The 55,832-nt window shown below is 69.4% G+C and carries 60 protein-coding genes (2 of these 60 only partly in view); 6 read left to right on the top strand and 54 right to left on the bottom strand.

Annotation, left to right across the window (positions count from 1 at the left end):
* Positions 1-1,536 carry the 5' portion of a glutamine--fructose-6-phosphate transaminase (isomerizing) gene (glmS, locus tag ACWCPI_RS06610; RefSeq protein ID WP_451037028.1) on the bottom strand. It extends 312 nt beyond the left edge of the window, so only the first 1,536 of its 1,848 coding nucleotides appear in the window; the start codon lies at positions 1,534-1,536; its stop codon lies beyond the left edge, outside the window.
* Positions 1,537-2,156: 620 nt separating this feature from the next.
* Between glmS and ACWCPI_RS06605 the strand changes: the two genes are divergently transcribed.
* Together ACWCPI_RS06605 and ACWCPI_RS06600 are read left to right on the top strand one after the other, a co-directional pair.
* Positions 2,157-6,716, top strand: coding sequence for a ricin-type beta-trefoil lectin domain protein (locus ACWCPI_RS06605; protein WP_451037027.1), 4,560 nt, complete (start codon positions 2,157-2,159; stop codon positions 6,714-6,716).
* 1 nt (position 6,717) lies between these two features.
* On the top strand, positions 6,718-7,143 hold the full coding sequence (locus ACWCPI_RS06600; RefSeq protein ID WP_451037026.1) for a hypothetical protein: 426 nt from the start codon (positions 6,718-6,720) through the stop codon (positions 7,141-7,143).
* A gap of 55 nt (positions 7,144-7,198) precedes the next feature.
* On the opposite strand, the gene ACWCPI_RS06595 is transcribed toward ACWCPI_RS06600, so the two are convergent.
* Positions 7,199-8,014: an ABC transporter permease gene (locus ACWCPI_RS06595; RefSeq protein WP_451037025.1), complete on the bottom strand. Its 816-nt coding sequence runs from the start codon at positions 8,012-8,014 to the stop codon at positions 7,199-7,201.
* Positions 8,011-9,021 carry an ATP-binding cassette domain-containing protein gene (locus ACWCPI_RS06590; protein WP_451037024.1) on the bottom strand — a complete coding sequence of 337 codons (1,011 nt, stop codon included), beginning with the start codon at positions 9,019-9,021 and terminating at the stop codon, positions 8,011-8,013. The genes ACWCPI_RS06595 and ACWCPI_RS06590 overlap by 4 nt, the downstream gene beginning before the upstream one ends.
* Before the next feature lie 183 nt (positions 9,022-9,204).
* Between ACWCPI_RS06590 and coaA the strand changes: the two genes are divergently transcribed.
* On the top strand, positions 9,205-10,173 hold the full coding sequence (gene coaA, locus ACWCPI_RS06585; RefSeq protein ID WP_388809584.1) for a type I pantothenate kinase: 969 nt from the start codon (positions 9,205-9,207) through the stop codon (positions 10,171-10,173).
* 28 nt (positions 10,174-10,201) lie between these two features.
* Here coaA and ACWCPI_RS06580 read toward each other — a convergent pair whose 3' ends face one another.
* The 5 genes from ACWCPI_RS06580 to ACWCPI_RS06560 all read right to left on the bottom strand — a co-directional run bounded on the left by ACWCPI_RS06580 (position 10,202) and on the right by ACWCPI_RS06560 (position 14,925).
* Complete coding sequence (locus ACWCPI_RS06580; protein WP_451037023.1) at positions 10,202-10,720, bottom strand: hypothetical protein; 519 nt, start codon at positions 10,718-10,720, stop codon at positions 10,202-10,204.
* A gap of 164 nt (positions 10,721-10,884) precedes the next feature.
* Positions 10,885-12,243, bottom strand: a complete 1,359-nt coding sequence (glmM, locus tag ACWCPI_RS06575) for a phosphoglucosamine mutase (protein ID WP_451037022.1) — start codon at positions 12,241-12,243, stop codon at positions 10,885-10,887.
* Between the two features lie 230 nt (positions 12,244-12,473).
* On the bottom strand, positions 12,474-12,986 hold the full coding sequence (rpsI, locus tag ACWCPI_RS06570; RefSeq protein ID WP_019754544.1) for a 30S ribosomal protein S9: 513 nt from the start codon (positions 12,984-12,986) through the stop codon (positions 12,474-12,476).
* Positions 12,987-13,028: 42 nt separating this feature from the next.
* The gene (rplM, locus tag ACWCPI_RS06565; protein ID WP_019754543.1) at positions 13,029-13,472 is read right to left on the bottom strand and encodes a 50S ribosomal protein L13; all 444 of its coding nucleotides are present in this window, start codon (positions 13,470-13,472) and stop codon (positions 13,029-13,031) included.
* A gap of 205 nt (positions 13,473-13,677) precedes the next feature.
* Positions 13,678-14,925: a glycosyltransferase 87 family protein gene (locus ACWCPI_RS06560; protein ID WP_451037021.1), complete on the bottom strand. Its 1,248-nt coding sequence runs from the start codon at positions 14,923-14,925 to the stop codon at positions 13,678-13,680.
* Positions 14,926-14,998: 73 nt separating this feature from the next.
* On the opposite strand from ACWCPI_RS06560, the gene ACWCPI_RS06555 reads away from it, so the two are divergent.
* Positions 14,999-15,886, top strand: coding sequence for a hypothetical protein (locus tag ACWCPI_RS06555; RefSeq protein WP_451037020.1), 888 nt, complete (start codon positions 14,999-15,001; stop codon positions 15,884-15,886).
* A 51-nt stretch (positions 15,887-15,937) separates the two neighbouring features.
* Here ACWCPI_RS06555 and ACWCPI_RS06550 read toward each other — a convergent pair whose 3' ends face one another.
* From ACWCPI_RS06550 to ACWCPI_RS06525, 6 genes are all read right to left on the bottom strand, one after another.
* Positions 15,938-16,711, bottom strand: coding sequence for a polyprenol monophosphomannose synthase (locus ACWCPI_RS06550; protein WP_451037019.1), 774 nt, complete (start codon positions 16,709-16,711; stop codon positions 15,938-15,940).
* A 227-nt stretch (positions 16,712-16,938) separates the two neighbouring features.
* Positions 16,939-18,015, bottom strand: coding sequence for an NlpC/P60 family protein (locus ACWCPI_RS06545; protein WP_451037018.1), 1,077 nt, complete (start codon positions 18,013-18,015; stop codon positions 16,939-16,941).
* Between the two features lie 17 nt (positions 18,016-18,032).
* Positions 18,033-18,515: a poly-gamma-glutamate biosynthesis protein PgsC/CapC gene (locus ACWCPI_RS06540; RefSeq protein ID WP_019753111.1), complete on the bottom strand. Its 483-nt coding sequence runs from the start codon at positions 18,513-18,515 to the stop codon at positions 18,033-18,035.
* A gap of 57 nt (positions 18,516-18,572) precedes the next feature.
* Positions 18,573-20,348 (bottom strand): poly-gamma-glutamate synthase PgsB, encoded by a 1,776-nt coding sequence (pgsB, locus tag ACWCPI_RS06535; protein ID WP_451037017.1) that lies wholly within the window; start codon positions 20,346-20,348, stop codon positions 18,573-18,575.
* Positions 20,349-20,354: 6 nt separating this feature from the next.
* Positions 20,355-22,637 carry a HAMP domain-containing protein gene (locus ACWCPI_RS06530; protein WP_451037199.1) on the bottom strand — a complete coding sequence of 761 codons (2,283 nt, stop codon included), beginning with the start codon at positions 22,635-22,637 and terminating at the stop codon, positions 20,355-20,357.
* Between the two features lie 210 nt (positions 22,638-22,847).
* A complete protein-coding gene (locus ACWCPI_RS06525; protein WP_451037016.1) occupies positions 22,848-24,026 on the bottom strand; it encodes a CapA family protein in 1,179 nt (392 codons plus the stop codon).
* Positions 24,027-24,139: 113 nt separating this feature from the next.
* Between ACWCPI_RS06525 and ACWCPI_RS06520 the strand changes: the two genes are divergently transcribed.
* Positions 24,140-25,030, top strand: a complete 891-nt coding sequence (locus tag ACWCPI_RS06520; protein WP_451037015.1) for a hypothetical protein — start codon at positions 24,140-24,142, stop codon at positions 25,028-25,030.
* Between the two features lie 11 nt (positions 25,031-25,041).
* Here the strand turns inward: ACWCPI_RS06520 and truA are convergent, their stop codons facing one another.
* The 36 genes from truA to ACWCPI_RS06340 form a co-directional block, all read right to left on the bottom strand.
* Complete coding sequence (gene truA / locus ACWCPI_RS06515) at positions 25,042-25,899, bottom strand: tRNA pseudouridine(38-40) synthase TruA (RefSeq protein WP_451037014.1); 858 nt, start codon at positions 25,897-25,899, stop codon at positions 25,042-25,044.
* A 141-nt stretch (positions 25,900-26,040) separates the two neighbouring features.
* Positions 26,041-26,541 carry a 50S ribosomal protein L17 gene (rplQ, locus tag ACWCPI_RS06510; protein WP_451037013.1) on the bottom strand — a complete coding sequence of 167 codons (501 nt, stop codon included), beginning with the start codon at positions 26,539-26,541 and terminating at the stop codon, positions 26,041-26,043.
* Positions 26,542-26,722: 181 nt separating this feature from the next.
* Positions 26,723-27,745, bottom strand: coding sequence for a DNA-directed RNA polymerase subunit alpha (locus ACWCPI_RS06505; RefSeq protein WP_003966937.1), 1,023 nt, complete (start codon positions 27,743-27,745; stop codon positions 26,723-26,725).
* Positions 27,746-27,889: 144 nt separating this feature from the next.
* A complete protein-coding gene (gene rpsK, locus ACWCPI_RS06500; protein ID WP_003956432.1) occupies positions 27,890-28,294 on the bottom strand; it encodes a 30S ribosomal protein S11 in 405 nt (134 codons plus the stop codon).
* Positions 28,295-28,359: 65 nt separating this feature from the next.
* Complete coding sequence (rpsM, locus tag ACWCPI_RS06495) at positions 28,360-28,740, bottom strand: 30S ribosomal protein S13 (protein WP_019753104.1); 381 nt, start codon at positions 28,738-28,740, stop codon at positions 28,360-28,362.
* A gap of 193 nt (positions 28,741-28,933) precedes the next feature.
* Positions 28,934-29,047 (bottom strand): 50S ribosomal protein L36, encoded by a 114-nt coding sequence (gene rpmJ / locus ACWCPI_RS06490; protein ID WP_003998809.1) that lies wholly within the window; start codon positions 29,045-29,047, stop codon positions 28,934-28,936.
* Between the two features lie 62 nt (positions 29,048-29,109).
* Positions 29,110-29,331, bottom strand: coding sequence for a translation initiation factor IF-1 (gene infA, locus ACWCPI_RS06485; protein ID WP_003948620.1), 222 nt, complete (start codon positions 29,329-29,331; stop codon positions 29,110-29,112).
* Positions 29,332-29,564: 233 nt separating this feature from the next.
* The gene (gene map / locus ACWCPI_RS06480; protein ID WP_451037012.1) at positions 29,565-30,401 is read right to left on the bottom strand and encodes a type I methionyl aminopeptidase; all 837 of its coding nucleotides are present in this window, start codon (positions 30,399-30,401) and stop codon (positions 29,565-29,567) included.
* A gap of 257 nt (positions 30,402-30,658) precedes the next feature.
* Positions 30,659-31,321: an adenylate kinase gene (locus ACWCPI_RS06475; RefSeq protein ID WP_388809618.1), complete on the bottom strand. Its 663-nt coding sequence runs from the start codon at positions 31,319-31,321 to the stop codon at positions 30,659-30,661.
* Positions 31,321-32,634, bottom strand: coding sequence for a preprotein translocase subunit SecY (gene secY / locus ACWCPI_RS06470; RefSeq protein ID WP_388809621.1), 1,314 nt, complete (start codon positions 32,632-32,634; stop codon positions 31,321-31,323). The genes ACWCPI_RS06475 and secY overlap by 1 nt, the downstream gene beginning before the upstream one ends.
* A gap of 245 nt (positions 32,635-32,879) precedes the next feature.
* Positions 32,880-33,335, bottom strand: coding sequence for a 50S ribosomal protein L15 (gene rplO, locus ACWCPI_RS06465; protein WP_019753100.1), 456 nt, complete (start codon positions 33,333-33,335; stop codon positions 32,880-32,882).
* A 2-nt stretch (positions 33,336-33,337) separates the two neighbouring features.
* Positions 33,338-33,520, bottom strand: coding sequence for a 50S ribosomal protein L30 (rpmD, locus tag ACWCPI_RS06460; RefSeq protein WP_003974250.1), 183 nt, complete (start codon positions 33,518-33,520; stop codon positions 33,338-33,340).
* A gap of 2 nt (positions 33,521-33,522) precedes the next feature.
* The gene (gene rpsE, locus ACWCPI_RS06455; RefSeq protein WP_019753099.1) at positions 33,523-34,128 is read right to left on the bottom strand and encodes a 30S ribosomal protein S5; all 606 of its coding nucleotides are present in this window, start codon (positions 34,126-34,128) and stop codon (positions 33,523-33,525) included.
* 36 nt (positions 34,129-34,164) lie between these two features.
* A complete protein-coding gene (rplR, locus tag ACWCPI_RS06450; protein WP_019753098.1) occupies positions 34,165-34,545 on the bottom strand; it encodes a 50S ribosomal protein L18 in 381 nt (126 codons plus the stop codon).
* Positions 34,546-34,548: 3 nt separating this feature from the next.
* Positions 34,549-35,088, bottom strand: coding sequence for a 50S ribosomal protein L6 (gene rplF / locus ACWCPI_RS06445; protein WP_019753097.1), 540 nt, complete (start codon positions 35,086-35,088; stop codon positions 34,549-34,551).
* A gap of 24 nt (positions 35,089-35,112) precedes the next feature.
* A complete protein-coding gene (gene rpsH / locus ACWCPI_RS06440; protein WP_015658459.1) occupies positions 35,113-35,511 on the bottom strand; it encodes a 30S ribosomal protein S8 in 399 nt (132 codons plus the stop codon).
* Positions 35,512-35,723: 212 nt separating this feature from the next.
* Positions 35,724-35,909, bottom strand: coding sequence for a type Z 30S ribosomal protein S14 (locus tag ACWCPI_RS06435; RefSeq protein ID WP_003948630.1), 186 nt, complete (start codon positions 35,907-35,909; stop codon positions 35,724-35,726).
* 5 nt (positions 35,910-35,914) lie between these two features.
* Positions 35,915-36,472: a 50S ribosomal protein L5 gene (rplE, locus tag ACWCPI_RS06430; RefSeq protein WP_019753095.1), complete on the bottom strand. Its 558-nt coding sequence runs from the start codon at positions 36,470-36,472 to the stop codon at positions 35,915-35,917.
* Positions 36,472-36,795: a 50S ribosomal protein L24 gene (gene rplX / locus ACWCPI_RS06425; protein WP_269661072.1), complete on the bottom strand. Its 324-nt coding sequence runs from the start codon at positions 36,793-36,795 to the stop codon at positions 36,472-36,474. The genes rplE and rplX overlap by 1 nt, the downstream gene beginning before the upstream one ends.
* A gap of 2 nt (positions 36,796-36,797) precedes the next feature.
* A complete protein-coding gene (gene rplN / locus ACWCPI_RS06420; RefSeq protein WP_003998823.1) occupies positions 36,798-37,166 on the bottom strand; it encodes a 50S ribosomal protein L14 in 369 nt (122 codons plus the stop codon).
* Between the two features lie 99 nt (positions 37,167-37,265).
* A complete protein-coding gene (rpsQ, locus tag ACWCPI_RS06415; protein WP_018543912.1) occupies positions 37,266-37,550 on the bottom strand; it encodes a 30S ribosomal protein S17 in 285 nt (94 codons plus the stop codon).
* A complete protein-coding gene (gene rpmC / locus ACWCPI_RS06410) occupies positions 37,550-37,774 on the bottom strand; it encodes a 50S ribosomal protein L29 (protein WP_007494763.1) in 225 nt (74 codons plus the stop codon). The genes rpsQ and rpmC overlap by 1 nt, the downstream gene beginning before the upstream one ends.
* Complete coding sequence (gene rplP, locus ACWCPI_RS06405; RefSeq protein ID WP_009190136.1) at positions 37,774-38,193, bottom strand: 50S ribosomal protein L16; 420 nt, start codon at positions 38,191-38,193, stop codon at positions 37,774-37,776. Before rplP ends, rpmC begins: the two co-directional genes overlap by 1 nt.
* Positions 38,194-38,198: 5 nt before the next feature.
* On the bottom strand, positions 38,199-39,020 hold the full coding sequence (gene rpsC / locus ACWCPI_RS06400) for a 30S ribosomal protein S3 (RefSeq protein ID WP_003998826.1): 822 nt from the start codon (positions 39,018-39,020) through the stop codon (positions 38,199-38,201).
* Positions 39,020-39,367 carry a 50S ribosomal protein L22 gene (rplV, locus tag ACWCPI_RS06395; protein ID WP_388809630.1) on the bottom strand — a complete coding sequence of 116 codons (348 nt, stop codon included), beginning with the start codon at positions 39,365-39,367 and terminating at the stop codon, positions 39,020-39,022. Before rplV ends, rpsC begins: the two co-directional genes overlap by 1 nt.
* Positions 39,368-39,410: 43 nt before the next feature.
* Complete coding sequence (gene rpsS, locus ACWCPI_RS06390; RefSeq protein WP_003998828.1) at positions 39,411-39,692, bottom strand: 30S ribosomal protein S19; 282 nt, start codon at positions 39,690-39,692, stop codon at positions 39,411-39,413.
* A 12-nt stretch (positions 39,693-39,704) separates the two neighbouring features.
* Entirely contained in the window at positions 39,705-40,541 is an 837-nt protein-coding gene (gene rplB / locus ACWCPI_RS06385; RefSeq protein ID WP_019753091.1) for a 50S ribosomal protein L2, read from the bottom strand.
* 40 nt (positions 40,542-40,581) lie between these two features.
* Positions 40,582-41,001 carry a 50S ribosomal protein L23 gene (gene rplW, locus ACWCPI_RS06380; RefSeq protein WP_451037011.1) on the bottom strand — a complete coding sequence of 140 codons (420 nt, stop codon included), beginning with the start codon at positions 40,999-41,001 and terminating at the stop codon, positions 40,582-40,584.
* A complete protein-coding gene (gene rplD / locus ACWCPI_RS06375; protein ID WP_451037010.1) occupies positions 41,001-41,657 on the bottom strand; it encodes a 50S ribosomal protein L4 in 657 nt (218 codons plus the stop codon). The genes rplW and rplD overlap by 1 nt, the downstream gene beginning before the upstream one ends.
* An 8-nt stretch (positions 41,658-41,665) precedes the next feature.
* Entirely contained in the window at positions 41,666-42,310 is a 645-nt protein-coding gene (gene rplC / locus ACWCPI_RS06370) for a 50S ribosomal protein L3 (RefSeq protein ID WP_019753089.1), read from the bottom strand.
* A gap of 17 nt (positions 42,311-42,327) precedes the next feature.
* The gene (rpsJ, locus tag ACWCPI_RS06365) at positions 42,328-42,636 is read right to left on the bottom strand and encodes a 30S ribosomal protein S10 (protein ID WP_003948644.1); all 309 of its coding nucleotides are present in this window, start codon (positions 42,634-42,636) and stop codon (positions 42,328-42,330) included.
* Positions 42,637-43,240: 604 nt separating this feature from the next.
* Positions 43,241-43,726 carry an adenylyltransferase/cytidyltransferase family protein gene (locus tag ACWCPI_RS06360; RefSeq protein WP_451037009.1) on the bottom strand — a complete coding sequence of 162 codons (486 nt, stop codon included), beginning with the start codon at positions 43,724-43,726 and terminating at the stop codon, positions 43,241-43,243.
* Positions 43,726-45,219: a fibronectin type III domain-containing protein gene (locus ACWCPI_RS06355; RefSeq protein ID WP_451037008.1), complete on the bottom strand. Its 1,494-nt coding sequence runs from the start codon at positions 45,217-45,219 to the stop codon at positions 43,726-43,728. Before ACWCPI_RS06355 ends, ACWCPI_RS06360 begins: the two co-directional genes overlap by 1 nt.
* Before the next feature lie 123 nt (positions 45,220-45,342).
* Complete coding sequence (locus tag ACWCPI_RS06350) at positions 45,343-46,887, bottom strand: oligosaccharide flippase family protein (protein WP_451037007.1); 1,545 nt, start codon at positions 46,885-46,887, stop codon at positions 45,343-45,345.
* Positions 46,884-48,497, bottom strand: coding sequence for a hypothetical protein (locus tag ACWCPI_RS06345; RefSeq protein ID WP_451037006.1), 1,614 nt, complete (start codon positions 48,495-48,497; stop codon positions 46,884-46,886). The genes ACWCPI_RS06350 and ACWCPI_RS06345 overlap by 4 nt, the downstream gene beginning before the upstream one ends.
* Complete coding sequence (locus ACWCPI_RS06340) at positions 48,494-49,939, bottom strand: hypothetical protein (protein WP_451037005.1); 1,446 nt, start codon at positions 49,937-49,939, stop codon at positions 48,494-48,496. Before ACWCPI_RS06340 ends, ACWCPI_RS06345 begins: the two co-directional genes overlap by 4 nt.
* A gap of 159 nt (positions 49,940-50,098) precedes the next feature.
* On the opposite strand from ACWCPI_RS06340, the gene ACWCPI_RS06335 reads away from it, so the two are divergent.
* Positions 50,099-51,337 carry a glycosyltransferase gene (locus ACWCPI_RS06335; RefSeq protein ID WP_451037004.1) on the top strand — a complete coding sequence of 413 codons (1,239 nt, stop codon included), beginning with the start codon at positions 50,099-50,101 and terminating at the stop codon, positions 51,335-51,337.
* A 9-nt stretch (positions 51,338-51,346) separates the two neighbouring features.
* Here the strand turns inward: ACWCPI_RS06335 and ACWCPI_RS06330 are convergent, their stop codons facing one another.
* The 4 genes from ACWCPI_RS06330 to ACWCPI_RS06315 form a co-directional block, all read right to left on the bottom strand.
* The gene (locus ACWCPI_RS06330) at positions 51,347-51,907 is read right to left on the bottom strand and encodes a CDP-alcohol phosphatidyltransferase family protein (protein WP_451037003.1); all 561 of its coding nucleotides are present in this window, start codon (positions 51,905-51,907) and stop codon (positions 51,347-51,349) included.
* A 454-nt stretch (positions 51,908-52,361) separates the two neighbouring features.
* Positions 52,362-53,384 (bottom strand): NAD-dependent epimerase/dehydratase family protein, encoded by a 1,023-nt coding sequence (locus ACWCPI_RS06325; RefSeq protein WP_451037002.1) that lies wholly within the window; start codon positions 53,382-53,384, stop codon positions 52,362-52,364.
* A 71-nt stretch (positions 53,385-53,455) separates the two neighbouring features.
* A complete protein-coding gene (locus ACWCPI_RS06320) occupies positions 53,456-54,682 on the bottom strand; it encodes a nucleotide sugar dehydrogenase (protein ID WP_451037001.1) in 1,227 nt (408 codons plus the stop codon).
* Positions 54,683-54,781: 99 nt separating this feature from the next.
* Positions 54,782-55,832: the 3' portion of a glycosyltransferase gene (locus ACWCPI_RS06315; RefSeq protein WP_451037000.1), read on the bottom strand. The gene runs 98 nt beyond the window's last position; only the last 1,051 of its 1,149 coding nucleotides appear in the window; the start codon falls outside the window, past its right edge; it ends in the stop codon at positions 54,782-54,784.

Here is a 55,832-nt window from a genome sequence, read left to right as displayed (position 1 = left end):
CAGGGCGATCGGGCCGTGCTTCAGCTCGCCCGCCGCGAACCCCTCGGCGTGCATGTAGGCGAGTTCCTTCAGCTTCAGCGCGCCCTCCAGGGCGACCGGGTAGCCGACGTGCCGCCCGAGGAACAGCACCGTGTTCTTGTCTGCGAGGCCGCGCGCCAGCGCCCGTACCGGCTCCATGGTCTCCAGGACGCGCTCGACCTCGCCCGAGATCCGGGACAGGTCGCGGATGACGGCCCGGATCTCGTCGCCCCACTTGGTGCCGCGCATCTGGCCGAGGTAGAGCGCGACCAGGTAGCAGGCCACCAGCTGGGTCAGGAACGCCTTCGTCGAGGCGACCGCGACCTCCGGACCGGCGTGCGTGTACAGCACGGCGTCGGACTCGCGCGGGATGGTGGAGCCGTTGGTGTTGCAGATGGCCAGCACCTTGGAGCCCTGCTCGCGGGCGTGCCGTAGCGCCATGAGCGTGTCCATGGTCTCGCCGGACTGGGAGATCGCGATGACGAGGGTCTGCTGGTCCAGGATCGGATCCCGGTAGCGGAACTCGCTCGCCAGCTCGACCTCGCAGGGGATGCGGGTCCAGTGCTCGATGGCGTACTTGGCGATCAGCCCGGAGTGGAAGGCCGTACCGCAGGCGACGATGACGACCTTGTCGACCTCGCGCAGCTCGGAGGCGCTGATGCGGACCTCGTCCAGCGTCAGCGAACCGGAGGCGTCGATACGTCCGAGCAGTGTGTCGGCGACTGCCTTGGGCTGCTCGGCGATCTCCTTGAGCATGAAGTAGTCGTAGCCGCCCTTCTCGGCGGCCGAGGCGTCCCAGTCGACGTGGTAGGAGCGGACCTCGGCCGGCCGCCCGTCGAACCCGGTGACACTCACGCCGTCCCGGCGCAGTTCGACGACCTGGTCCTGCCCCAGCTCGATCGCCGAGCGCGTGTGCGCGATGAACGCGGCCACGTCCGAGGCGAGGAAGGCCTCCCCCTCCCCGACACCCACCACGAGCGGCGAGTTCCGCCGTGCGCCGACGACCACGTCGGGCTCGTCGGCGTGCACCGCGACCAGTGTGAAGGCCCCCTCCAGCCGCCGGCACACCAGCCGCATGGCCTCGGCGAGGTCCGCCGTCGCCGAGAACTCCTCGGCGAGCAGATGGGCGACCACCTCGGTGTCGGTCTCGGAGGCCAGCTCGTGCCCGCGCTCGGCCAACTCGGCGCGCAGGGCGGCGAAGTTCTCGATGATCCCGTTGTGCACGACGGCGACGCGCCCGGCGTTGTCGAGGTGCGGGTGCGCGTTGGCGTCCGTCGGCCCGCCGTGTGTGGCCCAGCGGGTGTGCCCGATGCCCGTCGTGCCGGTCGGCAGCGGACGCTCCGTCAGCTCCTTCTCCAGGTTGACGAGCTTGCCCGCCTTCTTCGCGGCCGCCAGCCCGCCGTCCGCCAGCACGGCGACCCCGGCCGAGTCGTAGCCCCGGTACTCCAGCCGCTTCAGCCCGGCGGTCACGATTTCGAGCGCCGACTGCGACCCCACGTATCCCACGATTCCGCACATGAGGCGCAGCCTACGTTCCACGCACGGCCCGTTTCCGGCACTTCGTGCCCGAAATCGGAAATCCCCACCCGGGTGGGAACGCACGCCGACCCCGCGAAGCGACGGTCGAAATTCGGCCATCCTCATGCGTCGACAGAGACATGATCATCACCATTTACACACAAGGGGCACAGAAACCGCCTGGTACACAAAGAGAACGAACATAAGGGAAGGGCCGCGGGACCGGTGAGCGCTTTCACGCCAGCCTCCCCACCCGCACAAAACACCCTTGCCGCATGCCGCCACCTCATGACTATGGTTACGCCGCGCGTGACGGGATCATGACCAGTTCCGTGGACGCGCGCGTCCGTCAGCGACCGGGGGAACAGTGTCGCTTCAGGGGGATCCTCATGCCGCAGCACCTGCGCGCCGTACGTCTCGCTCCGGTGCGCTCCTGGTGTCCGTGACTCCTGCCAGGGCGACCTCGCCCGTCCCCTGCTCCGCCTGAGCCTCCCCGGCCGAGGCCGAGCTCCCGGTTGCCCTTGTTGCGATGAAGGGGTGCCCCCTTGCGTTCCAGACCACCAACCTTCCTGACGCCGACGTCAGGAAGACGCAGGCTGTTCGCCCGCCTCGTCCTGCTCGTGAGCGCGGTCGCCGTCCTGGCCACGCTCGCGGTACGACCCGACCTCGCCAACCTCGCCGGTCTCACGGGTGCGGCGACGAACCGGTCCAGTGACAGACCGGAGGACTGGTACGAGACCACGGCTGACGAGCAGCTGCGGTTCGACCAGTGCCTGATGGCGGACGCCGTGCGCCTGGGCGCTCCGCGCATGTACGGCTTCGCCCAGGACGCGCTGAACCAGACGCCGGAGAAGCTGCGCGAACTGGCCGCGCTGGACGGCTCGTTCGACGGGCCGCTGCGGCAGGCGCACGAGAAGGACAAGACCGACTGGAAGGCCACCTGGGAGCGTCTGCACGCCCGCAGGAACGCGTGGGAGAAGCCGCTCGACGGTCTGAGGAACCCGAGCGGGTTCACCGACGCCTCCTTCCACTGGGTGCCCGGTGTGCACGAAGGCGACGACTTCTACGACCAGACCGGTCTGGGCAAGTGGGCCGGCGGCCTTCCTGACTGGAACAAGAAGTTCGACTTCTACGACCCCACGCCGAAGGCCGACGAGAAGACTCTCAAGGCCGTCACCGATCTGGGCGCACCGCTCTACGGCGACAAGCCCTACGACCCGAACCTCTCGGCCGAGGAGCGCCAGCGGCAGTACTACGAGGAGCGGGCCTTCGAGGCGCTCTTCGACACGTTCCACGGCAAGGGCGGCGACGACGCCCGCCTGTTCCTGGCCTCCGGTGGCTTTCCCCGTACCGCTCCCGAGCCCGGCACCCCCGAGTACCGGGTCGCGGTCGAGGACATGAAGACCCGGTTCGCCTCGTGCGCCTGGCGGGACCCCATCGACCCGAACAAGGCCCTGCGGCAGGTGGAGGACACGGCAGCGCAGGAGTGGCAGCAGGAGATCGCCTCCCAGGCCGTCCCGCGCAACCAGATCCTCGACGCCAACCGCGACGCCACGACGGCGCTCGCCAAGGGCTCCGAGGCGATGGCCGACCTGCTCGGCCAGTCGTGGATCGCCGATCACCTCACGCGCTGGCAGGACTACTGGTCCCCCGGCGGCATCGGCTGGATCGGCGACTCCTTCACCGCCATCCAGGTCGAGGCGGCGAGGGGCAAGTGCCTCGACGTCGCCGGCGGCAGGACGGACAACGGCACCCCGGTCCAGATCTACACCTGCAACGACTCAGCCGCGCAGGACTGGCAGATCATCGGCAACGGTGACGGCTACAGCCTGTGGAACCTGGCGGCAAAGAAGTGCCTCGACGTGCAGAACGGCAACGCGGCGAACGGCACGAAGATCCGGATCTGGACGTGCAACAGCAGCAAGGCCCAGCAGTGGGACTTCGACGTCCGCGGCGTCGGCGAGCTGCGCAATGCCGCGACCGGCAAGTGCCTGGACCTGAACAAGTTCGACAACGGTCACGACTCCTGGCTGTGGACGTGCAACGGCACCAACCCGCAGAAGTTCCGGATCGTCCCCGAGGGTCACAACGGTGAGGCCCAGCCCAAGGCCCACTTCGAGCAGGCGAAGAAGGGCATCGCGGCGGCGCAGGCTCAGGCCAAGAAGCAACTGGACGTCATCAAGGCGCAGTTGACGGTGGCGAAGAAGGCCGCCGCCGCCAGTGACACCGCCGAGCAGGCGGCCTACCGGATCGCGGACGCGGGTGGCGCTCCGCGCGGCCGGGGTCTGCTGGTGGGCCAGCAGAAGGCGCAGGTGACCAAGGGCACCGTGGCCGCTCTGGAGGCGCTGGTGAAGGCCGGTGAGACCGCCGAGGCGGCCACCCGTGCCTCAGCCGGTGACAGTGCGACCGTCGCGCAGCGTGCCCTGGCGCAGGCGGCGCAGTCGAAGGCGGAGTTCCGCAAGGCCGCCGCGGCGGCGGCCGAGGCCCAGGCGAAGGCGGCGGCGGACGCGGCGAAGGTGCACCGCGACAACGCCAAGAAGGACAAGGAGACCGCGGAGGCCAAGCTCGCCGAGGCGCTGAAGGCCGAGGGTGACGCCAAGGCGGCCGCCTCCGAGGCGCACGCCAAGCGGCTGGCCGCGGAGGCCGAGGAGAAGAAGGCCGAGGCGGAGAAGAAGAAGGCCGCGGCCAAGCAGGCCGATGCCGCGCAGCACAGGAAGAACGCCGAGGCGGAGGCGACGAAGGCGAAGACCGCCAAGGACAAGGCCGAGGCGGCCGAGGGCACGGCGGTCGAGAAGAAGAACGCCGCCGTCAAGGCCCGCGACCACGCCAAGGCCATGCGGGACGACGCGTGGGACGCCGAGCAGAAGGCCGACGCCTCGCGCGCCAAGGCGGACGCGAAGGCCGCCTACGCCGACTCCCTGGACGCGGGTGAGGCGGCGGACGCCGCGCGAGCCGCCGCCAACGACGCGGACAAGCACGCGGACGACGCCGAGGCGGCCGCCGGCCGGGCCCGTTCCGAAGCCAACGCGGCCACCAAGGCTGCCGAGGATGCGGACGCGGCGGCCACGCGTGCCGAGGCGGCCGCCAAGCGCTCCCGTGCGCACGCGGACGCCGCGCAGGCCGCGAAGCTGAAGTCGGACGCCGCGGTGAAGACCGCGACCAGCGCCGCGGCGGACGCGATCGCGGCGGCCAAGCACGCCGCGTCCGAGGCGAAGACGGCCGTCGAGCTGGCCGACGAGGCGGAGAAGAAGGCCAGGACGGCCAAGTCGCAGGCCGACGAGGCGGGCAAGGAGGCCGTCAAGGCGCTGGCCGCCTCGGCGAAGGCCGCGGGCTTCGCCTACGTCACCGCCCAGGCGGCGGTCGACGCGGGCAAGGCGGCCGCCCAGGTCGCCAAGCCGGCCAACGACGCGATCCAGCTGGGCTCCCCGTACGTCGACACCGACTCGGCGGCCGGGCTGGTGGTCCTGACCGGCCAGGCGTCCAAGACGATCGCCGAGCAGCAGAAGGCGGTCGCCGACGCCCACGCCAAGAACGCGGAGGCGGAAGCCTCGGCGGCCAAGAACCTCGCCGAGCAGGCGCAGGGCGACGCCAAGGCGGCCTACCAGCACGCCGCGAACGCCGCCAAGCACGCGTCGGACGCTCGGGGTTACGCCAAGGAAGCGCTCGGCTACGCCGCCGACGCCGCAAAGGCGGCGTCCAAGGCGACGGCGTCCCTGGCCCGCACCATCGAGTTCAACCGCCAGGCCACCGCGGACGCCGAGGCCGCCGACAAGGCGGCGGGCCGCGCCGAGAACCACGCCAAGGACGCCCGCGACTCGGCCGACCAGGCAGCACTCGACGCCCAAGCCGCCCGCACCGCGGCCTCGGAGGCCGAACAGGCGGCCAAGGACGCCCGTGCCGCGGCCGACCGGGCCGACGCGGCGGCGACCGAGGCTGAAGAGGCCGCGAAGGACGCCGAGAAGTACGCCAAGGAAGCCCAGGAGGCAGCCGACCGGACCGAACGCGAGCAGGCCAACGAGCAGGTGTCCACGGGCGCGGGCACCGGGGTCGGGGGCGTGTTCTACGTCATCGACGAGAAGACGACGAAGATCGAAAGCGCGAAGCAGATCGGCGAGTGCCCCTCGAACGCGCCTCTTGTCGGCTGCACCGCTGCGTACAAGGTCACCGGAACGGTCAAGACGGACTTCTACCTGTGCACCGACAAGGACGCCCTCGCCACCGCGCAGGGCTGCCCCAAGGGCGCGTGGAAGTGGCTCGACGAGAAGACCATCCCGTTCAAGGACGTGGAGTGGTCGCACTTCTTCTCCGGCTCCGAGATCATCAAGATCGGCTGGCAGAACCTCTTCGGGGACACACTCGGCGGGATCCTCTACGAGATCATCCTCGGGGACGCCATCAAGTGCCTCCACGGCAGCAAGACCGCCTGCGCGTGGACCGCGGCCATGTTCCTCCCGCTCAGTAAGCCGCTGGCCGCCCTCACCGACGCGGTCAGGGCGCTGGACGCCGCCGCGAAGACCGGAATCGGCTTCCAGGACGCGTGGAAGGGGCTGCGCGCCCTCAAGGTGTCCGACGAGGTCGCCATGGGGCTCGGCATCAAGGCCCTCGACGACCTCGTCAAGGGATGCACCAAGGGCTCCCGCGCGCTGACCGCGGGGGCGTCCAGGGCCGGGCCCTCCTGCCCCGTGGGAATGGTCGCCTACAACAGCACCGAACTCGGCACCATCGCGTTCAAGGCCAGGATCGCCGGCGGATACGAGTTCAAGTACCGGCGGAACGTCGCCGTCGCGAAGGTTCCGGGCTGGAACGACCCCAAGACCGGTGACTACGTCTGGGGGTACAGCCAGGGCGGCGGATACCACTCGGAGAACCATATTCTGGACCAGTTGGCCGGGCGGGGGTTCAAGCCGACCCAGATCGCGGCTCTCTACAGTGAGCGCCAGCCCTGCCCCGTGTGCGGGCCGCTCCTGGACGACGTCCTCAAACCGGGGACTCCGATCAGCTGGTCGGTCCCGTGGGGCTCCGACGGACTGATGAACAGCGTCTCCGACGAGATGCTGAAGCAGGCGATCAAGGTGGCCGGTGGGCACCGGGCGGCACGTTCCGGGCGCACCGACGCGGCGGCCGCTCCGGCGGTGCCGAACCCTCCCGCGGGACTGTCCGACGCACAGAGACGAGAGTGAAGTGTCCGACCACCCGTTCGACCACCGTGAAGCGCCCGAGGACGTCGTCGCCGAGCGCACGGCCCTGGCCGACCAGGTCTGCCGGGAACTCGCGCTGGCCGGCCTGCCTGCCTCCCGGGAGGACCGGGACGATCAGGTGGGTGCGCTCGTCGAGATCGACACCGGTGACGACGCGGCGGGAGGTGTCTTCGTGGACTGGAGGCCCGACCCCGCCCTGACCCGGGCCGCCATGGAGCGGATGCAGAAGGGCGAGTACCGGGCACCCGTCATCGAACACGACGGAGCCGTCCGCGCCCACATGCAGAAGGCGATCACCGGAATTCTCCGATCCGCCGGTTTCCGGGCCGATGCCGCGGCCGACTTCGACGGCGACCTGCGCCCGCTGTCGGTCCGTGTCGAACCGGGTGGTCCGACGACGAGGCACTGACCCGGCTGGCCGAGGCCCGCACTCCCCTCGCCGGGGAGTGCGGGCCTCCGCGTCCTCACGCCTTCGCCCGATAGGCCCGCATGGCCAACGGATAGAACACCACCGCGATCCCCGCGGCCCACACCAGCGACCACAGCACCGGCTCCGCCACCGCCCCGCCCAGCAGCAGGCCCCGGAACGCGTCCGACAGGTGGGTCACCGGATTGACGTCGCTCCACGCCTGCAGCCAGCCCGGCATCGTGTCCACCATGACGAACGCGCTGCTGGTGAAGGTGATCGGGAAGATGAGGGTGAAGGCGAACGCCTGGACCTTCTCGGCGTCGCCCGCGAGCATCCCGATCAGGACCGCCGACCAGGACACCGCCGCCGCGAACACGATCACGAGCAGGGTGCCGAGCAGGAAGCCGTCCAGGCCCCCGGTGATCCGGAAGCCCAGGAGAAGGCCGAGACCGATCATCAGCAGCAGCGCCCACAGGTGCTTCGCCAGGTCCGCGGTGATACGGCCGATGAGCGGGGCGGAGCGGGCTATCGGCAGGCTGCGCAGGCGGTCGAAGACGCCCTTGGTGAGGTCGGTGTTGAGCGCCATCGCCGTGTACATCGTCATGAACAGGGTGTTCTGCACGATGATCCCGGGCAACGCGTACTTCAGGTAGGCCTCGGGCGATCCGGCCATCTGACCGCCCAGCACGTAGGTGAAGAGGAACACGAACATGATCGGCGTGATGCTGTAGTCGACCAGTTCCAGCGGGTTGTGCTTGACCGCGACCAGGCTGCGCCAGGCCATCGTGAAGGTCTGGCGGAGTCCGTCGAGCGGGCGTACCCGGCCCGACCTGGTGACCGGGGCCGTGATCGTCGTGGCGGAGGCGGTCATGGCCGCATCACCGCCTTCTGGAGCTCGTTGTCGTCGTCCCGCACGGCCGCTCCGCCGTCGCCCTCGGGCTCGCCGGGTTCCGCGCGGTGGCCGGTCAGCGCGAGGAAGACCTCGTCGAGGGACGAACGGCGCAGAGCCAGCTCCCCGACCGCTATCCCCTCGCGGTCGAGCGCCCGCACCACGGCCGGCATCAGCTCGGGGTCCTTCACCGGCGCGGTGATCGTCTCGCCCTCGATCTGGGTCTGCGGGCCCGCCGCCCCGGCCACGAGCGCGTGCACCCGCGCGAGGTCGTCCGCGAGCACCGGCCGCAGCTCCAGCACCTGCCCGCCGACCTGGGACTTCAACTCGTCCGGGGTGCCCTCGGCGATCACCCGGCCCTTGTCGATCACCACGATGTCGTCGGCGAGGACGTCCGCCTCGTTCAGATACTGCGTGGTCAGCAGGGCGGTCGCGCCGTCCGCGACCAGGCCCCGCAGCAGGTCCCAGAGCTCACCGCGGCTGTGCGGGTCCAGGCCGGTGGTCGGTTCGTCGAGGAAGAGGATGCTGGGCCGGCCCACCAGGCTCGCCGCGAGGTCCAGGCGCCGGCGCATGCCGCCCGAGAACGTCTTCACCGCCCGCCCGGCCGCGTCCGTCAGCTGGAAGCGCTCCAGCAGCTCGGCCGCCCTCGCCCGGGCCTCCCGGCGCGGCAGCCCGAGCAGGCGGCCGATGAGCAGAAGGTTCTCGGTGCCGGTCAGGTTCTCGTCCACCGCCGCGTACTGTCCGGTCAGCCCGACCATGGCGCGGACGACCCCGGCCTCCCGGACCACGTCGTGCCCGGCGACGTGGGCCCGGCCGGCGTCGGGCTGGAGCAGGGTCGCGAAGATCCTGACCGCGGTCGTCTTCCCCGCACCGTTGGGACCCAGCAGTCCGAGGACCGAGCCCCTGCGGGCCCCCAGGTCGACCCCGGCCAGCGCCTCCGTGTCCTTGAACCGCTTGACCAGCCCTTCCGCCTCGATCGCATACGTCATGGGTCACCCCCTCGGGGTCGGTGGGCCCCGGTCTGGACCCACCTCTCCGACAACTGTGACGCACGCCACTGACATTCCGCGTCCGGGGCGGTTCCTCCCGAAATCGACAACGCGTGACGGATCCCACGCCGCGGTCCGTTCGTACTCCCGTAACAATGGACTGTGATCTCTCCGGTCTCCTCGATGCCCCGGAGCGCCCACCGGCCCAGGCCGGAGGCGACTCCCTACGTGGACCTCACCCGCTCGGAGTGGAGCGCGCTGCGCGACAAAACCCCGCTGCCGCTCAGCGCGGAAGAGGTCGAGAAGCTGCGCGGCCTCGGCGACGTCATCGACCTCGACGAGGTGCGGGACATCTACCTCCCGCTCTCCCGCCTGCTCAACCTCTACGTCGGCGCCACGGACGGCCTCAGAGGGGCGCTCAACACCTTCCTCGGCGAACAGGGCTCCCAGTCCGGCACCCCGTTCGTCATAGGAGTCGCCGGCTCGGTCGCCGTGGGGAAGTCCACGGTCGCCCGACTGCTCCAGGCGCTGCTCTCGCGCTGGCCCGAGCACCCGCGGGTCGAGCTGGTCACCACGGACGGCTTCCTGCTGCCCACCAGGGAGCTGGAGACCCGCGGCCTGATGTCGCGGAAAGGATTCCCCGAGTCGTACGACCGCCGCGCGCTGACCCGGTTCGTCGCCGACATCAAGGCGGGCAAGGACGAGGTGAGCGCCCCCGTCTACTCCCACCTGATCTACGACATCGTCCCCGGCCAGAAGCTCACCGTCCGCCGCCCGGACATCCTGATCGTGGAGGGCCTGAACGTCCTGCAGCCCGCCCTGCCCGGCAAGGACGGCCGCACCCGGGTCGGTCTGGCCGACTACTTCGACTTCAGCGTGTACGTCGACGCCCGCACCGAGGACATCGAGCACTGGTACCTCAACCGCTTCAAGCGGCTGCGCGAGACGGCCTTCCAGAACCCCTCCTCCTACTTCCGCAAGTACACCCAGGTCTCGGAGGAGGAGGCCCTCGACTACGCCCGCACGATGTGGCGCACGATCAACAAGCCCAACCTGGTGGAGAACATCGCCCCCACCCGCGGCCGGGCCACGCTCGTCGTACGCAAGGGCCCGGACCACAAGGTGCAGCGGCTGAGCCTGCGCAAGCTGTAGGACTGTCCGCAGAAGCCGCCGGCAGTCCTCAGTAGCGCGTCTCGCAGTCCGCGGCGACGGTGTCGCCGAGGTCGCGGAAGACCACGTCGGAACCGCCGTCACAGGTCACCGTGTCGTTGCCGGCGACCCCGTCGCTGATGCCGATCGTGTCGTTGCCCGCGCCGGTCGCCACGGTGTCGGAACCCGGGCCGGCGTCCACCGTGGTACGGACCGCGATGGTCTCCTGGAAGCCGTCGTCGCCGTCGCCCATCCCGATCGCGAGCCGCCCGACCGTGGTGGCGCTGCCGCAGTCGGCGCTGGTGGCGGACACCCGGACGCACCCCGGCCCGATCGCGACGCCCGTGGTGTCCGTGAGGATCAGACGACCGCTGGAGATGCTCGCGGACATCTGGTTGTGCACACCGGCCCGCGCGTTGAGGAAGGCGTTGCCGAACACCCGGAACGCCGTGGAGCCCGGAGTCTGGGCCGCGGCCGGGGTGGCGAGCGCGGTGACGAGGAGACCGGCGGCCAGGACCGGACCGACGGCTCGCTGCAGGGTGCTGCTCACTCTCTTCATGCTGGGGTTCTCACTTTCGTCGAGGAAGGGCACCGGGCCCTCCTCGACGAAGTGAAACAACCAGTCATCCGGCATGCACTCTTTGTCAGGTACGTTCGAGTGACACCTGCCGACCGAGCGGATCCCAGGCCGCCGCCCCGCCGGGGCCCAGCGTCCTAGCCGAGCGCCGACTTCACCGCGTCGGCCAGCCGCCCCGCCACGGACCGGGCCTGCTCGATGTCCGCGGCCTCGACCATCACCCGCACCAGCGGCTCGGTGCCCGACGGCCTCAGCAGCACCCGCCCGGTGGATCCGAGTTCCCGCTCCGCCTCGGCGACGGCGGCGGCGAGCTCGGCCGACTCCCCGACCCGGGACCGGTCCACGTCCGGCACGTTGATCAGCACCTGCGGCAGCCGCTCCATCACGGCGGCGAGGTCCCGCAGCGAACGCCCGGTCTCGGCGACCCGGGCGGCCAGCAACAGCCCGGTCAGGGTCCCGTCGCCGGTCGTGGCGTGATCGGAGATGATGACGTGCCCGGACTGCTCGCCGCCGAGGGCGTAGTCGTGCTCCTTCATCTCCTCCAGCACATACCGGTCCCCGACGGCGGTCTGCACCAGCGTCAGCCCCTCCCGCTCCAGCGCCAGCTTGAAGCCGAGGTTGGACATCACGGTCGCCACGACGGTGTCGGCGCGCAGGGCGGAGCGTTCCCGCATGGCCAGCGCGAGCACCGCCAGGATCTGGTCGCCGTCCACCTCCTCACCGGTGTGGTCCACGGCGAGGCAGCGGTCGGCGTCGCCGTCGTGCGCGATGCCGAGGTCGGCGCCGTGCTCGCGGACGGCGGCCTTCAACAGGTCCAGGTGGGTGGACCCGCAGCCGTCGTTGATGTTGAGCCCGTCCGGTTCGGCACCGATGGTGACGACCTCGGCCCCGGCCTGCTTGAACGCCTCGGGCGAGACACCCGCGGCGGCGCCGTGCGCCTCGTCGAGGACGATCTTCAGCCCGTCGAGCCGGTTGGGCAGGACCGCGAGGAGGTGGGCGACGTACTCGTCGAACCCTTCGTCGTAGGACCGCACCCGTCCGACGGCCGCGCCGGTCGGCCGCTCCCACGGCTCACCGTGCCGGTGCTCGTCGTAGACGGTCTCGATACGGTCCTCCAGCTCGTCGGCGAGCTTGTGGCCGCCCCGGGCGAAGAACTTGATGCCGTTGTCGGGCATGGCGTTGTGGCTGGCGGAGAGCATGACGCCCAGGTCGGCGCCGAGCGAGCCGGTCAGGTAGGCGACGGCGGGTGTCGGCAGCACGCCGACCCGCAGCACGTCGACACCCGCACTGGCGAGGCCCGCGACCACGGCGGCCTCCAGGAACTCCCCGGACGCGCGCGGGTCCCGTCCGACCACCGCGGTGGGCCGGTGGCCCTCGAAGGTGCCCGCCTCGGCGAGCACGTGCGCCGCCGCCACGGACAGTCCGAGCGCCATCTCGGCGGTCAGGTCCGCGTTCGCGACGCCACGCACGCCGTCCGTGCCGAAGAGTCGTCCCACTTGTCCTCCTGAGAAAACTTCAGATCCGGAAGCGGAGCCGGCGCACGATCTGCCGCCGGAGGGCTCCCGCTTCCCGGCATTCCATGCCTGGGGCATCGGATCGCACAAGCCTTTGAACGTCTTGTGCCGTTATACGCCCAAGGCCGGTGATAAAACGAACGCCCCGGTGGCACGGTGGCGTGCCGCCGGGGCGTTCGGAGTACCGGAGTACGAGCAGAGGCAGCTGCTGTTTAGCGCTTGCTGTACTGCGGAGCCTTGCGGGCCTTCTTCAGACCGGCCTTCTTGCGCTCGACCGCACGGTCGTCGCGCTTGAGGAAGCCGGCCTTCTTCAGCGGGCCGCGGTTGTTGTCCACGTCGGCCTCGTTCAGCGCGCGGGCGACACCGAGACGGAGCGCACCGGCCTGGCCGGAGACACCGCCACCGGCGATGCGGGCGACGACGTCGTAGCGGCCTTCGAGCTCGAGGACCTTGAACGGCTCGTTGACTTCCTGCTGGTGCACCTTGTTGGGGAAGTAGTCCTCAAGGGTGCGACCGTTGATCTTCCACTTGCCGGTGCCCGGAACGATCCGGACGCGGGCGATGGCGTTCTTGCGACGGCCCAGGCCGGCGGCCGGCTGGGGCTCACCGAAGCGCGAGGCGAGGGACTCGGAGGTGTACTCACCCTCCACCGGAACCTCGGACTCGGTGGTGTAGCTGTCGATGTCAAGCTCTTCGAGCGGCTGCTCGGCAGTGGTCTCGGCCACGATTCTCCTCAGATTCTCTTCAGTCTTAGGGGGTGGCCGGACTTACTGCGCGACCTGGGTGATCTCGTACGGCTGCGGCTGCTGCGCGCCGTGCGGGTGCTGGTCACCCTTGTAGACCTTCAGCTTCGAGAGCATCTGACGGCCCAGAGTGTTCTTGGGGAGCATGCCCTTGACGGCCTTCTCGATGGCCTTCTCGGGGTTCTTGTCGAGGAGCTCGTCGTAACGGACGGAGCGCAGACCACCCGGGTAGCCGGAGTGGCGGTACGCCATCTTCTGGGTCCGCTTGTTGCCGGACAGGTGCACCTTGTCGGCGTTGATGATGATGACGAAGTCACCAGCGTCGACGTGCGGCGCGTAGATCGGCTTGTGCTTGCCCCGCAGAAGGGTGGCGGCAGTGCTGGCGAGACGGCCCAGGACAACGTCCTGAGCGTCGATGACGTGCCACTGGCGCGTCACATCGCCGGGCTTGGGGCTGTACGTACGCACGGTTCGTAGCCTTCGCTTCGAGTGAATGGTCCTGAACAGGTCACCGAAACGATCACGACAGCCTAGACCGCACGGCGGCGACGCATACCGCGTACGTGGGGTCGCTGGTCATCGGCCCGGTGGACCGGTGTAAGGGCCCGTCCCGTGAGAATGAGCAAGCCAATACACAACGAACAGGCAGGATACCTGCGGCGCCACGGCCGGGTCAAAACGGCTTGGCGGAGGTCGGTCCTGCCGCTCCGCACCCAGCGTAGACGCCCCGCCGGGAACTGCCGCCGGGCAGCCGCGGCCGGGGCCGCAGACCTCCGGCGGCCCTGGAGCAGTGCGCGGCCAGCGTCACCGCCAGAGCACACAACGTCACCGCGTCCCTGATCGCCCGCCGCTGCACGCTCTCCAGAAAGGGCCAGGTCACACCCGGCAGCTGCGGCACCAGCGCCAGCCAGAACCACGGCCCGCGGGCCGCCGCACCCGCGCACGGCACCCCGGCCAGCACCACCGGCACGACGACCAGCAGATAGTGGTCGTACGACGGACGCGAGACGAGGAACGCCGACAGCATCAGCGTCGCCGCCACCTCCGCGAGCCTCAGCGGCCTCCCGCCCTCGCTCCCCTCCCCGCACCGCCACCGCCGGTACGCGCACCCCACGCCCACCGCCGCCGCGACCGACGCGACCCCCTGCGCCACCGCCCCGGGCACCCCCACCCGAGGCAGCACCGCGACCGGCGACGCCTCGTACAGCCGGACGAACCCGTCGTCGCCGCGCAGCAGGAACGGCAGGGTCCGGGTGAAGAACCCCGCGGGATCCGGCAGCAGCATCGCCGCCCCCACCGACGCCGCCACCGGTACGGCGACCATCACCACCAGCCCTCGCCACCGTCCCGCGAAGACGAACAGCAACGCCAGGGGCGCCAGCAGCGGTTTCAACGCGACGGCCGTGCCGATCACCGCCCCGGCCGCCACCCACCGCCCCCGCCCGGCCAGGGACAGGCCCAGCGGCAGCGCGAGCACCGCCGTCGCCGTCCAGTTGCCCAGCTGCACGAGATGGGCGAACGGCGCGAACCCCGCCGCGAGGCCGGTCAGCCCGAGCGCCGCGAACCGGCTGCGCAGGGGCACGGCGTGCAGCCGCAGGGCGCACGCCCACCCGCCCACCAGGCACCCGGTCACCGCCAGCGGCACCAGCACGCACAGCGCCTCCCGCGGGACCAGCACCTGAGGAGCCGCCGCGAGCACCGCACTCGGCAGATAGAGGAAGTGGTCGTCGTCATACGGCGAACCCCCGGCCAGCCACACCCGCGCCGCCCGCACGACGATGGCGTTGTCCATCCCTCCCTCCGAGGTCACACGCGCCGTACGCACGACGAGGGCAGCGAGCACGGCCCCGGGCACCACCCACAGATGCCAGGTCGCCTGTCGTACCAACCACCCGAAGATGTCGCTTTTGCACTCGCTCATCGACTGAACGCTAGGGGCCTGTGCGGTTCTTGGGACGGAGCGGCACACCCACGACCCGTCTAAGATGCGCCCCATGAGCTACGGGCAGCAGGGGGGACCACAGTCCCAGTGGGATCCCTGGAAACCGCATTCCCAGCAGCAGCCGTGGAACAGCGGCGCCGACGAAACCCCTGACTGGGCGGCCCTCGCCGAGGCCTCCGAGTCGCGCAACAAGCGGCGTCGGATGCTGTTCATCGGCGGTGGCGCGCTCGCCACCGTCGCGATCGGGGCCGCCGTCGCCGTCGCCGTGGTGTCGGCGAACGGCAACTCCGACCCGAACAAACCGGCTTCGGGGCTGCCCGCGACCGCCGACCTGCCGGGCCGGACCGACGGAGCGACCCCGTCGTTCGAGTCGACGAGCGCCCCGCCGCCGCTGGACCCAAGGGACTTCATCGCCAGCAAGGGCAAGGACACCGCCCCGCTCGGCGCGCAGATCCTCTTCCCGGGCACGCAGCTGACCATGGGTGAGACGGTCTACAAGAAGGGCGCCACGGACGACACCAAGAGCTGCTCCGCGGTGTCCAAGGGCGGCCTGCCGAAGATCCTGACCCAGAACGACTGCACCCGCTTCCTGCGCGTCTCCTACATCAAGGACGGCATCGCGGTGACGGTCGGCGTGGCCGTCTTCGACACCCAGGCGCAGGCGGCCAAGGTCAAGAGCCAGGTCAACACCGAGAAGGACATCATCAGGTCGCTGTCCGGCAAGGGCATCAAGGACTTCTGCACCGCCTCGATCTGCCGCACGACCTCCAACTCCGAGGGCCGTTACGCCTACTTCACCATCGCGGGCTTCACCAACGGCAAGGACGTCACCGAGAAGGACACCCCGGTCTTCCAGATCGGCGACAACCTGGAGGAGTTCACGTTCCGCCAGATCCTCAGGCGGGGCGAGGCCCAGGCGTCGGCGGCGGCCGAAGAGTAGACGCGGGCGAGGAGCGGCGGCGGTCGAGGGTGGCCGGCCGCCGCAGCCGTCTCACCGGTGCTTCAGGCGCAGCCGGATCGGTACGACCGCCGACTCCAGCTGCGTGCGCAGGGTCATCTTGGACACGCCCTCGGTCCGCTCCTCGAAGCGGATCGGGATCTCGACGGCACGGTGACCGGCCCGCACGGCCTTGTACTTCAGCTCGACCTGGAAGCTGTAGCCCGCGCTGTCCAGGGTGGCCAGGTCGAGGTCCCGCAAGGTGGCCGCGGACCACAGGTTGAAGCCGGCCGTGATGTCCCGGATCTCGGTGCCGAGCACGGTCCGGGCGTAGCGGTTGGCGAAGCGGGAGAGCAGGACGCGGTGCACCCCCCAGTCCTCGTCCAGGGAGCCGCCCTCGACGTACCGGCTGCCGATGACCAGGCCGACGTCCGAGGCGACGGCCGTGTCCAGCATCCGCGGCAGCACCTGTGCCGGGTGGCTGCCGTCGGCGTCCATCTGGACGACGTAGGCGGCGCCCTCCTCCAGCGCGGCGGTCATGCCCGCGACGTACGCCCGCCCGAGGCCGTCCTTCTCGGTGCGGTGCAGCACGCTCATCCGCCGCTGCCCGGCGGGCAGGTCGGCGTTGTACTTCTCGGCCAGCTCCTCGGCGAGCCGTCCCGTGCCGTCCGGGCTGGAGTCGTCGACGATCTTCAGATGCAGCCGGTCGACGGGCAGCCCGAGCACCAGCTCGGCCATCCGCGGCAGGTTCGCGGCCTCGTTGTACGTCGGCATCACCACGGTGACCGGGACGCCGGGGTGCCCCTCGTGGCTGTCGCGTTCCGTCATGGCTCTCTCTTTCCCTCCCTGGGGACCCCTACCGAGGCCCCTCCCCGACGGGAGCGGGCCTGCCCGGCGCCCGGAACACCGGTCCGCCGCGGTCCGGCGGTCCGGGTCGGGCACCGGACTGCGGCCACTGGGTCAGACGCGGCGCGCGGCCGGTGCGTTGCAGCACGGTGGCATGGCATCGGCGCCGTCGAGAGCCGGTGCGTCGCGGAGGTCGGCCCGAGCCGGGCTCACAGCCGCTTGGCGCTCCGCAGTGTCTTGGCGTAGTAGCCGTTGCCGTCCAGCCGCGACACCCCGCCCACGTCGCCGATGGTCGGCCCGTTGACCTCCTCACGGCTGGAGACGAAGATCAGATGCCCCTGGGTGTCATGGCCGAGCACCATGCCGACGTGGTCCAGACGCTGGCCCGTGCGCGCGTCGAGCTTGAAGAAGACGAGGTCCCCCGGCTGGAGCTGGTCGATGGCCGAGGGCCGGTCCTTCGCCGAGATGCCGGCCAGCGGCAGGATGTCCGCGCCCTCCTTGGAACGGGCCATCCCGTTGGCCGTGCGGGGCAGCCCGTCGCCGGAGGTGTCCGACGACATCAGGGGGTAGCGGGCCCGGTAGCCCAGCACCATCCGGATGAACCCCGAGCAGTCGATCGACCGGGCCCGAGCGCTCTCCGGCTGCCCGACGACACCGTCCCGGAAGGGGTACGGCAGACCCAGGTAGTCGTAGAAGTCGGACTGCTCCAGCCGCAGGTCGCCGCCCTCGGCACCGGAGGAGTTCAGCGGACCGAAGTTCGCGTCACCGGCGTAGACCGTGCCCTGCGCGTCCTTCTTCTCCGGCGCGCCCGCCACGTACTGGAAGGCGAAGGCGAAGATGTCGTCCTTCTTGCTGTCCCTGTTCTGCGCGTACCACTCCTTGAACCACTTCTTCTTCTCCGCGCCCGCGGCCCACGGTTCGGGCATGAGCCGCACCCAGTCCGTGGTGGACACCTTGGAGGAGGTCGAGGTCGGCTCCTGGAACGTACGCGCCGGCCCGGTCAGCGTCGCGGTGCGCGCGCCGTCCGTGAACACGGCCTTGATCTGGCCGTCGGATCCGCGCAGCACGGACCGTGCCGGGTTCTCCAGCCGGGACCAGGTCTCCTTCCCGGTGTCCGCCGAGGCACCGGAGCCCCTGCCGCCCTCCAGGACACCGACGTTGCGGACCTCGGTGACACCCGGCTCCTCCTGCTTGCGCAGTTCCACCGTGAGGTAACCCGAGGCCGCGACGAGCGTGAGCAGTACCAGGCCCGAGACGACCGGCCGCGACTTCTTCTTCCCTGCCATCGTTTGCTCCTCGGTTCTCAGACGGTCGGCATGACGCCGAGCAGCAGGCCGGCGGCGACGACGATGTAGGCCATGAGGGAGACGGTGCCGGTGGCCAGCAGCGTGGCCCCCTTGGGCTGGCGCACCATCTGGTAGGCGATCAGGCCCGGCACGATGAAGCCGAGCGTCTGGTTGCCGTACAGCAGCGGGAACTCGATCGACAGCACGATCATCACCGTGGCCTGCAGCAGCACGCCGAGCAGCACCACCGCGGCGAACAGCCGCTTGCCGTAGAGGATCACCAGCCGCTGCATGATCTTGGTGCCGCCGTAGGTGAGGGCGGTGACGCCCACCACCATCGCCGCGCGCTGGAGGTCCTCGATGAGGGTGAGCGCGAGCCAGCCGGGGGTGATCATGCCGCCGGGCGACAGGTTGGTCGTGAGATAGCACAGCAGCGAGAAGAACAGGCCTATGGCGATGCCCAGGGCGGCCATCTCGGGGGTCAGTGCGGCGGTGGTCAACGGGGTCTCCGGGCAGGGGATACGGATTCGAAGGCGGGGTGGGCGGCGGTCGACGGGTCAGACACGCGGTGGGTGTCCCCCTCCGTCGTCGTCCACCGGCCGCCGGACCGGCCGGCCGAAGGGATCGTCGTCGTACGACCGCTCGCCGGGGCCCGCGCCGTACGGCGGCTCGTGCCCGGGCCCGGGCTCCGGCTGGCGCGCGGCCCGGAACCACGCCGAGACCTCCGGCTGCCCTTCCGCGTACGGCGCCTGGCCCGGCCCCTGCGGCGGACCGGCCGCGTACGACGGCCCTCCGCCGTGCGGCTGGCTCCGGCCGTGCGACCGGGCCTCGCCATGCGGCTGGGCCCCGCCGTGATGCGGGGTCTGTCCACGAGGCTCGGCCCCGCCGTGGTGCGGTGTCCCGCCGTACTCCGCGGTGCCGCCCTGGAACGGGCCCTCGCCGTACGACCCGCCCCGCCCGGCGGCGTACGCCCCCGGCGCCTCGGCGTACCGGGCCGAGGGCTGGGCCGCGAGGGTGATCACCGGGATCTCCTGGGTCTGCGAAGCCTGGTACCGCTCTTCGTAGGCCGTGGGATAGGAGGCGTACGGGTCCAGGCGCTGCGGCTGCTGCGGCGCGGCGACGACCGCCGGCCCGTCCTCGTCCGTGCCGCTCTCGTCCGCCGGGAGCTCGGCGAGGTACTCGAGGAGTTCCTCGCCCTGCCCGTGGATGTTGCCGATGGCGACCAGGGAGGAGCCGTCGGACATCCGGCCGAGCAGCGTCGGCATGAACTCGTCCGCCGCGCGCCGCTCTCCGCCGAGGTCGACCGCGCGGTCGCGCCAGTCGGCGGGGATGGCGTCGATGGCGCTCTTGGACGGGTGGCCGATGACGAAGACGTTGTCCGGCTGGAGGTCGGGGATGATCTCGCCCATCTGCCCGTTGCGCTCCACCCGGTCCGGGCGGCAGTTGATCACGACGTTCAGGGGACGGCGGATCGCTCCGAGGTCGAGCAGCTGATTGATGTTCATCAGCGTCGACTCGGGGTCGTTCGCCGCGAACACGTTGGCGAAGGCGAGCCGCTTGCCGTCCGGGGCGACGTACCGCTCCACGGACAGCACACCGGGGTCCGGCGGGGCGTCGTACATGCCCTGCAACGCGACCTTGCGCTCGATGCCGAGCAGCTCCGCCACGACCAGCGCGATGGCGACGTTCTCCTTGAAGGTGAACCAGCTGAAGCCGCGCAGCTCCTCGTCGGTGACCGTCTCCGGATCGGCGTACACCAGCCTGCAGTCACGGGCGTCCGCCTCCTCCTGGAGGATGTGGAAGCGCTCCTTCTCCGCGGTGACGCAGATGCCGCCCTCGGGCATCGAGCGGCACAGCGAGCGGGCCACGTCGTCCAGGGTGGGGCCCATCTCGGCGAGATGGTCCTCACGGACGTTGCACAGCACGCCGATCGTCGAGCGGATCAGCTTGCTCTGGTTGACCTCCTGCAGTGCCGGCATGACGGCCATGCACTCGATGACCAGCGCGTCGGGACGGTAGGTGGCGGCCCGGCGGACGATGCCGATCTGCTCGACGACGTTGGCGATGCCGAACTTGCGGTAGACCGGCTCCTCCGTCGCGTCCGGGTGGATGAAGCGGGCCGCGGTGCCCGTCGTCTTGGCGACGGTGACCAGGCCACCGCCGCGCAGGGCACCCGCGCACAGCCGGGTGATGGAGGACTTGCCGCGGATGCCGTTGACGAGCACCCGTGAGGGGATGGTGTGCAGCGCGGCGTAGTGCCTGCGCTGCTCGATGACGCCCGCGACGAACAGGCACACGCCGCCGATCAGCAGCACGAAGTAGAGATAGAGCACGGCCGGTCACCTTCCTCCGGCGCCGAGCCGGGGCTCGGCACTGCGGCGCGCCTGGTTCTGCCTGCGGGCCTGCAACTGCTGGCGCACCAGTTCGAGGCTGCGGACGACGGCCCCGACCTCGTCGTGGTAGCGGGGGTACAGCACGGTCTTGAGGTCGCCGTCGGCCAGCTTCTCGGCGCTGCTCGCGAGGGCGCGCAGCGGCCGGACCACGACCAGGTGGATCCAGCCCAGGCAGACGACGATCAGCGCGAGCCCCAGCATTCCGGCGAGCACACTGCGGTCCTCGCGCTCGTAGGGGGCGATCTCGAAGTGCTTGGCGTTCTGCCAGCTGACGACGGTCCAGCCGATGTCGGCCGCCACACCGCCGCCGGAGAAGGGCGCCGCGGCGGCGACGGTGACCGAACGCCCCTCGCGCAGCAGCAGGCCGTTCTCCACCGGCCCCGCGCCGACGTGGACGCTGCCCGCCCGCACGACGTCGGCGAGCGCGTCGCGCGGCAGCTCCTCGAACGCCAGGAATCCGTCGCTGGCGGCGATGGTCCTCGCCTCGGTGTCGACCACGCGGACCTCACCGAGACCGGGCCGCTTCAGCAGCGAGTTCAGGAACTCCACCCGTACCTCGCCGACCAGGGTCAGGTCCTTGTGCCCGGGTACCGGGGACCCGGCCTGGATCACCGGCTTCCTGTCGCCTTCGCCCGCCACCCGGATGAGCGACGGGGCCTGCTCCCCCGCGCCCTCGTCCGCGTCCCAGTCGGCGCTCGGCTCGGCACCGGCACGGGCGACGACCTCGCCGCCCGCGTCGACGACGTACAGGGAGCCGTAGCGGGCGTGCTTGCCCAGGGCGTCGTCGAGGACACCGGTCGTGGCGTCGGGGTCGTCCACGTCGATCAGCCGGGAGGTGGACACGAGGTCGGCCTGGGCCTCGTTGAGTGCCCGGCGGACCCGGTCGGCGACCAGGTCGGTGCGGTCACGCTGGTCGTTGACCATGGTGCTCGGCACGCTCACCGAGGCGTCCGTGCGGTTGAGCAGCAGCCCGACCGGCACGCACCACAGCAGCAACAGCACCGCGGTCAGCCCGAGCGGCGCCCGCAGACCCAGCCGGCCCCCGCGGCGGCCGCCGCGCCCGCCGGTGCCGCCCCGGCCGCTCTGCTCGACGCCCCCGTCGGACAACTGCGCGCGCAGCCGTTCCAGTGCGGCGCCCACGCGCGCCGCCTCGCCCCAGCGGGGCACGTCGACGGGCCGGGTCAGATCACCACGGGCCAGCCGGCGGGACTCCAGGAAGAGCCGCAGCAGCGGCCGCTGCACCGCCCGCCACAGCAGGGCCGCGGCCAGCAGGCCGAACACCACCAGGGCACCGGCCGCCACCAGCCCGTACAGCTCGCGCTCCTGCCCGACGGCCTGTTCCTGCACCACGGGCAGCATGGCCACGACCGTCAGCCCGAGCCCCGCGCCGACGCTCTTCTTCTCGTCCGGGTCGGACGAGGCGAGGGAGGCGTATCCGGCGGTGGCGACCCGGCCGTTGTACGCGTCGCCGAGCAGCGTTCCGCTGACGCCCGGATAACCCCGTGAGCCGGGCTCCCTGGCGCTGACCGGGTCCTGCTCGGTCTCGGTCGCGGCCCGGTCGGACAGCCGGGTCATCTGCTTCTGCAGGAAGGTCAGTTCGCTGCGCTCGGCGTCGGAGTTGAGCGCCTCGGCCTGCTCGAAACCGGCCGTGGCGAGGACCTCGCCGCCCCGCGCCACGACCGCCATCGAGCGGAAGGGCCCCAGGTTGATGGGGGGCACGGAGAGACTGCCCGAGGCGATGAGCAGCTGCTGCGGCCGGTCCTCGAAGTCCAGGACCGCCATGGTCATCAGCCGTACGTCGCCGGTCCTCAGCCGCACCATGCGCGGCGTCAGGGCGTCGTCGCCGGTGAGGACGTCCTTGTCGAGCCAGGCGAGGGGAATCGTTTCACCCCGGGCGGCGAGCACCTCCCCGCTCTCCAGGTCCAGCACGGTGGTGCCGGTCCACTTCTGGTAGGTGCTGCTCAGGTCCGACAGCACGCGCTCGGGAGCCACCGGCTTGCCCGCGTTCAGGGCGGCCGCGGTGCGGTTGAGGTCGGTGACCCGCTCGTCGATCGACGCGCGTAGGGCGATGGCGCCGTCCTCCGCGAAGTGCTGCTGGGAGTTCAGCACCGCCTTCGGCACGACCGGTTCCCCGGCCGGACCCAGCACCTTGGCGGTCAGCCCGGCCAGGGCGAGGATCAGCAGGCACAGCAACGCGATCGGGGGCCGGATGCCGCCGAGGAGCGGCATGTCCGCGCGTCTGCGGATGCGCCGCCGCCCGCCCCGTCCGGGACGCGGCGCACCTTGGGTTGGAGTCACCGGTGGTTTCCTTCGCCTCTTCACTACTCAGGCGCTCGCAGGAGCCACCGCTTTACGCGGGCATGAGACGCCGTCCACTTTTAAGACTCTTGACCCGCTTCGGGGTTGGGTTGTGGCAGCAACAAGTTGCTGTGGCTCTCGTCACTCCCGCGACGAGAGCTGCTCCAGACCGTCACCGCCCGGGGCTCCCCGGTTGTAGAGGAAGCCGCTCGTGCGGTCCTCGGCCAGCCGGTAGCGGGCGAGCCGGTCCTCGGACAGGGAGCCCGGGTCGTCGAGCGCCTGCTGCACGTCCACCACCCGGTGGTCCTCGACCGCGCCCGCGGGCGGCTTCGTACCCGGCTCCAGCTCCGGCGGGATGTCGACCAGCGTGGTCCGGTAGCGGGCGCTGACGTCCCAGCCGTCCGTCGTCTCCCTGAACTCGAACCAGCCGATCGCGCCCTCCTCGGTCAGACCGGTGGGCGAGGAGTGGCGGGCCACCTGGTTGCCGAGGCTGTAGGCGATCCAGGTTCCGTTGAGCTTCTGGATCGGCTGCACGACGTGCGAGTGGTGGCCGATGACCAGGTCGATCCCGGTCTCCTCGGTGATCCGCTCCGCCAGGTCCAGCTGCGGCACGCTCGGCTCGTTGTAGTGCTCCAGCCCCCAGTGGACGGAGAGGATGACGACCTCGGCGCCCTTCTTGCGGGCCCGGGCCTCGGCCTTCTTGATGTCGTCGGTGCTGAGCCGGTTGAAAGCCCAACGCTCCTTCTCGGGCGTGGGGTTGAGGAAGGACTCCCAGGAGAACGACAGGTGGGCGACCTTGACGCCGTTGACGTCCCGGATGTTGATCTGTTGTGCTTCCTCGGGCGTACGCGCGGACCCGGTGTGCCCGAGGCCCACCTTGTCCATCGTGTCCAGGGTGCGCTTGACGGCCTTGAGACCGTGGTCGTAGGTGTGATTGGAGGCCGTCGAGCAGGTGTCGTACCCCACACCCTTGAGAGCCGTGAGGATCTGCGGGGGGACGAGGAATTCCGGGTATCCCTCGAAGGGGCCCTTGGGCGTCCCGACCGGCGTCTCCATGTGACAGATGGCCAGATCGGCCTTGCTGATGACCGGCTTCACCCCGGCCATGAGCGGTCCGAAGTCCAGCCCGGCCTGCCCCGCGCCGGTCTTCTTGGCATCCTTGGCCGCCTGTTCGACCAGCTCGGGATGGATGAGCACATCGCCCGCGGCGGCGACGGTGAACGAGCGGCCGTCCGGCTTCACCTGCGTTTCGGTGGGGCCGGAGGTGCAGCCGGCGGTCAGGCCGCCCAAAGCCACCAGAACCGCCAGCGAGCGACCCATACGGAGAGACTTACGGAATGTCACCGCGACATATTCACACGCGCCTCACAACCCAACCGGGCTTTACCATCACGGGACAGTCACGGTTCGCTCGCGTTTTCGCCCAAACCGTTTTGATCCTGGCACTGGCCGGCTGCGACCTGACCCCGTCCGAAACGCCGGAACAATCCGCTCCGCAGGCCCGGGAACTGGTGGACCTCCGCAGCCGCATCCTCGGCTACACGGCCGGCCTCGAACCCGACGCCCCCTACACACCGCCCGGCGAAGACGAGCGTGAGCGACTGGCACGCGGGGTGGGACTTCTCCTGGACGGCGACGCTGCCGAGGCGGAACGTCTGCTCGCCCCCCTCGGCCTCGGCATCACGCGCCTGACCGACACCGACTCCGGCCGCCGCTACGACGAGGTGGCCGCCACCCGGCAGAACGGCAAGGCAGCCCGGTGGGGCCGGCTCTACCTGAACGCCGACTCCGCGCTGCGCTGGAACGTCCAGGTGCCGCACCCCGTCTCCGACCGGGACACGGAGTCACTCGGCGTCCGGCTGCTGGAGGGCACCCCCTCGGGCGCGCTGGTCCTGGCCGGCGCCCACCGCCGCGCGGGCCGCGGGGACGAGGCGGACGTCGCCCACCAGGAGGCCAGTGCCTTCCACACCGTCGTCGTGGAACTCCAGAAGCGCGGCGTGCCCGGCCTCCAGGTGCACGGCTTCGCCGAGACCTCCGAGCGCCCCTACGAGGCGGTCGTCTCCGGTGGCGCCGCGCAGACCGCGTCCGGTGAGGCGGCCGCGCTGGCCGACCGCATGGAGGCGGACGGGCTGCGGGTCTGCCGGGGCTGGTCCGCACGCTGCCCGCTGGAGGGCACCACGAACGTCCAGGGCAAGTCGGCCGAGCGGCAGCACGCCGCCTTCCTGCACGTGGAACTGGCCCCCGACGCCCGGGGCGACGGCCCCGACGCCGCCGGGGCGGCCGACGCCCTCGGTGAACTCCTCACCACCTGGTCCGACGACTGACCCTGCGGCCCTCAGCAGCAGCCGGCCCCCGGCAACGACCGCTTGTTCCGAGCTTCCTTGTTCCGCGCGGCCAGCAACTCGTCGGCCGGGTACCCGACCTCTTCGAGGGTCAGCCCATGGGGCCGTACGACGTGCACCGCGGAGTCCCTGACACCGGCGGCGAGCACCTTCCCCGGCCAGTCGGCGGGCCGGTGACCGTCCCCCACGAACAGCAGCGCCCCGATGAGCGAACGCACCATGTTGTGGCAGAAGGCGTCGGCACGCACGGTGGCGGTGATGATCCCGTCGTCCCCTCGCACCAGGCTCAGCTCCTGCAGCGTGCGGATGGTGGTGGCCCCCTCCCGCTTCTTGCAGTAGGCCGCGAAGTCGTGCTCACCGAGCAGCCCGCGTGCGGCCTCGTTCATGACGTCGACGTCGAGCGGCCAGTCGTGCCAGAGGACGTGGCCCCGCAGCAGCGGATCCACCCCGCCCGGATTGTCGGTGACGCGGTAGGCGTACCGTCGCCACACGGCCGAGAACCGCGCGTTGAACCCCGCGGGCGCCTCCCTGAGCGCCCACACCCGCACATCCTTGGGCAACCGCCCGGCAAGCCGCTTGAGCAACTTCTCGTGATGCTCGCGCCACACGGACTCCGGCAGATCGACATGCGCGACCTGCCCCCGCGCATGCACCCCGGCATCGGTCCGCCCGGCCACGGTCAGCTCGTACGTCGTCCCGCCCGACCGCGTCACGGTCCGCAGCGCATCCTCGATCTCCCCCTGCACGGTCCGCTTACCGCCGGCCTGCTTGGCCCAGCCGTGAAACGCGCTGCCGTCATAGGACAGGTCAAGACGGACACGGACGTAACCGGGTGCAGCTTCATCACTCACGTACAGATCCTCTCAGCAACACAAGAGCGGGCCCGCTCCTCGAAAGGAACGGGCCCGCAATCGCCCTTCAGGGGCGCCGGGAACTGCGCGAACAACCACGGCCAGGCCGCGGCCGCACGACAGCAGCCACCCGGCGGACGCTTACGCGTCCTTCGACTCCTCGGCGGGAGCCTCAGCGGCCTCGTCGGCCTTGGTCGTGTCGACCGTGGCCTCGGCAGCCTCGGCGTCCTTGGCAGCGCGCTTCGTCGCGGCCTCGGCCTCACCGGTCGCCTGCTGCGCGACCGTCAGCGCCTCGACCAGCTCGATGACGGCCATGGGCGCGTTGTCGCCACGGCGGTTACCGACCTTGGTGATACGGGTGTAGCCACCCGGACGGTTCTCGTACCGCGGGCCGATCTCGGTGAAGAGCGTGTGGACGACGCTCTTGTCCGTGATGACCTGGAGCACCTGACGGCGGTTGTGAAGGTCGCCCTTCTTCGCCTTGGTGATCAGACGCTCGGCGTACGGCCGCAGACGGCGGGCCTTCGCCTCGGTGGTGGTGATACGGCCGTGCTCGAACAGCGACTTCGCGAGGTTCGCGAGGAGCAGCTTCTCGTGCGCGGCGCTGCCGCCCAGACGGGCACCCTTGGTGGGCTTCGGCATTGTTCTTCTCCTGTGTGTCTGCCCCGGCCGTGTCAGGTACCGGGGTCAGTATCCGAGCGGGCGGTCGCCCGTCGGAGATCCGGTCGGCGCCCCGAAGGGGCCCGACCGGAAGGGGCGCGGGGAACTGCGCGACAAGCCACAGTCCACCCGCACTCGAGAACCGACAGTCGGTCCCGAGCTCTTAGTACTGCTCGGTCTCGACGAACCCGGCGTCCGCGTCGTCGTCCGCGCCGAAGGCGTCCGCGGCGGCGGTCGGGTCGAATCCGGGCGGGCTGTCCTTCAGGGCCAGGCCCATGCCGGCCAGCTTCGCCTTGACCTCGTCGATCGACTTCGCACCGAAGTTGCGGATGTCGAGCAGGTCGGCCTCGGAACGGGCGACGAGCTCACCCACGGAGTGGATGCCCTCGCGCTTGAGGCAGTTGTACGACCGAACGGTGAGCTCCAGCTCCTCGATCGGCAGCGCCAGATCGGCGGCGAGCGCGGCGTCCGTCGGGGACGGACCCATGTCGATGCCCTCGGCGTCGATGTTGAGCTCACGGGCCAGCCCGAACAGCTCCACCAGCGTCTTACCGGCCGACGCCATGGCGTCACGCGGACGCATGGCCTGCTTGGTCTCGACGTCGACGATCAGCTTGTCGAAGTCGGTGCGCTGCTCGACACGCGTGGCCTCGACCTTGTACGTGACCTTCAGAACCGGCGAGTAGATGGAGTCGACCGGGATACGGCCGATCTCCTGGCCCACCTGCTTGTTCTGCACGGCGGAGACGTAACCGCGGCCACGCTCGACCGTGAGCTCCATCTCCAGCTTGCCCTTGCCGTTGAGCGTGGCGAGGACCAGGTCGGGGTTGTGCACCTCGACACCGGCCGGGGGCGCGATGTCGGCGGCGGTGACCAGACCCGGACCCTGCTTGCGCAGGTACATCACCACGGGCTCGTCGTGCTCGGACGACACGACCAGCTGCTTGATGTTGAGGATCAGGTCGGTGACGTCCTCCTTGACGCCCGGCACGGTGGTGAACTCGTGCAGGACACCGTCGATGCGGATGCTGGTGACAGCGGCACCGGGGATCGACGACAGGAGGGTGCGGCGCAGGGAGTTGCCGAGGGTGTAACCGAAGCCCGGCTCCAGCGGCTCGATCACGAACCGGGAGCGGAACTCGTCGACGACCTCTTCGGTCAACGAGGGACGCTGAGCGATCAGCATGTGTGGATCAGATCCTTCTTTCGTGGACGCCCGCTATTTGACGCCCGACGGAAACCGCACCCGTGAGAAGTGCGGGTACTGCAAGGGTACGGGCGGCAGGGGCCGATGGCCCCGTACCGCCCGAAAACCACTGTCCGTGACGCGTCAGACGCGACGACGCTTCGGCGGACGGCAGCCGTTGTGCGGGGTCGGGGTGACGTCCTGGATGGAGCCGACCTCGAGACCGGTCGCCTGGAGCGAACGGATCGCGGTCTCACGACCCGAACCCGGACCCTTCACGAACACGTCGACCTTGCGCATGCCGTGCTCCTGGGCGCGGCGGGCAGCCGACTCGGCGGCCATCTGCGCGGCGAACGGCGTGGACTTCCGGGAGCCCTTGAAGCCGACGTGGCCGGCGGAGGCCCAGGAGATCACGTTGCCGGACGGGTCCGTGATGGAGACGATCGTGTTGTTGAACGTGCTCTTGATGTGCGCGTGGCCGTGAGCGACGTTCTTCTTTTCCTTGCGGCGCACCTTCTTGGCAGCGCCCTGACGTCCCTTGGGGGGCATCTACTAACTCCTACGGGAGGTGGTCGGTCCTACAGCGAAGACCGTGGACAGGTGTCCGCTGCGGACTACTTCTTGCCCGGCTTCTTCTTGCCGGCGATGGCGCGACGCGGGCCCTTGCGGGTACGAGCGTTGGTGCTGGTGCGCTGACCGCGGACGGGCAGACCGCGACGGTGACGCAGACCCTGGTAGCAACCGATCTCGACCTTGCGGCGGATGTCGGCCTGGATCTCACGACGGAGGTCACCCTCGGTCCTGATGTTGTTGTCGACGTACTCGCGGATCGCGACGAGCTGCTCCTCGGAGAGGTCGCGAACGCGGGTGTTCGGGTCGACGCCGGTGGCGGCCAGCGTCTGCTGCGAAAGGGTCCGGCCGATGCCGAACACGTAGGTGAGGGCGACCTCCACGCGCTTGTCGCGCGGGATGTCAACACCGGAAACGCGTGCCATTCAATGGCTCCTGGTGATCTTCGGAGGTCTTCCGCAGAACCGACTCCCAGCCGCCGTACCAGGTACGAACTGGGTCCCCGGCCTCCGAGCCGGGGGTGTCAGGCGATCGCTCGCCTGGGTCCTGCGTATGAACATATTCAGCTCGCGTCGCGCGAAACTCTGCGATAGCGGTGCAGAGGGGGTAGGTCGTGCGTCAGCCCTGGCGCTGCTTGTGGCGCGGGTTCTCGCAGATGACCATGACCCGACCGTGACGGCGGATCACCCTGCACTTGTCGCAGATCTTCTTGACGCTCGGCTTGACCTTCATGGGATGTGAGGTTCTCCGGGTCAGTTGCCGGCGGCCCCGCTCACGCGGGACGTGGGCAAGATCTACTTGTACCGGTAGACGATCCGGCCACGCGTCAGGTCGTACGGAGACAGCTCCACCACGACCCGGTCGTCAGGGAGGATGCGGATGTAGTGCATACGCATCTTGCCGCTGATGTGTGCCAGGACCTGGTGGCCGTTCTGGAGCTCGACCTTGAACATGGCGTTCGGCAGAGACTCGACGACAGTGCCCTCGATCTCGATGGCACCTTGCTTCTTGGCCACGCTTCGCCCTTCGAATCGACTACCTTGATCGACTCCCCTGCGTTTCCCTTGCGGGCGCATGCGGACATGCGGGTGCACGAGAGCCGACGAGTCAGTCTACGTCAGCGCACCCGGAAAGACGAATCGGGGAAGTCTGCCCCACGCCGGAGATCATTAAGCGAGCGGGTCGGAAGCGGCCGCGATGCCGTACCCCGCGAGCCCGGCCGCACCACATGCGCGGCCCGGCCCCGCGGTCACGCCAGCGGGTCCGGCGCCGCCGTCACCCCGTACTCAGCAAGCTTGGCCTTGCCGCCGTCCGGGGCGGTCAGGACCAGGGGGCCCTGCTCCGTCAGCGCGACCGAGTGCTCCCAGTGGGACGACCAGGTGCCGTCCGTGGTGATGACGGTCCAGTCGTCCTCAAGGACCTCGGTCTTCGGCGTGCCCAGGGACACCATCGGCTCGATCGCCAGGCAGAAGCCCGGGACCAGCTTCGGCCCCTTCCCCCGCCGACGCTCGACGTAGTTCAGCAGGTGCGGGTCCATGTGCATCTCGGTGCCGATGCCGTGGCCGCCGTAGTCCTCGATGATCCCGTACTTGCCGCCGCCGGGCTTCGGCTGGCGGCGGATGTAGGTCTCGATGGCGCGGGAGACGTCGACCAGACGGTTGCCCTGCTTCATGGCCGCGATGCCGGCCCACATCGACTCCTCGGTCACCCGGGAGAGCTCGACCAGCTCCGGGGCGTGACCGGAACCGACGAAGGCGGTGTACGCGGCGTCGCCGTGCCAGCCGTCGATGATCGCGCCGCAGTCGATGGAGATGAGGTCGCCGTCCTTGAGGACGACGTCCTCGGACGGGATGCCGTGCACCACGACGTCGTTCACGGAGGTGCAGATGGTCGCCGGGAAGCCGCCGTAACCGAGGAAGTTCGACTTGGCCCCGTGCTCCGCGAGCACCTTGCGGGCGACCTCGTCCAGATCCTTGGTGCTGGCCCCTGGAACCGCGGCCTCGCGCGTGGCCGCGTGAATGGCGGCGACGACCAGCCCTGCCTCACGCATCTTGGCGATCTGCTCGGGGGTCTTGATCTGCACCATGATGGGAACGCGCCTCCTGGCCACTGGTATCGCGGCACACCAGGATACGCGTAGCACAGACGTGCGCCGAAGCGGCAGCGGTGTCCACCGGGGACGGCACAGCCCCGGCCACTTGCCCCGGGCGCTGCCGACGAAGGCCGAAGGCGCCCTGGGCGACGCGCGGTCGCACGCCGTCGGACGGCGAGCGGGGAGCACACGAAGGAGCCCCCGTCGTCCCTGGTGGGCGACGGGGGCTCCTTACGAGCTGTCGAACGCTGCTACCTGCCGGCCTCATCACGCTGCAGCGCCTCCATGGCGCGAGCCGTGACCTCCTCGACCTTGCCGAGCGCGGAGATGGTCACGACCAGCCCCTGCGCCTTGTAGTAGTCGATGATCGGCTCGGTCTGCGTGTGGTAGACCTCGAGCCGCTTGCGGACCGTCTCCTCCGAGTCGTCGTCCCGCTGGTACAGCTCGCCGCCGCAGGCGTCGCAGACGCCCTCCTGCTTCGGCCGGCTGTACGTGACGTGGAAGACGTGGCTGGAGTCCTTGCGGCAGATCCGCCGCCCGGCGATCCGCTTGACGACCTCTTCCTCGGGGACCTCGAGGTCGAGCACCGCGTCCAGCTTCATGCTCTCGGACTGGAGCATCTCGTCGAGCGCCTCGGCCTGGGAGACGTTGCGCGGGAAGCCGTCCAGCAGGAAGCCGCCCTCGGCGTCCGGCTGCTCCATACGGTCCTTGGCCATCCCGATGGTGACCTCGTCCGGCACCAGGTTGCCCGCGTCCATGTAGGACTTCGCGAGCTTCCCCAGTTCGGTCTGCCGGCTGATGTTGGCGCGGAACAGGTCGCCCGTGGAGATGTGCGGGATCGACAGGTTCTTGGCCAGGAACGCGGCCTGCGTTCCCTTCCCGGCACCCGGCGGCCCGACGAGGACGATTCGCATCAGCGGAGGAACCCTTCGTAATTGCGCTGCTGGAGCTGGCTCTCGATCTGCTTCACCGTCTCAAGACCCACACCCACGATGATCAGGATGCTGGTCCCGCCGAACGGGAAGTTTTGGTCTGCCCCGAAACCAGCCAACGCCGTCGTCGGCACGAGAGCGATCAGACCCAAGTACAGCGAGCCCGGCCAAGTGATCCGGTTGAGCACGTAGGAAAGGTACTCAGCGGTCGGTCGGCCAGCCCGGATGCCCGGGATGAAGCCACCATACTTCTTCATGTTGTCCGCGACTTCCTCGGGGTTGAACGAGATGGCCACGTAGAAGAAGGCGAAGAAAATGATCAGGAAGAAGTACAGGACCATGTGCATCGGAGCGGACGGCTGCGCGAGGTTCTTCTCGATCCAGATCTTCCATCCGGAGTTTCCTCCGGCGAACTGCGCGATCAATGCCGGGATGTAGAGCAGCGACGAGGCAAAGATCACAGGGATGATGCCCGCCTGGTTGACCTTCAGCGGGATGTACGTCGACGTACCGCCGTAGGACCGGCGGCCGATCATGCGCTTCGCGTACTGAACCGGAATACGGCGCTGAGCCTGCTCGACGAAGACCACCAGGCCGATCACGACAAGGCCCACGGCGATGACGGTGGCGAACTCGATCCAGCCGCCGGCCAGGGAGCCCTGCTCCTTGATGGCCCACAGCGCGGACGGGAAGGTCGCGGCGATCGAGATGAACATCAGGATCGACATGCCGTTGCCGATGCCGCGGTCGGTGATGAGCTCACCGAGCCACATCACGGTGGCGGTGCCCGCGGTCATCGTGATGACCATCACGATGGTGGTGAAGATCGAACGGTCCGGCACGATCTGACCGGCCACCTGGCAGTTCGGGAAGAGCGAGCCGCTGCGGGCCGTGGCCACCAGGCCGGTGCCCTGCAGGATCGCGAGCGCCACGGTCAGGTACCGGGTGTACTGAGTGATCTTCGCCGTACCGGCCTGACCCTCCTTCTTGAGGGCCTCCAGACGCGGGATCACAACGGTCAGCAGCTGAAGGATGATGCTCGCCGTGATGTACGGCATGATGCCGAGCGCGAAGATCGTGATCTGAAGCAGAGCGCCGCCGCTGAACATGTTGACCAGACCGAAAAGGCCCGTGTTGGTGCTCGCCTGGTCGATGCAGACCTGGACGGCCCTGTAGTCGACGCCGGGGATCGGGACATGCGTGCCGACCCGGTAGATCACGATGATGCCGAGCGTGAAGAGCAGCTTCTTGCGCAGGTCGGGCGTCTTGAACGCCCGGGCGAACGCGGTGAGCACGGTGCCTCCTGCGACCCCCGCGCTACTGCGTCAAGGGTGACGGTCTTGAGGTTCGACTAATAGGAACGACTTAGCTAACGGTCAACTGCCGCTCAGAGTGCCCCACACGACGCACTCCGTAAAAGTGGGCAGTGCAGGCCACCTTACCGGCGAGACTGCCGCCCTTGGAACGACCAACCGGGGATACCCCATTTGTGGGGTATCCCCGGTCGGGATCGCTCAAGTCATCGAGAAGCCTGATGGGTTCAGACGAGCTCGGTGACGCTACCGCCGGCGGCGGTGATCTTCTCCTTGGCGGAGCCGGAGACGGCGTCGACCGTCACCTGCAGCGCCACGGAGATCTCGCCCTGGCCGAGGACCTTGACGAGGCTGTTCTTGCGAACGGCACCCTTGGCGACCAGACCCTCGACGGTGACCTCGCCACCCTCGGGGTACAGCGCCGCCAGCTTGTCGAGGTTCACGACCTGGTACTCGGTCTTGAACGGGTTCTTGAAGCCCTTCAGCTTCGGGAGACGCATGTGGAGGGGCATCTGGCCACCCTCGAAGCGCTCCGGAACCTGGTAACGGGCCTTCGTACCCTTCGTACCACGACCGGCCGTCTTACCCTTCGACGCCTCACCACGACCGACACGGGTCTTGGCGGTCTTGGCGCCCGGGGCGGGACGGAGGTTGTGGATCTTGAGCGGGTTCTGCTCCGCCATGATCAGTCGACCTCCTCGACCGTCACGAGGTGGCGGACGGTGTGCACCATGCCGCGGAACTCGGGGCGGTCCTCCTTGACGACCTGCGTGTTGATGCCCTTGAGACCAAGGGAGCGCAGGGTGTCACGGTGGTTCTGCTTGCTGCCGATGTAGGACTTGACCTGCGTGATCTTGAGCTGCGCCATGATTACGCACCCGCCCCGGCACGCGCACGGAGAAGGGCCGCGGGGGCGACGTCCTCGAGCGGCAGACCACGGCGGGCCGCGATCTCCTCGGGACGCTGCAGGCCCTTCAGGGCCTCCACGGTCGCGTGCACGATGTTGATCGCGTTGTCGGAGCCGAGCGACTTCGACAGCACGTCGTGGATACCGGCGCACTCGAGCACGGCACGCACGGGACCACCGGCGATCACACCGGTACCCGGCGAAGCCGGCTTGAGGAGAACGACGCCGGCAGCCTTCTCACCCTGGATGGGGTGCGGGATGGTGCCCTGGATGCGGGGGACCTTGAAGAAGTGCTTCTTGGCCTCCTCAACGCCCTTGGCGATGGCGGCCGGCACCTCCTTGGCCTTGCCGTAACCGACACCCACGGTGCCGTCACCGTCGCCCACCACGACCAGCGCGGTGAAGCTGAAGCGACGACCACCCTTCACAACCTTGGCGACGCGGTTGATCGCGACGACGCGCTCAACGTACGCGGTCTTCTCGGCGGCAGCAGCGCCGCCGTCACGGCCCTTCCGGTCCCGCCGCTCGCCGCCACCGGCACCGCTTCCGCGGCGCTGGGGTCCAGCCATTGGATTACCTCTCTCTTTCCGCTAGCTACAAGCGGCTCAGAACTTGAGCCCGGCTTCGCGGGCGGCGTCCGCCAGGGCGGCGATGCGCCCGGCGTACTGGTTGCCACCACGGTCGAACACGACGGCCTCGACACCGGCGGCCTTGGCACGCTCGGCGACCAGGGCGCCGACCTTCTTGGCCTGCGAGGACTTGTCCTCGGCACCGCGGATCGACGCGTCCAGAGAGGACGCCGACGCCAGGGTGTGACCCTTCAGGTCGTCGATCACCTGCGCCACGATGTGGCGGTTGGAGCGGGTCACGACCAGACGGGGACGCTCCGCCGTACCGTTGATCCGCTTGCGGATCCGGATGTGACGGCGCTTGATCGCGGCGCGCTTGTAGGCGTCGCCCTTGAGGATCTTCTGCCCGTATGCCATGGCTTACTTACCCGCCTTTCCGACCTTGCGGCGGATGACTTCGCCCTCGTACTTGACACCCTTGGCCTTGTACGGGTCGGGCTTGCGCAGCTTGCGGATGTTGGCCGCAACCTCGCCGACCTTCTGCTTGTCGATGCCCTCGACCTGGAAGCGGGTCGGGGACTCCACCTTGAAGGTGATGCCCTCGGGCGCCTCGACGGTGATCGGGTGGCTGTAGCCGAGCGCGAACTCGAGGTTCGAGCCCTTGGCCGTCACGCGGTAACCGACACCGCTGATCTCGAGCTTCTTCACGTAACCCTGGGTCACGCCGGTGATCATGTTCGCCACCAGCGTGCGGGACAGGCCGTGCAGGGCCTTGTTCTGACGCTCGTCGTTGGGGCGGGTGACGTTCAGAACGCCGTCCTCACCCTTGGCGATGTCGATCGGCGCGGCAACGGTGTGGGTCAGCGAGCCCTTGGGGCCCTTGACCGAAACCGTACGGCCGTCGATGGTGACGTCCACGCCGGCGGGAACCGTGATGGGGAGCTTGCCAATACGCGACATAGCTGTTTCCTCCGTTCCCTTCCGTTACCAGACGTAGGCGAGGACTTCCCCACCCACGCCCTTCTTGCCGGCCTGCTTGTCGGTGAGGAGCCCGTGCGACGTGGAGATGATCGCCACGCCGAGGCCGCCGAGCACCTTCGGCAGGTTGGTGGACTTCGCGTAAACCCGCAGACCGGGCTTGGAGATCCGCTTGATGCCCGCGATGGAGCGCTCACGGTTGGGGCCGAACTTCAGCTCCAGGACGAGGTTCTTGCCGACCTCGGCGTCCTCGACCTTCCAGCCCGTGATGAAGCCCTCCTGCTGGAGGATCTCCGCGATGTGCGACTTGATCTTCGAGTGCGGCATCGCCACGGTGTCGTGGTACGCCGAGTTCGCGTTCCGCAGACGCGTGAGCATGTCTGCGATCGGATCAGTCATGGTCATGAATTGGCCTTCGGCCTCTCTCGCCGGGGTTTCCTGGTGCGCCATCCCTCTCCCCGATCCGAGACGGGACGGGTGCGGCGCGGTGGACCTACGGCGTAGTAAGTCGTACGGGCGCGACAGGCGCCCAACCCCACAAGCCTAAGCCATGCGGGAGTGGGCCCCTGTCCACCCAGATGCTTACCGAGAGCTTCCGGAATCCCTGAAAGAGGGGATTACCAGGAGCTCTTGGTCACGCCCGGCAGCTCGCCACGGTGAGCCATCTCACGAAGGCACACGCGGCACAGGCCGAACTTGCGGTACACGGAGTGCGGGCGGCCACAGCGCTGGCAGCGGGTGTAGCCACGCACACCGAACTTGGGCTTGCGAGCAGCCTTAGCGATCAGAGCCTTCTTCGCCATCTCGCTCACGCCTCCTTGAAGGGGAAGCCGAGGTGACGAAGGAGCGCGCGGCCCTCAGCGTCGTTGGTCGCCGTGGTGACCACGGTGATGTCCATACCCCGGACGCGGTCGATCTTGTCCTGGTCGATCTCGTGGAACATGACCTGCTCGGTGAGACCGAAGGTGTAGTTGCCACGGCCGTCGAACTGCTTGGGGGACAGACCACGGAAGTCGCGGATGCGCGGCAGCGCGAGCGACAGGGTGCGGTCCAGGAACTCCCACATGCGGTCGCCACGGAGCGTGACGTGGGCACCGATCGGCTGGCCCTCACGCAGCTTGAACTGCGCGATGGACTTGCGGGCCTTGGTGACGGCCGGCTTCTGACCGGTGATCGTGGTGAGGTCGCGGATCGCGCCCTCGATCAGCTTCGAGTCACGGGCGGCGTCGCCGACACCCATGTTGACCACGATCTTGACGAGGCCGGGAACCTGCATGACGTTCTCGTACTTGAACTCGTCACGCAGCTTGCCCGCGATCTCCTCGCGGTACTTCTGCTTCAGACGCGGAGTGGTGGTGGTAGCCATCAGATGTCCTCACCCGTCCGCTTGGCAACGCGGATCTTGTTGCCCTCTTCGTCGAAGCGGTAGCCGACACGCGTGACGACCTTGTTGCCGTCCTTCTCAACGACCAGCTGGACGTTGGAGACGTGGATCGGCGCCTCGGTGGTCACGATGCCGCCGGCCTGGGAACCGCGAGCGGTCGGACCGGCCTTGGTGTGCTTCTTGACCCGGTTGACACCCTCGACCAGGACGCGCTCGTCGCGCGGGTAAGCGGCAATGACCTTGCCCTGCTTGCCCTTGTCCTTGCCGGTGATGACCTGGACCAGGTCGCCCTTCTTGATCTTCATGCTTACAGCACCTCCGGCGCGAGCGAGATGATCTTCATGAACTTCTTCTCGCGCAGCTCACGGCCGACCGGGCCGAAGATGCGGGTGCCGCGAGGGTCGCCGTCGTTCTTCAGAATGACGGCGGCGTTCTCGTCGAAGCGGATGTACGAGCCGTCCGGACGGCGGCGCTCCTTGACGGTGCGAACGATGACCGCCTTGACGACGTCACCCTTCTTCACGTTGCCACCGGGGATCGCGTCCTTGACGGTGGCGACGATGACGTCACCGATGCCCGCGTAGCGGCGACCGGAGCCACCGAGCACACGGATGCAAAGGATCTCCTTCGCACCAGTGTTGTCGGCGACACGCAGTCGCGACTCCTGCTGGATCACGTCTATCTCCTGTTTGTCTGCCGGTTCCCCGGGCGGGTGTGCAAGTGACACACCCACCCGGAGCCTGGCGGAACTGTCCTGCGGGATACCCCGCAGGAATTACTTGGCCTTCTCGAGGATCTCGACGACGCGCCAGCGCTTCGTCGCGGACAGCGGCCGGGTCTCCATGAGGAGGACGCGGTCGCCGACACCCGCGGCGTTCTGCTCGTCGTGCGCCTTGAGCTTGTTCGTACGGCGGATGACCTTGCCGTACAGCGCGTGCTTCACACGGTCCTCGACGGCGACGACGACGGTCTTGTCCATCTTGTCGCTGACGACGAGACCCTCACGGGTCTTGCGGAAACCGCGCGCCTCTGCGTTCTCAGTCACGTTCTTCTCGCTCATCAGGCGTTCTCCACCGTTTCGATGCCCAGCTCACGCTCGCGCATCAGGGTGTAGATCCGCGCGATGTCCTTGCGGACCGCCTTGAGACGGCCGTGGTTCTCGAGCTGACCGGTCGCCGCCTGGAAGCGGAGGTTGAACAGCTCTTCCTTGGCCTCGCGGAGCTTCGCCAGAAGCTCCTCGTTGCCCAGCTCGCGCAGCTCGGACGCCTTGGTACCGGCCGACATCACGCTTCACCTGCCTCGCGCTTGACGATCCGGCACTTCATCGGCAGCTTGTGGGCGGCGCGAGTCAGAGCCTCACGGGCGATCTTCTCGTTGGGGTACGACAGCTCGAACATCACGCGTCCGGGCTTGACGTTGGCGATCCACCACTCCGGCGAACCCTTACCGGAACCCATGCGGGTCTCGGCAGGCTTCTTGGTGAGGGGACGGTCCGGGTAGATGTTGATCCAGACCTTGCCACCACGCTTGATGTGACGCGTCATGGCGATACGAGCGGCCTCGATCTGACGGTTCGTCACGTACGCCGGGGTGAGCGCCTGGATGCCGTACTCGCCGAACGCAACCTGCGTCCCACCCTTGGACATACCGTTGCGCTTCGGGTGGTGCTGCTTGCGGTGCTTGACCCTACGGGGGATCAGCATGTCGGTCAGGCCTCCGTTCCGGTGCTCTCAGCCGGAGCGGACGCGGGAGCCTCGGCCTTGGGGGCCTCGGCGCCGGCAGCCTGCTGCGGCTTGCGACCGCGCCGCTCGCCACCACGGCCACCACGGGCCGGGCGGTCGGCACCACCACGGGCCGGGCGGTTACCCGCACGGGCCGCAGCGTTCTCGGCGCGGACCTCGGCGATGTTCTTGACGTCGCCCTTGTAGATCCAGACCTTCACACCGATGCGGCCGAAGGTCGTCTTGGCCTCGAAGAAGCCGTAGTCCACGTTCGCGCGGAGCGTGTGCAGGGGCACGCGGCCCTCGCGGTAGAACTCCGAGCGGGACATCTCGGCGCCACCGAGGCGGCCACCGCACTGGATCTTGATGCCCTTGGCGCCGGCCTTCATCGCCGACTGCATGCTCTTACGCATGGCGCGGCGGAAGGAGACGCGGGAGGAGAGCTGCTCGGCGACGGCCTGGGCCACCAGCTGAGCGTCCGTCTCCGGGTTCTTGACCTCGAGGATGTTCAGCTGGACCTGCTTGCCGGTCAGCTTCTCCAGGTCACCGCGGATGCGGTCGGCCTCGGCGCCACGGCGGCCGATGACGATGCCCGGACGCGCGGTGTGGATGTCCACGCGGACACGGTCACGGGTGCGCTCGATCTCCACCTTCGAGATACCGGCGCGCTCCATGCCGGACGTCATCATCCGACGGATGGCGACGTCTTCCTTGACGTAGTCCTTGTACAGCTTGTCGGCGTACCAACGCGACTTGAAGTCGGTCGTGACACCGAGCCGGAACCCGTGCGGGTTTACCTTCTGGCCCATTACCGGGTTCCTTCCTTGCTGGCGACGACCACGGTGATGTGGCTGGTCCGCTTGCGGATCCGGTAGGCACGGCCCTGGGCACGCGGACGGAACCGCTTCAGGGTCGGGCCCTCGTCGACGTACGCCTCGCTGATGTACAGCGAGGAGGCGTCCGGGTGGTCGTAGTTGTGCGCGGCGTTGGCGATGGCGCTGTCGAGCACCTTGCCGACCGGCACAGAGGCAGCCTGCGGAGCGAATCGCAGGACCGCCTGGGCCTCCGTGGCGTCCATGCCACGGATGAGGTCCACCACACGGCGGGCCTTCATGGGCGTGACGCGGATGTACCGCGCCTGGGCCCTGGCTTCCATGGTTGTCCCTTCAGTTACTTACGTGTCTGAATGCGATCCGCTACTAGCGGCGCTTCGACTTCCGGTCTTCCTTGACGTGGCCCCGGAAGGTGCGCGTCGGCGAGAACTCGCCGAGCTTGTGGCCGACCATCGACTCGGTGACGAACACCGGGATGTGGGTCTTGCCGTTGTGCACCGCGAGCGTGTGGCCGAGCATGGCCGGCACGATCATGGAGCGACGGGACCAGGTCTTGATGACGTTCTTGGTGCCGGCTTCGTTCTGGGCTTCCACCTTCTTGATCAGGTGGTCGTCGACGAAGGGCCCCTTCTTGAGACTGCGCGGCATCTAAACCCGCTCCTAGCGCTTCTTGTTCGTCTTGCGGCGGCGGACGATGTACTTGTTGCTCGCCTTCTTGGGAGCACGAGTACGACCTTCCTTCTGACCCCACGGGGAGACCGGGTGGCGACCACCGGAGGTCTTGCCCTCACCACCACCGTGCGGGTGGTCAACCGGGTTCATCGCCACACCGCGAACGGTCGGGCGGACGCCCAGCCAGCGCTTGCGGCCGGCCTTACCCCAGTTGATGTTGCTCTGCTCGGCGTTGCCGACCTCGCCGACGGTGGCGCGGCAGCGCACGTCGACCAGGCGGATCTCACCGGAGGGCATGCGCAGGTGGGCCATCTGGCCCTCCTTCGCGAGCAGCTGCACGGAGGCACCGGCGGAGCGGGCGAACTTGGCACCGCCGCCCGGACGAAGCTCCACGGAGTGGATCGTCGTACCGACCGGGATGTTGCGCAGCGCCAGGTTGTTGCCGGGCTTGATGTCGGCCGCGGGGCCGTTCTCGATCCGGTCACCCTGGTTGAGGCCCTTGGGGGCCAGGATGTAGCGCTTCTCGCCGTCCGCGTAGTGCAGGAGCGCGATGCGCGCGGTGCGGTTGGGGTCGTACTCGATGTGCGCGACCTTCGCCGGCACGCCGTCCTTGTCGTGACGACGGAAGTCGATCACACGGTAGGCGCGCTTGTGGCCACCACCCTGGTGGCGGACGGTCACACGACCGGAGTTGTTACGGCCACCCTTGCTGTGCAGGGGGCGGACCAACGACTTCTCCGGCGTGGACCGCGTGACCTCGACGAAGTCGGCGACGCTGGAACCACGACGGCCCGGCGTAGTCGGCTTGTACTTGCGGATTCCCATTTCTCAGTCCTCGTCCGATATCGGACGATCCGGACCGCCCTCAGGCGGTCGGACCGCCGAAGATGTCGATACGGTCGCCCTCGGCGAGGGTCACGATCGCGCGCTTGGTGGCGGCACGCTGGCCGAAGCCCGTGCGGGTCCGCTTGCGCTTGCCGGCGCGGTTGATCGTGTTGACCCCGGTGACCTTGACCGAGAAGACCGCCTGGACGGCCTGCTTGATCTGGGTCTTGTTGGCGTTCGGGTCGACGATGAACGTGTACTTGTTCTCGTCCAGGAGCGCGTAGCTCTTCTCCGACACGACCGGCTTCAGCAGCACGTCACGGGGGTCCGTGTACGCCTTGCTGGGCGCGGTGACGACGGTGTTCTTGCCCTCGGCGGCGTGGCGACGCGCCTTGGCGACGCGAGCGGCCTTGGCCTTCTTCGCGGCCTTCGAGGCAATGGCGGGGTGACGGATAGCCATCAGGCCTCGCTCCCTTCGGTGTCATTGGCCTTCGGGCCGGACACGAAGGACTCGAAGGCGGCCTGGGTGAAGACCACGTCGTCGGAGACGAGAACGTCGTACGTGTTCAGCTGGCCCGGCTCCAGGATGTGGACCTGGGGCAGGTTGCGGGCGGACAGCCACGCGGCCTCGTCGGCGCGCTCGACGACCAGGAGCAGGTTCTTGCGCTCCGAGATCTTGCCGAACAGGCTCTTCGCGGCCTTCGTGGAGGGGGTCTCGCCCTCGATCACGCCGGAGACGACGTGGATGCGGTTGTTGCGGGCCCGGTCGGTGAGGGCGTGGCGCAGGGCCGCGGCCTTCATCTTCTTCGGGGTCCGCTGCGAGTAGTCACGCGGCACGGGACCGTGCACGACGCCACCACCGGCGAACTGCGGCGCGCGGGTCGAACCCTGACGGGCGCGACCGGTGCCCTTCTGGCGGTACGGCTTCTTGCCACCACCGCGGACCTCGCCACGCGTCTTGGTCTTGTGCGTGCCCTGGCGGGCAGCGGCCAGCTGCGCGACGACGACCTGGTGAAGCAGCGGAACGCTGATCTTCTCTACGCCGAAGATCTCCGCGGGGAGCTCGACGGAACCGGCCTTGTCGCCCGCCGGCGAAAGGATGTCAACAGTGCTCATCGGTTACCTCAGGCCCCCTTGGCCGCGGTGCGGACCAGGACGAGGCCGCCGTTCGGACCGGGAACCGCGCCCTTGATGAGCAGCAGACCCTTCTCCGCGTCAACGGCGTGGACGGTCAGGTTCTGGGTGGTGACCCGCTCGTTGCCCATGCGACCCGCCATGCGGAGGCCCTTGAACACACGGCCCGGGGTGGCGCAGCCACCGATGGAACCGGGCGAGCGGTGCTTGCGCTGGGTGCCGTGACCGGCGCCGAGGCCACCGAAGTTGTGGCGCTTCATGACACCGGCGAAGCCCTTGCCCTTGCTCTTGCCGGTGACGTCGACCTTCACGCCGGCCTCGAACACCTCGGCGGTGACTTCCTGGCCGAGCGTGTACTCGGAGGCGTCCGCGGTGCGGATCTCGACGAGGTGACGACGGGGGGTGACGTCGGCCTTCGCGAAGTGGCCCTTGAGGGGCTTGTTCACCTTGCGCGGGTCGATCTCGCCGAAGGCGAGCTGGACGGACTCGTAGCCGTCGACGTCGTTGGTACGCACCTGGGTGACGACGTTGGGGCCGGCCTTGACGACGGTGACCGGAACAACACGGTTGTTCTCGTCCCACACCTGCGTCATGCCGAGCTTCTCGCCCAGGATGCCCTTGATCTGCTTAGCCATTCTCAGATCACCGACCCTCAGAGCTTGATCTCGATGTCGACACCGGCCGGGAGGTCGAGTCGCATCAGAGAGTCAACGGTCTTGGGCGTCGGGTCGAGGATGTCGATCAGGCGCTTGTGCGTGCGCATCTCGAAGTGCTCGCGCGAGTCCTTGTACTTGTGCGGCGACTTGATGACGCAGTACACGTTCTTCTCAGTGGGCAGCGGCACCGGGCCCGCGACCGACGCACCAGTGCGGGTCACCGTCTCGACGATCTTCTTCGCCGAGGAGTCGATGACCTCGTGGTCGTAGGCCTTGAGCCGGATGCGGATCTTCTGTCCCGCCATGGCTACTCAGTAGTCCTGTCTCTCTTACGCTCTGGAACCCGGTGTTCCCTGCCCTCTCCTCCGACCCACGCGGTCGGGCGTGTCGCGCTCCCGCTGACACAGATGTCCCTTGTTCGAACATCCCTGCGTGGGAACACGGCCCTTCCGGAACCGCAAGCCGGGAGCTGAGAGGCCCACCGGGTGCCTGGCCGGTGCCGCGCATACGCTTCCCGGAAGATTCCCGTACGTCCGCCCCAGCGCTGCCTAGTGGCAGTTAGGGCGACGAGTACTGTGGGACTCGCTTCCGGTCCTCCCGGCGGGAGGCGCGCAGCATCAACACTCGACCGAGCAACTCGGACAGTCTGCCATATGGGGACGGGGCTCCGCCAATCGAGCCGGAGAGAATACCCCGAGGGTGATGAAGGTCAAACCCGGGCGCCCGCTCGCGGGGCCGACCGGGTGCCCCGCCCCTGCCGCCGTGTCACGGCGGGAACCGCGCCGCTCGGCACCGGGATCATCACCGGCCGTGATCGCGCCGCCGCCTCCTATGGGCCGCGAGGTGAGTCCGCGCAGCCTCGGGGCCGGGGCCCGTGAGCCGGCCGTCGCCGGTCTCACGGGCCGGCCGTCAGCTCTCCGCTCGTCCCGGGCGGGGTCCCGTGAGCTGCCCCGGGAGCGGCTCGGCCGGGTCCTTGGGGACGAGGAGGCGGAGCGTGTCGCGAAGCAGCGTGCTGGAGGTGTGCACGGTGTAGGGGAAGTAGACGACCTCCACCCCTACCTTCGCGAACCGGTTCTCGAGGGACGTCCAGACCTCCGTGCCGAGCCAGTCGTCGCCCTTGAAGATGACGTCGAACCCGACCTGCTTCCAGATCTCGATCTTGTCTTCCACGGTCGCGACGAAGGTCTCGTCGACGTAGCGCACACTGCGGACGATCTGGAGTCGCTCGGAGAGAGGCACGACGGGCGGTCTGCCTTTCATACGCACCACGAGGTCGTCGGAGCAGACACCGGCGACGAGCCGGTCGCAGTGCTCCCGGGCCCGGCGCAGGACGTTCAGATGGCCCACGTGGAAGAGGTCGAAGACCCCGGGTGCGTAACCGAGGCGTTCCCCCATCAGCGGTTGCCCTTGGTCCGTGCGGTGCTGGCCGCGGTGACCACGAGCGCGCTCGACATGGGCGAGGCGTTCTCGCCGTCGGTGACGGCGATCCGGTAGCGGTGGCTGGAGCCGGGTGTGACGGTGTCCGTGTACGTCATCAGGGGGCGGCGCCACTCCGCGGAGCGCCGCGTCGGCGCGGCCACGAGCCTGCCGTCCCGGTAGATGAGGTACTTCAGCCTCGCGTCGTCCCGGTCCCATGCGGCACGCCAGGTGAGCGTGATCCGGCCGGCGCCCGAGGACGAGGCCCGCAGCCGTGGCGGGTCCTGCGGGGCGCCCCGGTCGGGTCCGGCCGCGAAGCGGGTCAGGCTCTGCTGCCGTCTGCCGTTGACCGTGGTGAACTCGCCGCCGGCCCAGAGGATCTGGCCGGCCATCCTCAGCGCCCGGGGGCCGTTGCCCTCGCCGAGCCCGCCGTCCGTGTCGGGGAACCAGTGCAGGATGCGCCGGTCCCTGACCGACTGGGCCAGGAAGTGCTGGCGGAAGTTGCCCTCGGTGAAACCCCCGGGGGTGTCCCTGCAGTCGTGGGCGTGGGATCCGCTGTAGAGGACACCGTTGTGCAGCGCCAGGGCCTGGGTGGCGCCCAGGCAGGTGTCCTTCCACACCATCTTGCCGCTGCCGAGGCGGCCGGCGATGCGGCCGTCGAAGATGCCCGTTCCGCTGCCCTCGGCGGCGACGTAGAAGTTGGTCGCGTCGCGTGTCAGCGCCTTCACCGCCGACCTCGCCGGCAGCCAGTCCGGGTAGGAGGTCACCGTCTTGCCGGTGGTCGGGTGCAGGGCGACGAGCTTGAACTCGAACTCGTCGTTGACCTCCAGGAAGTCGCCGCCGACGATGACCTTGCCGAATCGGGGCGCGGCGCTGACGGCCCGTACCGGAGCGTCGATCCTCGCCTTGAACGGCAGCAGCGAGCCGTCGGGAGTGAGCGCGGCGATGCGCTGCCTCCTCTTGCCGTTGACGCTCGTGAAGTCGCCCCCGAGATAGACCGCACTGTCCGTGACGTCGATGGCCCGGACGTACGACGACACGTCCGGGCGGAACTCCTTGCGCAGCGAGCAGTCGGCCGTGTCGAGCGCGGCCGCGCCGGACGCCTCGGCATGGCCGGCCCTTCCGAACGAGCCACCGATGTACAGCACCTTGCCGTCCTTTGACGCCTTCAGCGCCCGTACGGTGTCGCCGGCGCCGGAGAAGGACGGGTCGCACGGCAGCAGTCGGCCGGTTCTGGCGTCGAACGCGGCGAAGTTCTTGCGCGCGACCTCCTGCTGGCCGGGTCCGGCGCCCGGGGGACGGACGTTGTCGAAGGTCCCGCCGACGTACACGACGCCGCCCGCGTACTCGATCGACCAGACGATGCCGTCGGTCTGCCAGGTCGCCAACGTGTCGGCGGTCAGGGTCCTTTCGTCACCGTCGGCTGCCGAGGCCGAGGCGGTGATGAGCGAGGCAGCCGCGAGGAGCGCCACGGCCGAAGCCGTGGTAGCCCCTCTTTTCGTGCTTTTTCTCAGGCGCATGGGACATCCCGGGTTGCAGCAAGTACGGGTGGGAGGAGGGGAGAAGGAGCGGCGGTCTCGGTGCCGAGATCCGGCTCAAGTGGCGCGTTCGCGCAGCACACCGACGAGTTCGTGGACTCCCAGAGCTTTGCGAAATCGCCACAAACCTATACCGAATGTGAAAAGTCCTACGGTGATTGCGGCGGCAAGTCCGACGGCCGTGTCACCTGCCAGCAACCTGACGGGAAGGACCAACGGCACGGTGAGGCACAGGCCGGTGACCGTCGCCATGAGGTATCCGCCGTCGACGATCGTGAAGCCCGGATGCCGCCGTACCAGCGCGGCGGAGAGCAGGTTCTCGACGATGGTCGCCGCTCCCCAGGAAAGGGCGGCTCCGAGCACGCCCAGACGGGGAACGGCGAGGAGGCCGACCGTCAGCTGCACCGCGAACGCGACACCCGTGACCGCCAGATGCCAGGAACTCTTGCCGGCCATGAGAAGCACGGTCTGGGCGTTTCCCACGCCCACGTTGACCGCCGAGGCGACACAGAGCACGACCAGCGCGTGCGCCCCCTGCTGGAACTCCGGCCCGAACAACGACAGAACGGTGCCGGGGAAACTCGTGAGCAGGACGAGCAGTGGCCAGGAGAACAGCACGATCCAGCGCGTGGAGATCCGGTACAGATGGCGCCCCTGGGCGATGTCGCCCACCGCGAGGAGACGGCTGATCTCCGGGGCGACGGCCAGCCGGATGGCGAGCTGGAGCAGGGTCGCCGCGATGACGACACGGCCTACGGCGGTGTAGATGCCCGCCTCTTCACTCGTCGCCAGGCAGGAGAGCAGGACGACACCCACCCAGACCGCGCTGATGTCGAAGACGGAGGAGACGGCCCGTGGCGCCGCGAAGGCCCAGAACCCGCGCCGGGTGTCGGCCGTGTCCCGTCCGGACGTGTGCGCCGGACTCGTCCGGCGGCATCGGCGCAGCGCGCGGAAGGCGAGGAGGAAGCCCGCCAGGGACGGCACGAGCCAGGCCGCGGCCAGATTCAGCACGCCAGGGGCGAACAGCACCACCGGGACGGCGATCACCACGCGCAGCACCGGTTTGCCGATCTGCTCGACACCGACGAACGGGATCACGGTGCCGTAGCCCTGGGTGGCGCCCAGCATGATCAGGGTGATCGTGGCCAGGGGGAGGAACACGGCGAAGAGCCGGACCAGGGTCACCGCGTCGTCCGCGGCGAGGTTCGGCAGCAACGAGGTGGCGGCCCACGGCGACAGGAACAGGAGCGTGGCGGCCCCGGTGCTCGCCGCGGCTCCCGGCAGGACCGCGCTGCGCAGGAGTGCGCCCACCTTGTGGCCGCCGGTGGTGGCCAGGTCCCCGGAGACGAACCGCACCAGGCCGGTGTCGGCGCCGAGCTTGCAGGCGTTGCACAGGATGGTGAAGGCCGCCACTCCGGTGAACACCGCCCCCGCCCCGTACGCGCCGAGGGCACGGGTGACCAGGGCGACCAGGACGTATCCGAAGACCGCGTTGACCGTCGAGCCGAGAAAGCCCCACCACCCGCCGCGCGCGGTGGCGGCGACCCCGGACCGGGCGGTCGGTCCGCCGGTCGCGGGGACGGCCGTACCGGAGGCGCTCACCGGGAAGCGGTGAGCGTGTCGTCCCGCACGGGTGCGGTCGGTTTCTCCACGGCGTCGTCGCCCGGCGCGGACGGTGCCGGGGAAGGCGTCCGCCGCCACGCGCGGCGCGTCCGCTCGCTGACCAGGAGGCGGGCCGGTCGGCCGCGGGGCGCACTGTCGTGGAGCGCGGCGCCCACGATGCGGCCTCCCGAGCAGCCGATCAGCTCGCGTACCCGCCTGAGGTCGTCGCGCCTGCTCTCCCCCAGGCCGGCCACCACGACGACGCCGTCCACGCGTTGGGCGAGCGCGAGACTCTCGGTGTGGTCCAGCAGGGGCGGGGCGAGGACGAGCGTGGCCCTTTCGGGAGCGGCGCCTGGCAGAGCGCGCGCCGCGAGCGGGGCGGCCGGTCCGTCGTCCGCGGCGGTGCCGCGGACCTCGGGCCAGAGCGTGAATCGCCCGGCTGTGCCGGCGTCCACGACCACCGCACCCCCGGGCATGTCGGGTGGTACGGACTCGTCGGCCGTCAGCGGCAGACGTGCCGGCAGACCGGGTGTGTGCCCCCTCGCGTCCACGAGCAGCACCTGCTCACCGGATTCGGCGAGTGCGGCGGCGAGGTTCACCGCGACGGCCTCGGCGCCTCGTTCCCGCTTCGGTGCCACGACCATGAGCGTGCCCACGGCCGCGGGACCGTCGCCGCCGCGCAGCCGGAAGGCGAGGGTGCGGTACGCCGCGGCGCGGCTGCCGTCGCTCCGGCCCACCTCCAGCGGTTCGCCCTTGGCGTCGTGGCCCGGGAGGATCCCCAGCACCGGGGCGAGCAGCGCCCCTTGGACCTCGTCGATCGAGCGGGCCCGCGGCTCCAGAGCGGAGCGCAGCCAGGCGAGCACGACGCCCAGGACGAGACCACCGGTCAGGCCGAGCGGGAGGAGCCAGCCGGGGCCCGGCCCCGAGGGCCGCGCCGCCGGCTCGGCGGTGCGGACGATGTCGCCGCCGGTGGTGTCGTACGCCCTGATGTCCGAGAGTTTCTTGCGCAGAACGCCGATCTGCTGCTGGACGCCCGCGGTGCCCGCCGCGGGGTCGGCGGACCTCTTCCTGGCGCTGATCCGCTGGGTGAGGTCGGCGACCTGCTGCTCCAGCCCGGTGGCCATCCGCGCGATCATGGCTCTGGACCGGCCCTGCCGGTCGGCGAGGTAGGCCGCCGCGAAGGCGTTGCTCACCCGGGCGGCGCGCTGCGCGGAGCCCGCGGTGTACTCGAAGCGGAGCACCTGGGTGTCCGGGGGGTTCGTCACGCGCAGGTCCGTCAGCAGCGCGTCGGCGCGGGAGGGGTGTCCCAGTGCCGTCGCCGCCCGTGCCGCGACCGTCGCGCTGAGCGCGATGTGCCGCTCCGTGCCCATGCTCAGCTGGCTGTCGGCGGCCACCCCGGACGTGCTGAAGGGGTCGGTCCTCGGGCGGACGAGCACCTCGCTGGTGGAGGTGTAGTCGCCCGCGCGCAGCAGGACCAGGAGCAGTCCGCCGAGCAGCCCGAGGAGCACGCCCAGCGCGATGGTCGCGCGGTAGCCGAGGAGCAGGCGCAGCTGGTCGCGAAGCCGGTCGGGGTCGTCGTAGCGATCGTCGAGGCCGGCGGAGCTGGTCACGGATGCCTCCTGTGTCCGGGGACGAGTCCGGGGATGGGTGCGTGGTCCGAGGTCGCGGGCGGCCGCACCGGTGACGGGGACCGGGACGGCCGGGCGGCGCGGGTGGTGATGAGGAGCGGAACGGTCAGGAGCAGCAGCAGCGGACCGACGATCGCCATGAGACTGCCGCGCAGGAAGACCATCTGGTAAAAGGCGAAGGCGGGAACCAGCAGAACCGCCAGCGTGCCTTGCCGGTGCCGCAGCCGCTCCCGGACGTCGTCCATCCGCCGTCCGGCCGCGCCCAGCAGGCAGAAGGCTGCGACAACGCACGGAGCACCGCCCCACAGGTAGCTCTCGATCCACACCGGAGCGGAGAGGTTGTGGAAGTCGTAACCGGCGTACTGGGCGAGTTCGATACCCGTGGCCTGTGGTTTGTCGGGCCACATCGAGCGGGGCACCATGAACAGGAAGAGGCCGAGTGCCGCCGACGGCGAGAAGCCGTTTTCCTGCACATAGTCGATGCCGGTCTGCATTTGCTGAAAAGCGTCGTAGTCCATGCTGCTGCTGAACTGCTCCGCCAGCGGTACGACGTGCAGCGCCTCGCGTTCGTCGTAACGGAAGTAGTCGCTGTACGGAAAAGCGAAAAGCACCAGGGCGGTGATCGCCGCGGCGGCGACACGGAAGACCCGCGGGCTGCTGAACCGGCGCCAGGAGAAGAGCAGGACCAGAAGGACGGTTCCGGCCCAGAAACGTGGCCTGCTGATCGGGTTGTTGACGATCACGTTGAGCGCGAGGAGACACGGGAGCGCTGTCCAGCGCACCGCCCGCGGCAACCGGTGCCTCCGGTCGGGGCGGGGCAGTCGGACGAGGGCCACCAGGGCCCAGAAGGCGGGGACGGCGAGGATCCAGACCCGCAGCGTGTGCGTGGGGTCCGCTTCGGTCCGCGACTGCCACAGAGCCTGTCTGCTGGTGAAGAACGCCCGCAGACCGCCCTCCTGCCCGGGGATCAGCACGGTTCCGAGGAGGAGCGACACACCGCACAGGAGAAGGACGGGCAGCGGTGAGAGGCTGCGGGACAGCAGGGGCGCGAACACCAGCGACCTGCTGTCGTCGCGTCCGGCGGCCAGCGCCACGCCCGCGCTGTAGGCGAGGAGCCCGAGTTCGGTGAGCCCGGTGGCCGCCAGAGCGGTCGTCTCACCGGTGCGGTATTGCAGCGGGTAGGAATCGGTGGCGAGCATGGCGAGCGGAGCCAGTCCGAGCCACACATAGGCGAAGAGCCAGAACCCGAAGGCGACGAGGCGCACCGAGGTGTCCGTGAGGACTTTGGTGAGCCCTCCTCCGGCATGCGCCACGACCACGCACTGCACGGCGAGAGCCGCTCCGAATCGCGTGTCCGTGGACTGCAGGATCAGCGCGGGCAGAAGGACGACGAGCAGCAGGGCCCAGACGCCTACCGCAGCCATGCAACGGACTTGGCTGTCCCGCACCCGCATCCCCTCATCGATGCCGTGAATGAACGAATCAACAGCGATCGATTTATAGCCCAGAGCCGGAACATATCAGGCGATATTGCCGGGCGTTTCTTTCAGGGAATTCCCTTATGTGTGTCGTATTTTAATTCAATGACTGATATGTTCGCGGGTCGCCGCGTTCTCCTCGTGTCGACCAACTACGCCCCCGAGCACGCCGGAATCGCCCCCTATTCGACCCTGACCGCGGAACACCTGGCCGCTCGCGGCGCCGAAGTCGACGTCCTGGCGGGAATGCCGCACTATCCGGGCTGGCGGGTGCACGGCGACTACCGCGGGCGCTGGCGCATGGTGGAGGACCGCGGGGGTGTCCGGGTCCATCGCCGCCGCGGCTTCGTTCCCACGCGTCAGACCGCGCTGCTCAGGGCGGCCTACGAGGCCAGTTTCCTGGCCCACGGCTCGATCCGGCCGCCGGCCGCTCCGCCGGACCTGGTGCTGAGCCAGATGCCGACCCTCGCCGGCGGTGTGATCGGCGCCAGGGCCGCCCGTCGCCACCGGGTGCCGCACGTGGTCGTGGTGCAGGACCTGATGGGCGCGGCGGCCGCGCAGAGCGGGATCAGGGGCGGCGGCCGGGTGGCGTCCCTGGTGGCCGCGGTGGAGTCGAGGATCCTGCGCACCGCCAGCCTGATCGGCGTGGTGCACGAGTCGTTCGTCGGCCGTGTCACCGCCATGGGCGTACCGGGATCCCGCGTCAGGGTGGTGCCCAACTGGAGTCATGTGCCGCCCCCTGCCGGCGACCGCCGCACGGTACGGGCGCGACTCGGCTGGGGTGACGAGGACTTCGTCCTGCTGCACGCGGGGAACATGGGTCTGAAGCAGGGGCTGGAGGTCCTGGTCGAGACGGCCCGCGTCGCGGCCCGCCACACCCCGCGCCTGCGGATCGTCCTCATGGGCGACGGCAGCCGGCGGACGCACCTGGAGCGTCTCGCCGCCGGTCTGGCGAACGTGGACTTCCTGCCGCCCGCGGCCGACGCCGACTTTCCCGACGTGCTTGCCGCGGCGGACGTCCTCGCGCTCACCCAGCGGGCGTCCGTGGACGACATGAGCCTGCCCTCCAAGCTGACGTCCTACTTCGCGAGCGGACGGCCCACCGTCGCCTCGGTGGACGCTCGGGGCGGCACGGCCCAGGAGGTGCGTCGGTCCGGGGCCGGAGTGATCGTTCCCGCGGAGGACCCCGTGGCGCTGCACGACTGCGTCACGGAGCTCATGCGGGACGCCGAACGATCGGCCGCGCTCGGGGCACGCGGTCCCGTCTATGTGCGGGAGCGGTTGAGCCCGGAGGCCGGACTGGGCCGCATCACCGCGATGCTCTCCGAGGTCCTGGCCCGTTGAGAGCCGTTCTCAGGACAGCTCCCGGAACCACTTGGCGAGGAACGCCGGCACCAGCACTGCGTGGGCCGCGAGCAGGGCGACGTACAGGGTGAAGAAGAGCTTCTCGTGTCCCAGGAACAGGAAGATCAGGCACAGCAGGCCGTAGTCCACGGGGAGCAGCGCCACGCCCCGGACGGTGGAGGGCGGGGTCCGGGGACCGGCGGGCACGTCGGCGCCGCGCCGTCTGAGCTGGTCCGTCAGCGTCCCTGCGAAGAACAGCAGGACGGCGGCGAACTGGAACCCGATCGGGACGAGCAGAAACGCCGGATGCGGCAGGTCGAAGAAGCGGTAGAAGGAGATCAGCACCGCGGTATGGACGCCCAGGAGCTTCGCGCAGTCCACCACATGGTCCGTCCACTCCCCCGCCGGACTGGCCGACCGGTGCAGCCGGGCCAGCTGGCCGTCCGCGGAATCGAGGGCGAAGCCGAAGAGCAGGGCAAGGGCGACCCACTGTCCCAGGGCGGGGGAAGGGGGGTGCACGCAGATCCCGGCGACGGCGGCGAAGGTGGCCAGCGCACTTGCCGCGGTCACCTGGTTGGGTGACAGTCCTAAGCTGTGAGCCGTGGCCGCGAGCACCCGTCCGGCCGGGCGATTGACGAGCCGCGTGTAGACGGGAACTCCACGGGCCGGCTTCTGCGCTTCCGAGAGCTGCCTCAGCGCGCTGGAGAAGTCCACTTGCTGCACCTCGTGCCTGAACGGGCGGGATGATTCCGGGCTTCGACGCGGGCAAGCACGGGTCCAGGCCGGCCGCGCCCGCCCCGCCACGTCGTCGGTCCGCGGCGGAGTGTGCGGAGGGCGGCGTCGACCGGGTCACCGGTGCAGGTGGCGTTCCCGTCGAGGTCACGGACGACGGTCGCCTCGGACGTCACCTTTCGAACCTAGAGCGGTGGGCCCGCCTCGCCGGATGCGACAAGCAGGCATTTCATAAGATCCATCCGATTGGCCGTTCGCGCAGGACGGCACGAGGTCCTCGTGGGAGGACCGGTCAGAGGCGGCCCTCGGCGATCGCCTGGCGCACCCAGGGGATGACCTTGTCGAGGATGTCGTCGAGGGTGGCCGACGCGGTGAAGCCGAGTACGTCCCTCGCCTTGGACACATCGGGGCTCCGGCGCTGGACATCGTGCTCGAAGGGCTGGTCGGTCGTGTAGCGGAACGGCTCGTCCGGTCCGTGGATCTTGTGCCAGATCCGCTCCGCCAGCTGCAGGACGCTGGTCGGCTCGGCGCTCGCCAGGTTGAAGTCCTCGTTCAGCGCGGCGGGATGGAAGATCGCCATCCGGATGCCCCGGGCCAGGTCGCCGGCGTAGGTGAAGTGCCGCGTCTGGGCGCCACTGCCGAGGATGTGCAGGGGGTCCTGTCCCTTGAGGACCTTCTGCACCAGGTCGGGGACGACATGAGACATGTTGATCTTGATGTCCCCGGATTGCTCCTCGCTCTGGCCGACGGTCCGCTCCTCTCCGACGTCCACGCAGTTGAAGGGCCGCACGATGGTGAAGGGGAGGCCGTACTGGTCGTGGGCCGCCCGGGCGAAGTACTCCACCGCCAGTTTCTGGAAGCCGTACGAAGACGACGGCGGGGCGATACGACGCTCGTCGCCCTCCCGGGACGGCCAGAAGCCGGTGTTCTCGTACACCATCGAGGAGCTCAGGTACGTCACCTTCTGCAGCGGCCCTTCGCCGTGCACCCGGATCGCCGCGTCGCAGGCGGCGGCGGTGATCCGCTCATTGGTGGCGAGGAGGTCGTAGGCGTAGGTGTGGAAGTAGGAGATGCCCCCGATCATGGCCGCGCCGGCGACGAAGTGATCGCAGTCGGCGAGCAGCTTCACCATCAGGTCCGTGTCGCGGGCGTCTCCCTCGACGAGCCGGTATCGCGGGTTCTCCACCGGAGCGCGGCGGACCGCGCCGTACTTGGAGAAGTTGTCGAGGCCCACGACGGTGTGCCCCTGTTCGAGGAGTTCCCTGACGAGGTGGCTGCCGATCAGACCGGACGCGCCGGTGACGAGAACCTTCACAGAAGACCTTTCTGGTGCGAGTGGTGCCCGGTGCCACGGACCGGGCGGGAAAGCCTTCGCCGTACGGCCGATCAGGCGCGGACACCTCTGCCGGTGATGCCCCAGAGGTCCACGACCGGCTTGTCGGTGACCAGGTCCCGGTAGTCGCTGTGCGGCGTCGCGACGACCAGGACGTCGGCCCGGCGCATGACCTCGTCCAGGTCCACGAAGCGCGGATCGCTGACGTACGGATCAGTGCACAGCGTTTCCCGGGCCTTTGCCATCAGAATGCGGCGCAGTTTGAACGACAGGCTTTCGCGGACGTCGTCACTGCCGGCCTTGAAGCCCATGCCGAGAACGCCCACCCGCGTGTCCGGGAGCCGGAACCTGCGCTCAAGGCGCGACACGAGGTAGAGCGGCAGCCCTTCATTCACGAGCATGGCCGCGTGCCCCAGCACGAAATTGTTCCCGGTGAACGCCGCCAACTGCAGCGTGTCCTTGAGCAGGCAGGGACCGGCGGCGAATCCCGCTCCTGGCATGTCGGCGGCCCGGGGATACTCGTACGTCATCGCATGGCGAATACGCTCGAAATCGAGCCCGAAATCGTTCGCCATCATCCAGAACTGGTTCACCGTGGCGAACTTGATGTACCGCCAGGTGTTGGCGAAGAGTTTCGCGAGTTCCGCCTCCTCCGGCTCCATCCGGACGATTTTGTCCGTGAGCGTGCGGAAGAACTTCTCCGCCCTGTCCCCGGCCCGCTGGGAGCGGGCCGCCACCAGTTGCGGCAGCTCGAACAGCTCGGTCATGGCCGCGCCCTCGGCGATGCGCTCCGGGCAGAAAGCCACGTCCACGGTGGTGCCGAGCCTCTCCAGGAGCCGCTCGGTCAGGGCCGTGACTCCGGGGTGCACCGTGCTCCTGAGCATGACCAGCTGCCCGCTGCGCAGATACTCGGCACAGCGCTCCAACGCCCGGGGCACCGCGCCGAGATCGGGGTTGAGATGCTCGTCCACCGGCGTTCCCACCACCACGACCAGGTTCTCCGTGGTGGCGACACTGGCGGCGTCGGTCGTGGCGCGCAGCAGTCCGTCGCGCACACTCTCGCGCAACGGTTCGGCGGCCCCCGCCTCCCGGAACGGAAGCTCTCCCCGATTGACGGTGTCGACGGCCGCGGCGTCGATGTCGTAGAGCGTCACCGAAAGCATGCCACGGGCGGCGAGCGCGATTCCCAGGGGAAGTCCTACCCGGCCGCAACCCCCGATGATGACCACGTCGGCGGTGTTTTGTGAATTCTCCGTGTCGCCGCGTGATTGCTCGATCATGCGTAGCACTCATTTCGGTCGCTCGGTCACCGGACGGGCGGACAACGATGCGGAGACCTTACAAAGGTCTCGAGAGGAAATGATCAGGGAAACAGGTGGTCAGGCAGAGTTACTCCGGACAGCCGAAGTGGCTCGGCACAGCTTCTTGTAGATCTCCTCCAGCCGGTCCGTCACCGCATGAATGGAGAAGGCCTCCTCGACGGCCCGGTGGCCCGCGGCCACGAGCGCGTCCCGCCTGCTGTCGTCCGCCAGCAGGTCGCACACGGCGTCGGCCATGGCCTGCGGGCTGCCGTCGGTGACGACCGCCGCATCACGGCGCGCCAGTTCGTCGGCCATGCCGCAGGTGTCGGTGCACACGACGGGAGTGCCCGCGCACAGGGCTTCGATCACCGACATGGGGAACGGCTCGTCGACGCTCGGCAGCACGTACACGGCCGCCTTCGCGTAGGCGCTCACCGCCTCCGCGTGACCGAGCGCACCACGGTAGGAGACGGCCCGCTCGAGGCCGTGCGCGGCGATGAGCCGGCGCACCTTCGCCAGGGACCCCTCGTCCGCCCCGTACAGGGTGAACCGTGCGTCAGGCACCCTCCGGTGGACCAGGGCGGCCATCTCGACGAAGGCGTCCGGGCGCTTGCGCGGGTGCAGGCGGGCGAGGAAGAGCACCTCGCGTCCGCGGTGCCGGTGCGGCGCGGAGCCGGCACGCGAGGGCCTGACGCCGTTGGGAAGCCGCAGCAGGGGCGGACCGTCCGGACCGACGACCTCGGCCACGGCCCGCCGCTCCCGCTCGGTGAGGACGAGGCAGCCTCGCGACCGGCGCAGCAGGGGCACGTAGACGCGGTCGAAGAGCCGCACGGCCGCCCGTCCACGCGGCTCCACCATGCCGTGCGTCTGGGTGAGGAACCTCTTGCGTGCCAGCACGGCTAGGCCGAGCGCCGTCAGGGAGACGAGGTCGCGCCCCGCGTGGATGTGCACCACGTCGGCCCGCCCCATGGAACGCCACAGGTCCCTGACGAGCAGCGGGTGCATGAGCCCGGTGAAGCGCCCCGGGAGCAGGGAGCGCGCCGGGCGGCTACGCAGCGGCACCGACCCCACGCGTGGCGGTGCCGGGGAGCTGCCCCGCCACAGGGAGACGAGCTCGACCTGGTGGCCT

The sequence above is a fragment of the Streptomyces sp. NPDC001920 genome (genome assembly GCF_053594495.1).
The sequence above is the reverse complement of the archived record's forward strand: the minus strand, read 5'-3'. Positions and strand labels throughout refer to the sequence as shown.

Coding starts and splice junctions, on each gene's coding strand:
- ACWCPI_RS06435 (WP_003948630.1), bottom strand. CDS start 35,909: ATGGCGAAGAAGGCTCTGATCGCTAAGGCTGCTCGCAAGCCCAAGTTC.
- rplB (WP_019753091.1), bottom strand. CDS start 40,541: ATGGGAATCCGCAAGTACAAGCCGACTACGCCGGGCCGTCGTGGTTCC.
- rplQ (WP_451037013.1), bottom strand. CDS start 26,541: ATGCCGAAGCCCACCAAGGGTGCCCGTCTGGGCGGCAGCGCCGCGCAC.
- rplE (WP_019753095.1), bottom strand. CDS start 36,472: ATGGCTACCACCACCACTCCGCGTCTGAAGCAGAAGTACCGCGAGGAG.
- ACWCPI_RS06550 (WP_451037019.1), bottom strand. CDS start 16,711: ATGACGGAACGCGACAGCCACGAGGGGCACCCCGGCGTCCCGGTCACC.
- rpsS (WP_003998828.1), bottom strand. CDS start 39,692: ATGCCGCGCAGTCTCAAGAAGGGGCCCTTCGTCGACGACCACCTGATC.
- rpsC (WP_003998826.1), bottom strand. CDS start 39,020: ATGGGCCAGAAGGTAAACCCGCACGGGTTCCGGCTCGGTGTCACGACC.
- rpsQ (WP_018543912.1), bottom strand. CDS start 37,550: ATGAGCGAGAAGAACGTGACTGAGAACGCAGAGGCGCGCGGTTTCCGC.
- ACWCPI_RS06505 (WP_003966937.1), bottom strand. CDS start 27,745: ATGCTGATCGCTCAGCGTCCCTCGTTGACCGAAGAGGTCGTCGACGAG.
- coaA (WP_388809584.1), top strand. CDS start 9,205: ATGCCCCGGAGCGCCCACCGGCCCAGGCCGGAGGCGACTCCCTACGTG.
- ACWCPI_RS06475 (WP_388809618.1), bottom strand. CDS start 31,321: ATGCGAATCGTCCTCGTCGGGCCGCCGGGTGCCGGGAAGGGAACGCAG.
- rplP (WP_009190136.1), bottom strand. CDS start 38,193: ATGCTGATCCCCCGTAGGGTCAAGCACCGCAAGCAGCACCACCCGAAG.
- rpmJ (WP_003998809.1), bottom strand. CDS start 29,047: ATGAAGGTCAAGCCGAGCGTCAAGAAGATCTGCGACAAGTGCAGGGTG.
- rpmD (WP_003974250.1), bottom strand. CDS start 33,520: ATGGCGCAGCTCAAGATCACGCAGGTCAAGTCCTACATCGGCAGCAAG.
- ACWCPI_RS06555 (WP_451037020.1), top strand. CDS start 14,999: ATGAGCTACGGGCAGCAGGGGGGACCACAGTCCCAGTGGGATCCCTGG.
- rplW (WP_451037011.1), bottom strand. CDS start 41,001: ATGGCTATCCGTCACCCCGCCATTGCCTCGAAGGCCGCGAAGAAGGCC.
- rpmC (WP_007494763.1), bottom strand. CDS start 37,774: ATGTCGGCCGGTACCAAGGCGTCCGAGCTGCGCGAGCTGGGCAACGAG.
- rplF (WP_019753097.1), bottom strand. CDS start 35,088: ATGTCGCGTATTGGCAAGCTCCCCATCACGGTTCCCGCCGGCGTGGAC.
- map (WP_451037012.1), bottom strand. CDS start 30,401: ATGGTGCAGATCAAGACCCCCGAGCAGATCGCCAAGATGCGTGAGGCA.
- ACWCPI_RS06525 (WP_451037016.1), bottom strand. CDS start 24,026: ATGGGTCGCTCGCTGGCGGTTCTGGTGGCTTTGGGCGGCCTGACCGCC.
- ACWCPI_RS06545 (WP_451037018.1), bottom strand. CDS start 18,015: ATGGCAGGGAAGAAGAAGTCGCGGCCGGTCGTCTCGGGCCTGGTACTG.
- ACWCPI_RS06340 (WP_451037005.1), bottom strand. CDS start 49,939: ATGGCTGCGGTAGGCGTCTGGGCCCTGCTGCTCGTCGTCCTTCTGCCC.
- ACWCPI_RS06595 (WP_451037025.1), bottom strand. CDS start 8,014: ATGACCGCCTCCGCCACGACGATCACGGCCCCGGTCACCAGGTCGGGC.
- rplR (WP_019753098.1), bottom strand. CDS start 34,545: ATGGCATACGGGCAGAAGATCCTCAAGGGCGACGCCTACAAGCGCGCC.
- ACWCPI_RS06335 (WP_451037004.1), top strand. CDS start 50,099: ATGACTGATATGTTCGCGGGTCGCCGCGTTCTCCTCGTGTCGACCAAC.
- ACWCPI_RS06320 (WP_451037001.1), bottom strand. CDS start 54,682: ATGATCGAGCAATCACGCGGCGACACGGAGAATTCACAAAACACCGCC.
- rpsE (WP_019753099.1), bottom strand. CDS start 34,128: ATGGCTGGACCCCAGCGCCGCGGAAGCGGTGCCGGTGGCGGCGAGCGG.
- ACWCPI_RS06530 (WP_451037199.1), bottom strand. CDS start 22,637: ATGCCGCTCCTCGGCGGCATCCGGCCCCCGATCGCGTTGCTGTGCCTG.
- ACWCPI_RS06590 (WP_451037024.1), bottom strand. CDS start 9,021: ATGACGTATGCGATCGAGGCGGAAGGGCTGGTCAAGCGGTTCAAGGAC.
- rpsH (WP_015658459.1), bottom strand. CDS start 35,511: ATGACCATGACTGATCCGATCGCAGACATGCTCACGCGTCTGCGGAAC.
- rplV (WP_388809630.1), bottom strand. CDS start 39,367: ATGGAAGCCAGGGCCCAGGCGCGGTACATCCGCGTCACGCCCATGAAG.
- rplD (WP_451037010.1), bottom strand. CDS start 41,657: ATGAGCACTGTTGACATCCTTTCGCCGGCGGGCGACAAGGCCGGTTCC.
- rplC (WP_019753089.1), bottom strand. CDS start 42,310: ATGGCTAAGCAGATCAAGGGCATCCTGGGCGAGAAGCTCGGCATGACG.
- ACWCPI_RS06560 (WP_451037021.1), bottom strand. CDS start 14,925: ATGAGCGAGTGCAAAAGCGACATCTTCGGGTGGTTGGTACGACAGGCG.
- rpsM (WP_019753104.1), bottom strand. CDS start 28,740: ATGGCACGCGTTTCCGGTGTTGACATCCCGCGCGACAAGCGCGTGGAG.
- rpsJ (WP_003948644.1), bottom strand. CDS start 42,636: ATGGCGGGACAGAAGATCCGCATCCGGCTCAAGGCCTACGACCACGAG.
- rplX (WP_269661072.1), bottom strand. CDS start 36,795: ATGAAGATCAAGAAGGGCGACCTGGTCCAGGTCATCACCGGCAAGGAC.
- ACWCPI_RS06360 (WP_451037009.1), bottom strand. CDS start 43,726: ATGGGGGAACGCCTCGGTTACGCACCCGGGGTCTTCGACCTCTTCCAC.
- rplO (WP_019753100.1), bottom strand. CDS start 33,335: ATGGCGGAGCAGAACCCGCTCAAGATCCACAACCTCCGTCCCGCCCCG.
- rpsK (WP_003956432.1), bottom strand. CDS start 28,294: ATGCCCCCCAAGGGACGTCAGGGCGCTGCCAAGAAGGTGCGCCGCAAG.